The sequence below is a fragment of the Aeromonas sp. RU39B genome (assembly GCF_900156095.1).
Classification (GTDB): Bacteria; Pseudomonadota; Gammaproteobacteria; order Enterobacterales; family Aeromonadaceae; genus Aeromonas.
Genome location: NZ_FTMJ01000003.1, coordinates 1 through 56,759, shown reverse-complemented (window position 1 = coordinate 56,759; position 56,759 = coordinate 1). Strand labels below are relative to the sequence as shown.

The window sequence follows — 56,759 nt, the reverse complement described above, 5'->3', positions numbered from 1 at the left end:
CCCTGATTGGCATGGGGCTGCTTATCATGTTTCGCCACAAGTCGAGTCTGGGTGGCTTCAACATTCTGGCGCTCTTTATTCAGGACAAGTTTGGCATTCGCGCCGGCAAGCTGCAGATGGGGCTCGATTGCGCCATTGTGATTGCGTCGTTCTTCGTGGTGTCGATTTGGGTACTGCTGCTGTCGGTGGCGGCGGCCATCGTCTGTAATCTGGTGTTGACACTCAACCACAAGCCGGGCCGCTATCAGATAGCCTGATCGGCGTAAGCACCAAGGGGCCATTGCGGCCCCTTTGTTTTGATTCCTACCTTTCTGTTAGACCACCAGTGGTATGCCATCCGGGTCTTGTATCACCCGGGCCGGATAGCCATACAGCGCTTGCAACAAGGGTGCGGTTAGCACTTCTGTCGGCGAGCCATCAGCCATTAATCGGCCATTGGCCAGCATCAGCAGCCGGTCGGCATAGCGCGCCGCGAGATTAAGGTCATGCAGCACCACCAGTACTGTGGTGTTGCGTCTGGCCAGCGCACGGGCGATATCCAGCAGTTGATGCTGATATTTGAGATCGAGCGCGGCGGTGGGTTCATCGAGCAGTAACAGCCGTTCGATCGGCTCGCGGTCGGTCGGTTGCCACAGTTGCGCCAGCACCCGGGCAAACTGCACCCGTTGCCGCTCACCGCCGGATAAATCCGGGTAGAGGCGATGAGCCAGGTGCACTACTCCGGCATGCTTGAGGGCGGCGCGGACGATCCGGTCGCGCTCCTGATGTGGCTCGCTGTGGGGTAAGCGTCCAAGCGCCACCACCTCTTCACAGAGAAACGGGAAGCTTAAGGTGGAGCTTTGCGGCAACACGCCAAGCTGTCTTGCCAGTGCCTCTCCCTGCCAGCTAGCGCGGGGCGTGCCAAACAAGCTGATCTCGCCGTGGCAACTGACTTCACCGGTCAGGCATTTGAGCAGGGTGCTTTTACCCGCGCCGTTGGGGCCGAGCAGCGCCGTCACGGTGCCAGGCGCCAGGGTCAGATCAAGCCCATCAAGCAAGGTGCGCCCAGCACGCTCTAGCGTGAGTTGTCGGCAGGAAAGCGGTGACATGAATTACTCCAGCGCGCTGTGTCGATGGCGAATGAGTTGCCAGAGGAAGAAAGGAGCGCCGAGCAGGGCGGTGATGATGCCAACCGGTAACTCGGCCGGAGCGAGCACAATGCGCGCCAGCATGTCCGCAGCCAGCAGCAAGGTGGCACCGAGCAGCACCGAGAGCGGCAGCAGGCGATGGTGATTGGGGCCAGCGATGAGACGCACCAAATGCGGCACCACCAGACCGATAAAACCGATAAGACCGGCGGTAGAGACCGCCACCCCGACCCCTGCCGCGGTCAGCAAAATCAGGCGGCGTTTGAGCGGTTGCACGGCGATGCCGAGGTGGCGTGCCTCCGGCTCACCAAGCAGCAGGGCGTTCAGTGCGCCGGCATCGCGCATGAAAAAGATCAGCAAACCGAACAGTGCCGCTGCCGATAGCAGAATATCCCGCGGTTTACCGGCGGCGAGCGAGCCCATTTGCCACAAGCTAAGATCGCGCAGCATCTGGTCATCAGCCAGATAGGTCAATAACCCAATGGCGGCGCCAGAGAGTGCGGTGACGGCCACACCGGCAAGCAGCATGACGGTCACCGAGGTGCGTCCACCACGGGTGCCCAACAGATAGACCAGAGTGGTGGTGAGTGCTCCGCCCAAAAACGCGAACAGCGGCAGCAATCCGATACCAAGACGCTGTTGCCAGACCATGCTCAGCGGTGCCAGTAGCACAATCGCCAGTGCAGCCCCGAGCGCCGCGCCCCCCGAGACCCCGATAATGCCGGGGTCAGCCAGGGGATTGCGAAACAGTCCCTGCATCACGGCGCCGCACAGGCCAAGAATGGCTCCGACCGTGATGCAGAGCAGGGTGCGTGGCAACCGGATCTGCTGCACCACCAGTTGCAGGTGCGCCGGCAGAGGGGAGTCGGGCAGCAGCGCCCGCAGACTCTCGGCAAAGCCCAGGCCCAGTGGGCCGGTTGCCAGTGACAGCAGCGCCAACACCAGCAGCAGAGTGGCCATTGCTATCAGCAGGGAGTGAAGTGGCCAGCGCTGCAGGTGTGGTGACGTCATGCCAGTCTGTGTCATTTCAGGGCGTGGGCCAGCTGCAGGGCCTGCTTGAGAGTACCGAGTGACAGACCCCCTTGCAGGGTACGACCATCGATCACCTCAATGGCGCCTTGTTTGCCCGCCGGTGTTGCGGCAATGGCCGGGACATCGGCCAGCACGGCGGCCTTATCCTGATAGCGTTGCCACTCACGACCGCTGACCAGCACCAGATCCGGCTGCATCTGGATCAGCGCTTCTGCCGAGACCGGCTTGTAGCCCTTGAGTGCGGCGCCAGTGTTGATGCCGCCGAGCAGCGAGATAATGGCGCCAGCCGTGGTATCACCACCGCCAATGCTGAGCGGCTGTCCCTTGTGGATCAGCAAAAATGCGATCTTGCGCGGTGCATGCTGGCTTGCCAGTTGTTGCAGCTGTTGCTGCTCGCTGGCAATGTCTTTCTTGAGCGCCTCAGCCTTGGATTGTGCGCCCAATACCCCAGCCAGTAGATCAATGCGTTGCAGCAGGTTGTCGATGGTGGCGGCGGTGGGTAGCGTATCGACCTGCACACCCGCACGGCGCAGTTGATCCAGCGTGGCTGGTGGGCCCATCTCGTCGCTGCCGATGATCCGGGTCGGTGACAGGCTCAAAATACCCTCGGCGGCCAGGGTGCGCTGATACCCGACCTTGGCGCCGTTGAGCTGGGCGCTGCTGACATCACTGGCGACGATCTGTGACTCTGCGCCCAGTGCGACCAGCAATTCGCTGGTTCCCGGACCGATACTGACGATCCGTTCGGAAGCTGCAACTGGGTAGGAGAGCAGCAGGGCGGTGGCCAGTGAGGCCTGAACAAGGGCACGGCGTAGTGAGGTGGGTGACATCATAACGACTCCAGAGAGAGGAACGGATGGGGGCATGGAGCCCGCCCGGAATGGTGCTGAGAATATATGTAATGAGATTTGTTATCAATTGCATTTGCTGTTGTTGATCTCGTAAAGTAGCGTCACCAATACAACGACACACCATGGAGAAACCATGACCCTTGCACAGCAAGTCCAGTCATTACTGGACCAGGACCCAGGCGCCCATCCCGCCGCGATGGCGGCTCAGTTAGCCGTCACTGAATGGGAGGTGGTTCAACATCTTCCACCGGCCATGGTCAGCCTGCTTCCCGGCGAGCGCAGTGAATCCTTGCTGACCGACCTGGCTGACTGGGGCACGGTGACCACCATCGTTGAATCCTCGGGCTCTATCTTTGAAGTGAAGGCACCGTTTCCCAAGGGCAAAAATGCCCGTGGCTATTACAACCTGATGGGGCGTGATGGCGAGTTGCATGGCCACCTTAAGCTTGATGCGGTGAGCCATATCGCGCTGGTCAGCAAGCCGTTTATGGGGCAAGAGGGACACTCGTTCCAGTTTTACGATGCGGCCGGTCGCTGCGTATTCAAGGTCTATCTGGGACGGGATGAAAAACGCCAGCTGCTGCCCGAGCAGGTCAGCCGCTTCAAGGCATTGCGTGAGGAGGTGAGTGCATGAGTGAGCGTCAGGAGCGTCTGCAAGGGCGCCTGCAACCGGAGATCCGCGAGTTTCGCGATGCCTGCCGGACCCTGCAACTGGCGACCGTTGATGCCGACGGCCAGCCTAACGCCAGCTATGCCCCGTTCGTGCTGCTGGAAGATGGCTATTATGTGCTGATTTCGACCATTGCCCGCCATGCCCGTAACCTGTTGCAGGTGCCGCGTGTGTCACTGATGCTGATTGAAGATGAGAGCACCTCACGCGAGCTGTTTGCCCGCAAACGCCTCACCTTTGACGCCCGAGCCGACAAGGTTGAGCGTGACGATCCACGCTGGAGCAGCGCGGTTGCTGCACTCGAGGCGCGCTTTGGCGAGATCATCAAGGGGCTCTCCAACCTCAAGGATTTCCAGCTGTTTCGTCTGGCGCCCGAGCAGGGGCTGTTTGTCAAAGGCTTCGGTCAGGCATTCCGGGTCAGCAGTGATGAGCTGGTCGATGTGGTGCACTTGCAAGAGGGGCACAAGCGCATCGATACCGATCAGGAGATCGACACGCCGCATACGCCACTGCGCTAAGGTATTTCAGCAACAAAACGGGCAGCCATGGCTGCCCGTTTCTGTTTATGTATCAGCGCGTTATTCGACCCAGGCTGGCGAATTGGGGAAACGCTGACGATCTTGCGCGGTGGCGGTCTCATTGCACTCACCACGGATTTTCCACGGAGTGCGCGAGAGCATGATAAAGCCTTGCTGGCAGTAGTGCTTGTCGGCCAGCCAGCCTTGCACCTGCTCTTCGTCCAGCGAGGTATTGAGATCGACCCGACCAGCCTGACGGCGGGATGACGGTGCTCGGATGCCTGCGCTGGGCAGCTGATCCATGGCAAGGGCTTCAAACACGAAACGCTTGCTCCCTTCGTCAGTAATATGGGTCATAAAGCGTGGCGCCGGGCGGGACGACGGACCCGGCATGCTGCTGCAGGCACTGAGCAGCAGGGTGAGCATGACAACAACAATACGCAAGTAAGAGACTCCGTCAAAGCAGCTGTTCGGTGCTGCGCAGCGTAACATGTTTGCCAGCCGGCAGGATCAACCCTTCCCACATCCAGTGATGGTGCGCAATGATCTGCTCGGCATTCAGGTGCGGGCGATCTGCCGTGGTATGGGCATCGGTCACCGCCACCACATTAAAACCGAGTGCGGCGGCGCTGCGCAGTGTGGTGTCCACGCAAAAATCGGTGGCGCAGCCGCTAATCAGCAGCCGTTTGGGCGCGAGAATGCGTAACCGCGCCGCCAGATCGGTGCCCAGAAAGCCATCGCAGGCGCTTTTGCTAAGCTGACCATCCTCCTTGTGCACGTCCAGCGTCGGCAGCAAGGCCCAACCCGGCGTTCCTGGCTCCACCTCTTCCCCCGCCAATCCATCGTGCTGGATAAACAAAACATGCCCACCCGCTTTGCGCACCGATGCGGCCAGCCGGTTGATGTTATCCACCACTTGCGCATCCAGGTGTCTGGGCTGCTCGAACAAGCCTGCTTGCATATCGATGACCAGCAAAACATCGCTCATCTGTTGCCTCCATTCTGTGGTGTCAGCTGTGTGCTCTCAGGGGTATTCCATCGTGTTTGTCCGCCACAATCATGCCATGCCTAGATGACTCGCAGCACGGTTTTTCCAGTGTTTTATATTTTGATACCGAAGGGGGCGGTGACCTGCGGCAATCGGAGGCACTGATAGCAAGTGCTGGTTCTGATTCATTTTTTTAGACACGGGCCGCAGCGCCGACCACTGCCGGATTTGCCTGTGCAGTGATACAGATGTATCCAAAGTCGGCTATGATGGACATCCGATTGCCGCCCTGCCGAGGAACCATGCCTGCCTTTGCCTGGATGGCGCTGTTTTTCAGTGCCTTTTATTTTGTCTACGGTGCCTACCTGCCGTTTTGGTCACTCTGGTTGGAAGGGGTTGGCCTCACCCCGGATGTGATCGGATTGCTGCTAGGGGCGGGGATGGCCGTGCGCTTTGCCGGCAACTTGCTGGTGATGGGGCGTATCAAGGGGGCTGCGCATCTGTTGCCGGTGACCCGATTGCTCTGTGTGCTCAGCCTCATCTCCTTTATCGGTTTCTACCTCGGCCATGCCCCCTGGTGGCTGGTGGTGTTGACCCTGGTGACCAACTTTATCTATCCGACGCTGATGCCAATGGGCGATGCGTTGGCTACCCGCATGGTGTTACAGACCCATCTCGATTATGGCAAGGTGCGGCTGTTCGGCTCCTTTGCCTTTATCGTCGCGTCCACCCTGGTGGGCGGACTGGTGACCCGCTTTGGCAGTGACTGGATATTGCACACCATCCTGGCCGGTTTACTGTTGATGCTGCTGATTAGCTGGTTACCACTCAATCCGGCGCCGCGCGATGTGGCCGGAGAGCGGCCGCGCAGCGGCCTGATTGATACCTTCCGGCAGGGCGAAGTGCGCCGCTTTTTGCTGATTGCGGCCTCGCTGCAGGGGAGCCACGCCGCCTACTACGGTTTTAGTGCCATTCACTGGAAAGCTGCCGGTTACAGTGGGGCCACCATCGGTTATTTGTGGGCGCTCGGCGTGGTTGCTGAAATCTGCATGTTTGCCGCCGACCGGCGTTTTCTCTCGCGCTTCTCGGCTCGCGCTCTGTTCCTGGCCGGTGCCACGGGCTGTCTGCTGCGCTGGGGGTTGATGGGGGCCACAACCGAACTGATCTGGCTGGTGGTGGCGCAGTTACTGCATTCGGTCACGTTCTGCGTGAGCCATCTGGGCGCGATTCGTTTCATGACCCGTGAGTTACCACCGGAGCGCCAGATCCCCACTCAGGCGCTCTATTCGGCGCTCGGGCTCGGTATCACGGTGGCGGTCTTGATGGCGCTGTGCGGCCAGCTTTATGCACCGCTGCAAGGGGGCATCTTCTGGTTGATGATCCTAGTGGCGCTGCCGGCATTCTGGCTCAAGCCCAAGCCGGTGCGCCTCGCCACCTAGCGGTTTAACCCTACAGCAGGCTGAATTGACAGGGAGTCACTCATGCATCAGGGCGGATTGCTGATAACGGTAGCCTTGCTCTATCTGGCTGCGCTGTTTGGTATTGCTTATTTGGCCGACCTGCAGCGGCGCGCCCGGTTGTCGGGTCAGCCGCTCATCTACAGCCTGTCGCTGGCCGTTTACTGCACCTCCTGGACCTTCTACGGTACGGTGGGGCAGGCGAGTCAGGACCCCTGGTCGCCACTGCCCATCTATCTTGGCCCCATGCTGGTGTTTCTGTTTGGCTGGCGGGTGCTGGCACGCCTGATCCTGGTCTCCAAGCGCGAACACATCACCTCGATTGCCGACTTTATTGCGGCCCGTTATGGCAAGTCGCAGCAACTGGCGATGCTGGTGACGCTGGTGGCCATCATGGGGGTGCTGCCTTATCTGGTGCTGCAGCTTAAAGCCATTGTCACCGGGCTGGACCTGCTGACGGCGGGCCAACTGGTGGCCTATGGTAACGGTGGCCGCGGCGCGCTGGCGTTGGCGGTGGGCATGTTACTGGCGCTGTTTAGTATCCTGTTTGGTACCCGCCATCTGGATGCCACCGAGCACCACCGCGGCATGGTGGTGGCGGTGGCGCTGGAGTCGGTGGTCAAGCTGCTGGCGTTTTTCTGCGTCGGCGGCTTTGCCCTTTGGTTGCTGTTGACCACGCCGGGTGTTTGGCAAACCGACGCCAGCCAGCGTTTTGTTCAGGCGGCAACGCATATCTCGGCCGGGCAGGGGCTGGAGCTGGCCATCTACACCCTGCTCTCCATGTGCGCCATCATCTGCTTGCCACGCCAGTTTCACGTCACTGTGGTGGAAAACCATCAGGGGCAGGATCTGCACTGGGCGCGCTGGATCTTTCCCGCTTATCTGTTTCTGATGGGTATATTTATCTGGCCGCTTGCATTGGCCGGGCGACACTGGCTGGGGGACGGGGTGTCGCCAGACAGCTTTGTGATCAACCTGCCGCACACGCTCGGCTTTGATGCTATGGCGCTGCTCGCCTTTATGGGCGGCACCTCGGCGGCCGCCGGCATGGTGATTGTCTCGACGCTGGCCCTTTCCATCATGGTCAGCAACGATCTGGTGCTCCCCTTGCTGCTGCGCCGCTACTGGCAGCAGCGTCAGGATGAGCGGCTGGCCCGCCTGCTGCTGCGGGTGCGGCGCGCCACTATCGTACTGATTTTGCTGGCGGCCTGGGGGCTCTATCTGTGGATGGGAGAGCTCACCAGCTTATCGCGCATCGGCTATCTCTCGTTTGGCGCCGTCGCCCAGTTTGCCCCGGCACTATTGCTGGGTCTTTATTGGCGGCGCGGTAATCGCAAGGGGGTCTATCTCGGGTTAGTGCCGGGCCTGGTGCTTTGGCTCCTGACCTTACTGCATGAGAGCGGCATGCTGGCCGGCTCACCGCTGGCGGAGCTGATGAGTCCGCCGGATCTGCCAGTGCTGCGTGATATCGGCACCGCAACCTGGTGCCTGCTGCTCAGTCTTTTGCTCAATCTGGCTGGCTATGTGGCGGGGTCGCTGTTGACCAGTCCGGCGGTGAGCGAGCGGCTGCAGGCAGCCAACTTTGTCGGCAAACCGAGCCGTGATGCTTCGGCGCTTTATCAGGCGCGGGTGTCGGTCAAAGAGCTCGAAATGCTGGCCACCCGTTTTCTGGGGCCAAGCCGGGTCAAGCGCGCCTTTGGCCGCTTTGCCGCCGAGCGGGGCGGCACGCTGGCGCCCCATATGCAGGCTTCGCCTGAATTGATTGTGCACACCGAGCGGCTGCTGGCCGGCGTATTTGGCGCCTCGTCGGCACGGTTGGTGCTGGCCTCGGCCCTGCAAGGGCATCACATGCAGCTCGAAGAGATCGCCACCATCGTCGATGAGGCGTCGGACTTGCTGCGTTTTAACCGTGGCTTGCTGCAAGGGGCAATTGAGCATATCGGGCTGGGGATTTCGGTGGTTGATCGTGAGCTCAAGCTGGTGGCCTGGAATCGCCGTTACGTTGAGCTGTTTAACTATCCGTCCGGGTTGGTGCAGGTGGGGCGGCCGATTGAAGAGATTATCCGCTATAACGCCAGCCAGGGGCTCTGCGGCCCCGGTGAGATAGAGGCGCAGGTCAGCAAGCGGGTGGCTTACATGCAGCGCGGCAGTCGTCATGTGTCGGCCCGTGAGCGGCCCGATGGGCGGGTGATTGAGATGCAGGGCAACCCCATGCCGGGGGGCGGTTTTGTCATGACCTTCACCGACATCACGCCATTTCGCGAAGCAGAAAAGGTGCTGCGTGAAGCCAACGAACTGCTTGAGGCGCGGGTGGCCGAGCGCACCCGTGAGTTGTCGGCCCTTAACCAGCAGCTGCTGACCGTCAATCAGCAGGTGGAGCGCGCCAATCAATCCAAGAGCCGTTTTCTGGCGGCGGTCAGTCACGACCTGACCCAGCCGCTCAATGCGGCCAAGCTGTTTGCCTCGACGCTGCGTGAACAGTTGCCCGATGGCGAGCCGGCGCGGCTGGCCGAGCGTATCGATACCGCACTGGAAGCGGCCGAAGATCTGATTTCTGATCTGCTCGATATCTCGCGTCTGGAGGCGGGCAAATTCAAGGCGCGCATGGCAGATATGCCGCTTCGTGACGTGTTTGACACTCTGCAGGCCGAGTTCGGCGTGCTGGCCAAGGCCGGTGGTATGACGTTTCGGGTGGTGCCCACGCAGCTGTGGACGCACAGCGACGGCAAACTGCTGCGCCGGGTGCTGCAAAACTTCCTCACCAATGCCTTTCGCTACAACCCCGAGGGGCATGTGCTGCTGGGCTGCCGCCGGGTTGCAGGGCGTGTGCGCATCGAGGTGTGGGATAACGGCCCCGGCATCCCCCATGAGAAACAGTCGGAAATTTTTGAAGAGTTCCAGCGGCTGGATCACTCGCGCACGGCGCGTGAGCAGGGGCTAGGGTTGGGACTGGCAATTGCGCGCGGCATCTCCACCGTACTTGGTCACACCATCTCGATGCAGAGCTGGCCCGGACGCGGCTCGGTTTTCACGGTGACGCTGGGGCGCACGCAACCTTCGACCATCACAGCGGAGGCTTCGCAACCGCTCACGATACCGCCGGGCTCATTGAGTGGGCTGCCGGTGCTGTGCGTCGATAACGAGCCCGAGATCTTGCAGGCAATGTACTCCTTGTTGGAGCGCTGGGGCTGTGACGTGCGCTGCGTGGCCGATCTTGGCGGGGCGCTGGCCGTGGTGGAGGATGGCTTCGTGCCGCGTCTGGTGCTCTCTGACTACCATCTGGATGATGGTCGTACCGGCTTGCAGGTGCTCGAGCAAGTTCGTCACTACTACGGCGCAGAGATTGCCGGCATCGTGATCAGTGCCGATCGCAATGGCGAGCTACTGACCCGCATTCGTGAGTTGGGCTATGGCTACATCAGTAAACCGGTCAAGCCGCCCAAGCTGCGGGCGCTGATGACCAGCTTGCTGGATAGATAAGCCCCCTCATTGCGCTATAAACAAAAAGCGCGCCGAGGTGGCGCGCTTTGTGTTGCAGGGAGGTGGTCCGATTAACGGCCCAGCTTGCCCTTGAGCAGTGCAACGATCTCGTCGATGGCGACTTCCTGCTTCTCACCGGTGCGGCGGCACTTGTACTCCACCACGCCGTTGTCGAGGCCACGCTCACCAATCACGATGGCGTGCGGCACACCGATCAGCTCCATGTCGGCAAACATGACGCCCGGACGCTCTTTACGATCGTCAAACAGCACATCGACCTTGGCCGCCTTGAGTTCGCTGTAGAAACGTTCGGCCAGCTCCGCCACCCGCACCGACTTGTGCATGTTCATCGGGATCACGGCCACTTCGAACGGCGCAATGGCGTCCGGCCAAATGATGCCGTACTGGTCGTTGTTCTGCTCGATGGCAGCGGCGACCACACGGGTCACGCCGATACCGTAGCAACCCATCTCCATGATGACTGACTTGCCATCTTCGTTCAGCACGGTGGCCTTCATGGCTTCGGAGTACTTGGTGCCGAGCTGGAAGATGTGACCCACTTCGATACCGCGCTTGATCAGCAGTGTGCCGTTGCCGCACGGGCTCGGATCGCCTTCCACCACGTTGCGGATGTCGGCCACTTCATAGCCCTGTACGTCGCGATCCCAGTTGGTGCCGGTCAGGTGGAAGCCGGTCTCGTTGGCGCCGCAGACAAAATCTGCCAGATGGGCGGCGCTGCGATCGATAACGACCCGGCCCTGGAAGCCTACCGGACCGATGGAGCCAGCGTCACAACCGGCAGCGGCCTTGATCTGCTCGTCATTGGCGAAGGTCAGCGGCTTAGCGATGCCTGCTACCTTCTCGGCCTTGACGTCGTTGAGCTCGTGATCGCCGCGCAGAACCAGTGCCACTACCGGCTGCTGGCCTTGCTCGTTCTCTTCACCCAGCACCAGCAGAGTCTTGGCAACCTGGCTCGGGGCCACGTTCAGGAAGGCGCTCACCTCGTCGATGGTGTGCACGTTCGGGGTGGCTACCTTGGTCAGTGCAGCCGTGGCTTCCGGACGTTCGCCAACCGGCGCCAGCGCTTCGGCCATCTCGATGTTGGCGGCGTAATCAGAGCTATCAGAGAAGGCAATCAAGTCTTCACCGCTCTCGGCCAGCACCTGGAATTCGTGGGAGCCGGTACCACCGATGGAGCCGGTATCGGCCTGCACCGGACGGAAGTCCAGACCCATACGGCTGAAGGAGGCGCAATAGGCTGCGTGCATCTTCTCGTAGGTTTCGACCAGGCTCGGCTTGTCGATATGGAAGGAGTAAGCATCCTTCATCAGGAATTCACGACCACGCATGATGCCGAAACGGGGACGCACTTCGTCACGGAACTTGGTCTGGATTTGATAGAGGTTCAGCGGCAGTTGCTTGTAGCTGTTGACCTCGTAGCGAACCAGATGGGTGACCACCTCTTCGTGGGTCGGGCCCAGCACGAACGGACGGTTGTTGCGGTCAGCCAGACGGCACAGCTCGGGGCCGTATTGATCCCAGCGGCCGGACTCTTGCCACAGCTCGGCCGGTTGCACGACCGGCATGGAGATTTCGATGGCACCAGCGTTGTTCATCTCTTCACGGATGATGTTCTCAACCTTCTTCAGAACGCGCAGGCCGGTGGGTAGCCAGGTGTACATGCCAGAGGCGAGTTTACGGATCATGCCGGCACGCAGCATCAGCTGATGGCTGACGACTTCCGCGTCGGACGGGGTTTCCTTGAGAGTGGAAAGCAGATAGTTGCTGGTACGCATCGCTCGTGACCTTACAAAATAAGAGGTGGACTGTTGCCCGCGGTGAAAATCTAAGAGCGGAATATTAGCAGGGCCGCCGCCACGGCCCAAGGGATAAATGGCGCTCGTTCTGACGTGGTGCGCCACAGGCTGCGCATGCGAAGCGCAATGCTGGATACCTATCCAGTTATTCTTTATGCTATCGGCAGTTCAACGACGTTGAGGAAGTGGCAAGGTGATTGGTCGTCTGCGTGGCATCGTGATTGAAAAACAGCCCCCCGAGGTGCTGCTGGAAGTCGGTGGAGTGGGCTATGAGGTGCAGATGCCGATGAGCTGCTTCTATGATCTGCCGGAGCTTGGCAAAGAGGCGCTCATCTATACCCATTTCGTGGTGCGAGAAGATGCCCAGTTGCTCTATGGCTTTAATCACAAGCAAGAGCGCGCCCTGTTTCGCGAGCTGATCAAGGCCAACGGGGTGGGCCCCAAGCTGGCTCTGGCCATCCTTTCGGGCATGAGCGCCAGCCAGTTTGTGGTCTGCGTCGAGCGAGAAGATATCTCCACCCTGGTCAAGCTGCCGGGCGTGGGCAAGAAAACCGCCGAGCGACTGGTGGTTGAGCTGAAAGATCGTCTGGCCGGCTGGGTCAGCCATGATCTCTTCACGCCAGCGGCGGTCACGCTGCCCGTTGCCAGCAGTGCCTTGCTTGAGCCCGATGCCGAGCAGGAAGCGGCCAGTGCACTGATAGCACTCGGTTACAAGCCGGCGCAGGCGAGCCAGATTGTCGGCAAGGTGGCCAAAGAGGGGATGACGGTTGAGGCCATCATCCGCGAAGCCTTGCGCAGTCAGGTATAAGGAGCGGTGATGATTGAAGCGGATCGCCTGATCTCGGCAGCAGCAGCCGGTCGTGAAGATGAGCTGATTGACCGGGCCATTCGCCCGCGCTCCCTGGCCGATTACAAGGGCCAGGATCATGTGCGCGCACAGATGGAGATCTTTATCGAGGCGGCGCGCCAGCGTGGCGAGGCGCTCGACCATCTGCTGATCTTCGGGCCGCCCGGGCTTGGCAAGACCACGCTCGCCAACATCGTCGCCTGCGAGATGGGGGTGAGCATCAAGACTACGTCAGGTCCGGTGCTGGAAAAAGCCGGCGATCTGGCCGCCCTGCTGACCAACCTTGAACCCAACGACGTGCTGTTTATCGATGAGATCCATCGTTTGAGCCCGGTGGTGGAAGAGGTGCTCTATCCGGCGATGGAGGATTACCAGCTCGATATCATGATTGGGGAGGGGCCGGCGGCGCGCTCCATCAAGCTCGACTTGCCCCCCTTTACCCTGATTGGAGCCACCACCCGCGCCGGTTCACTCACCAGCCCACTGCGTGATCGCTTCGGTATTGTGCAGCGCCTCGAGTTCTATAGCGTGGCGGATCTGACTGACATCGTGGCGCGTAGTGCCCGCTGTCTTGGCCTGCAGATGTTGCCGGAAGGGGCGCTGGAGGTGGCGCGCCGCTCACGCGGGACGCCGCGTATCGCCAACCGGCTGCTGCGTCGGGTGCGCGATTTTGCCCAGGTGAAATCTGACGGCACCATTGATGCCGAAATTGCTGCGCGCGCCATGGATATGCTCGATGTGGACCATCAGGGCTTTGATTTTATGGACCGTAAACTGCTGCTGGCGGTGATCGACAAGTTCCTCGGTGGTCCGGTTGGGCTGGATAACCTGGCCGCGGCCATCGGTGAAGAGAAAGACACCATCGAAGATGTGCTGGAGCCCTACCTTATCCAGCAGGGGTTCTTGCAGCGCACACCGCGCGGTCGTATCGCCACTCCCCGAGCTTATCAGCACTTCGGTCTGGAGCGCCCCGAGTCATAACCGGCATCAGCTCGCTAATAACCGCCTTCGGGCGGTTTTTTGTAACAAAAAAAGCCCACCGCTAGCGGTGGGCAAGACAATTCAGGATGGATGTTCACAGACAGGACAGGAGACGACCTGCGCTGGGATGGCTGACGGAGTCGTCGCAGAGTCCTTAGAGTCGGTTCAGTTGATACATCTGAACAAAAGAAAGCTTGTAGTAACGAAGGGTGCGCTTAACAAACTTATTCATCTTGCAAAGTCCACATGTAAAAGTTGATGACACAAACCCAGTGCGGGTCAACGCTGCCAGCCAGGTCGGGCCTTGTCTGCGAGGCGCATTCTAGGTATCCGGATGGTGACCTACAAACTAGAAAAATTGCCAAGTGGCATAAGTTAAATTAATGCGAATGTCTAAGCTGAAAAACCACATCAAGATGCACAAACCAGAATAATTGCGTGTATCGGGGCGCGATTGTCCAACAGGGTATAAACAATAGAAAAGGTATGGATTTAGGTGGTCAGCAGGAAAGGATGTGACAAGCTTGCAAACAAATAAAAACGCTTTGATTACCGAAGGTTATCAGTATGTAGAAGTGTGATCACGTTCTCTTTTTCAGCATTAAACCCCTATCATTGATGCATCATTGATGAATGTTTTGTGACCAGGTGCACATTGATTTTGGTCAAATAAGGATGATATAAAATACGTGTATTTCTGCGCTGGATCAAAAGGCTAGTGATTATTTCTGGTATGTTAAACATTAGCTTTTTTTGTTCTTTTTGTTGTCATTGGGTTAACATGATGGCGCAATCCGGTTCTCTGCATTGTGATGTGAATGCAACCAACCAAAAAGTGCAGGAAGCCACGAGACATGGAAGCTTTTCCCCAACAACTAAATAGCCGTGCCAATAATCGGTGAGGAAACATCATGATTGCTGAGCATGTGGTTGACCTGTCGCGGATCCAGTTCGCAGCGACGGCACTCTATCACTTCTTGTTTGTCCCCCTGACGCTCGGGATGACCTTCATCCTGGCCATCATGGAATCTGTCTATGTAATGACCAACAATCCCATCTATCGGGATATGACCAAATTCTGGGGCAAGTTGTTTGCTATCAACTTCGTCCTGGGGGTCACCACCGGTCTGACCATGGAGTTCCAGTTCGGTACCAACTGGGCCTACTACTCCCACTACGTGGGTGACATCTTCGGTGCGCCGCTGGCGATCGAGGGTCTGATGGCCTTCTTCCTCGAATCCACCTTCGTCGGTATGTTCTTCTTTGGCTGGGATCGCCTGTCCAAAGTACAGCATCTGGCGGCCACCTGGCTGGTTGCTCTCGGCTCCAACCTGTCGGCGCTGTGGATCCTGGTAGCGAACGGCTGGATGCAAAATCCGGTTGGCTCCGAGTTCAACTTCGAGAGCATGCGGATGGAGATGGCAAGCTTCTCCGACCTGCTGTTCAACCCGGTTGCCCAGGTCAAGTTCGTGCACACTGTGTCGGCCGGTTACACCTGCGCGGCCATGTTTGTACTGGGGATCTCCTCTTACTACCTGCTCAAGAATCGTGATGTGGCGTTTGCCCGCCGTTCGTTTGCCATTGCTGCGGCCTTCGGTATGGCCTCGGTGCTGTCGGTTATCGTGTTGGGTGACGAATCCGGTTATGAGACCGGTGATGTTCAGCGCGTGAAGCTGGCGGCCATCGAAGGTGAGTGGAACACCGAGCCGGCTCCGGCTGCCTGGACCATCTTCGGTATCCCGAACCAGGAAGAGATGCGCACCGATTACGCCATCAAGGTTCCGTTTGCCCTTGGTATCATCGCAACCCGTTCGCTGGACGAGCAGGTGACCGGTATCAAGGATCTCAAGAGCGAGCACGAACTGCGCGTACGTAACGGTATGCAAGCCTATGATCTGCTGAACAAGTTGCAAGCCGGCGACAAGTCTGACGAGACCCGTGCCCGCTTCGACGAGGCCAAGAAGGATCTGGGTTATGGCCTGCTGCTCAAGCGTTATACCGACAAGGTGACTGACGCTACTGACGAGCAGATCAAGGCTGCGGTGGATGACTCCATCCCGCAAGTGGCTCCGCTGTTCTTCACCTTCCGTATCATGGTGGCCTGTGGCGTCCTGATGCTGGTGCTGATCGCCATCGCCTTCTATGACAGTGCCCGTCACCAGATTGGCAAGCGCAAGTGGCTGCTCAAGGCACTGCTGTGGGGTATCCCGTTGCCGTGGATTGCGATTGAGTGTGGCTGGTTTGTGGCTGAATACGGCCGTCAACCCTGGACCATCTCCGAGGTGCTGCCGACCTTTATGTCGACGTCCAACCTCTCTCCGGCTGATCTGTGGTTCTCGCTGGTAGGTATCTGCCTGTTCTATACCGTGCTGCTGATTATCGAGATGTACCTGATGTTCAAGTACGCCCGCCTCGGTCCGAGCAGTCTGCACACTGGCAAGTATCACTTTGAACTGGCCAAGGCATAAGGAGAGCCCCCATGTTTGATTACGAAGTATTGCGTGTCATCTGGTGGGTACTGGTCGGTGTCTTGCTGATCGGTTTCACCATCACTGACGGATTTGATATGGGCGTCGGTGCCTTGCTGCCCTTCCTGGGTAAAAAGGATGTTGAGCGTCGTGTGATGCTCAACACGGTAGGCCCGCACTGGGAAGGTAACCAGGTGTGGCTGATCACCGCCGGCGGCGCGATTTTTGCCGCTTGGCCGATGGTCTATGCTGCCGCCTTCTCGGGTTTCTATGTCGCGATGATCCTGACCCTGATGGCGTTGTTCTTCCGTCCGGTCGGTTTCAAATACCGCTCGATGCAGACCGATGCCAAGTGGCGCTCCTCTTGGGACTGGTGCCTGTTTATCGGTGGTGCCGTGCCTCCCATCGTGTTTGGTGTGGCGTTTGGTAACCTGTTCCAGGGTGTGCCGTACAGCTTCAACCAATACCTGATGGTGACCTACACCGGTAACTTCTTCGGTCTGCTCAACCCGCTGGGTCTGCTGGCCGGTCTGGTCAGTCTGTTCATGATCATGACCCAGGGTGCCACCTGGCTGATGATGAAGACCGAAGGCGAAGTGCTGGCGCGTTCGCGTAACGCGGCGGCGCTGACTTCCCTGCTGACCCTGGTGCTGTTTGCCATCGGCGGTTACTGGGTAAGCCACATCGACGGTTATGTTCTGGTCAGCTCTGCCGGCAACAATGCCGTGGCCAACCCGCTGAACAAGCAGGTGACCCTGGAAGCCGGTGCCTGGATGAAGAACTACAGCCTCTACCCGTGGATGATTGCGGCTCCGGTGCTCGGCCTGGCCATGAGCCTGCTGACTGCGCTGTTTGCCAAGCTGAACAAGGGCGCCGTGGCGTTCCTCTGCTCCTCGCTGGCGGTGGCCGGTATCATCCTGACTGCCGGGTTCTCGCTGTTCCCGTTTGTGATGCCGTCCAGCATCGAGCCGTCCCATAGCCTGACCATGTGGGATGCCACCTCGTCGTTCACCACCCTCAAGGTGATGACCGTTGTGGCCGCCATTTTTGTGCCGATTGTGCTGAGCTACACCATCTGGACTTACATCAAGATGTTTGGCCGTGTCAGCACCAAGCACGTTGAAGAGAACCAGCACTCACTGTACTGATAGGGAGAACAACACAATGTGGTATTTCACCTGGATTCTTGGTGTTCTGCTGGCCTGTGCTTTTGGCATCGTCAACGCACTGTGGCTTGAACACAGCGAAAACCTGGATCGCAAGATCGATGAGTAATGCCCAGCTGGCCCGGTGGTATGCGCCCTTGTGGCGTCAGCCGTGGCAAGGGGCGCTGTTGGTGGCCGCCATATTGTTGGCGGTCGCCATCCTGCAGGCCTCCCATCTGGTGGCGGCCAATACCAGTGAACTGGGTGTGTGGGTGGCGCCGGTGCTGATGTGGGGTGTCTGCTGTGGCTTTATCAACGGGCTCGGTTTTCATCCTCGCACACTGGTGGTGCGCCTGCTGCTCTGTCCCTGGCTGGCCTGGCCAGTCATCTTGTGGGGACTCTGGTTAACCCGCAGCTATTATTTCTCATAAAAACAGGGGGGAGCATGGCTCCCCCCTGCTTCTTTCCGCCCCGACCCTGCGTTATCATAGGCGCCCATCTTTTTTAATGATCGAATGGATCACAGATTTTTATGGCGGACCCTTTTGTGTTTCCGGTGCGTGTCTATTACGAAGACACCGATGCCGGCGGCATTGTCTACAACGCCAACTATCTCAAGTTCATGGAACGCGCGCGCACTGAGTTCTTGCGCGACCGTGGTATTGAGCAAGATGGCCTGTTGGCCGACGGCATCGCCTTTGTTGTGACCCGTACCGAGATCGATTTCCGGTCAGCTGCCCGTTTTAACGAGCAGCTGACAGTGACCACGCAAGTGGTCGAGCTCAAGCGCGCATCCATGCGCTTTGAGCAACGAATCTTTGCCCAAGACGGTCGACTGATCACCGATGCCCAGGTGCAGATTGCCTGTGTCACCGTCCCGCAAATGAAACCTGTCGCTATACCTGCTCAAGTTAAGGGAGTGCTGTAAGTGCACGCTGAAATCTCGTTTGTTGGCTTGTTCTGGCAAGCCAGTCTGTTGGTTAAGTTTGTCATGATGACCCTGATGGGGATGTCGATCCTCTCCTGGGCCCTGATCATCCAGCGCACCAAGGTTATCAAGGCTGCGCGTCTTGCCTCGGAGCAATTTGAAGACCGTTTCTGGTCTGGCATCGACTTGAACCGCCTCTATCAGGAGTCCTCTTCCCGTCGCGATGACATCGAAGGCATGGAAGATATCTTCTATTCCGGTTTCAAAGAGTATGCTCGTCTGCTCAAAGCGGGCGCCCGTGGTCAGGAAGCGGTAATGGACGGTACCTATCGTGCCATGCGTGTTTCTCTCTCGCGCGCGGTGGATGATCTTGAATCCAACCTGCCGGTGCTGGCCACCGTTGGCTCCATCAGCCCGTATATCGGTCTGTTCGGTACCGTATGGGGGATCATGAACGCCTTTATCGCACTGGGTCAGGTGCAACAGGCCACCCTGCAAATGGTCGCACCGGGTATCGCCGAAGCACTGATCGCCACGGCAATGGGTCTGTTTGCCGCGATTCCGGCGGTGGTTGCCTATAACCGTTTGTCCAGCAAGGTGGAAAAGCTGGAAAACGCCTATGCCAACTTCATGGACGAGTTCACCACCATTCTGAACCGCCAAATTGCACAGCAGGGTGATCTGTAATGCAAAGCTATCAGCGGATCCGGCGCAAGAAAGTCGCCGAGATCAACGTGGTTCCCTACATCGACGTCATGCTGGTGCTGCTGATCATCTTTATGGCGGTAACACCAGTCATTACGCAAGGGGTCAAGGTTGATCTGCCACAGGCTGAATCCGAGCAGTTGCCGGAAGATTCCAAGCCCCCCTTTATCGTCAGTGTGACCTCGGAAGGGGCATACACCATCAAGGCGGGCGAGGCCGACTCCGAGCCGGTTCCCGGTGGCGATAAGGGCGCCATGGAGCAGTACATTACCGAAAAAGCCATGGGCTATCTGGCGGTTAACCAGGGTGCTCCGGTGGTGGTAGCGGGCGATAAAGCCGTGCGCTATGAAGAGGTGATTTTGCTGATGGTGGCGCTGAAGAAGGCCGGTGTGCCCCAAGTGGGCCTGATGACCGAATCACCGAATTGATGGAGCGTGATGTGAAGCGAGGATTATCGAGTTACGTCATTGTTTCGCTTCTGCTGCACCTCATCATTGGCATCATCCTGCTGGTCGGGCTCGATTTCAGCAAGCCCAAACGTCCCGCCGCGTCGGGGCAGATTGTTCAGGCTGTGATGATGGATGAAAACTTCCTCAATCAGCAGGCTGATCAGATCCAGCAGAAACAGGCCAAGCAGCAGGCGGTCAAGAAAGAGAAAGAAGACGCCGAACGCACTCGCCGCGAGCGGATTGAGGAGCAGGAGCGCCTGCAGGCGGCTGAAGAGCAGCGCAAGAGTGCTGAAGAGGCAGTGCGCAAGGCCGAAGCCGACAAGCAGATGAAGATTGCCGAGCAAAAGCGTGCCGAGGAGAAAACCAAGGCCGCAGAAGAGGCGCGCAAGGTTGAAGAGCAAAAAGCCAAGGCCGCCGAAGAGGCTCGCAAGCTAGAGGAAACCAAGGCGCTGGCCCTCAAGAAGAAGAAAGAGGAAGAGCGCGAGAAGGCGGAGGCCGAGCAAAAGGCCAAGGCCGACGCAGAGAAGAAAGCCAAGGCAGACGCTGAGAAGAAGGCGAAGGCTGAGGCTGCCAAGAAGGCGCAGGAAGAGGCACAGAAGAAGGCTCAGGCCGAGGCAGACAAGAAAGCCAAAGCAGAGGCCGAGAAGAAGGCTAAGGCTGAGGCAGACAAGAAAGCTAAAGCGGAAGCTGACAAGAAGGCTAAGGCTGAGGCAGCCAAGCAAGCCAAGGAAGATGCCGAGCGCAAACGCAAGGCGGATGAAGAGGCCAAACTGCAACAGGAGCTTGAGGCGCAGATGCAGCAAGGTCTTGAAGCGGAAGCCAATGCTCGGGCTCAGGCGCGTTCAGGTCAGGCCGCTGGTGAGGTCGATAAGTATGGGGCGATGATCGTCGACACGATCCGACGCTACATGCTGACCGATCAGACCATGAAGGGGAAAACCTGTACTCTGAGACTGAAACTGGCCCCGGATGGTTTTATCATCTCTGCTGATACCGGCAGTGGTGATCCGGCGGTATGTCGGGCTGGTAAAGCGGCTGCCCTGAAGGCAGGCAAGGTACCGGTACCGAAAGATCCTGCTGCCTTCGCCCAGTTGCAGGATATCAATCTGCTCGTCGATCCGTTCGGCGGCTGATGACGCGGGGGCGTAAGCCCCCGTTTCTGAAACGGTAGTTTTTCTAACCTCCAAATGGAGTTGAACACGCAATGTTGAAACGGCTGATATTTATCTTCCTGAGTTTCACCCTGCTCGGTTCCCCTGCCTATGCGGCTCTGGATCTGGTGTTGACGGGTGGTATCGATAGTGCTCGTCCTGTGGCCGTTGCCCCCTTCAAGTGGACCGGGGGCGGTCAGTTGCCCCAGGACGTGGCGGATGTCATCTCTTCTGACCTGCTGCGTAGTGGCAAATTCAAGCCGCTGAGCCGTCAGGAGATGCCCCAGACTCCCTCCAATAGCGGCGAAATCAACTTCGGCCCCTGGGCTTCCCAAGGGGTAGAAGCGGTGGTGGTCGGCTCGATTGAACCGGCTGCCGGTGGTTATCAGATCCGCTTCGAGCTGGTTGACGTGCTCAAGGGCCAGGCGCTCAAGGCCATGGGCGGTGACGCCAGCGGGTATGTACTCGATAGCCGCACCGCTACTGTCCCGGCTGCCCAGCTGCGCCAGTTTGCTCACCGCATCTCTGACATCGTCTATGAGCGCCTGACCGGTGAGCGTGGTGCCTTCCTGACTCGTTTGGCCTATGTGGCCATTGAGCGTGGTACCCAGTATCCGTACCAGCTGCGTATCTCCGATTATGACGGCTACAACGAGAAGACCCTGCTGCGCTCCCGTGAGCCGCTGATGTCTCCCTCCTGGTCGCCGGATGGTAGCAAGCTGGCTTATGTGAGTTTCGAGAACCAGCACCCGGAAATCTATGTGCAGGATATCTACTCCCAATCCCGTAGCCTGCTGACCAGCTTCCGTGGTATCAACGGTGCTCCGCGTTGGTCGCCGGATGGTAGCCGTCTGGCTATCGTGCTCTCCAAAGATGGTCAACCTGACATCTATATTATCGATGCCGGCAGCAAGCAGCTGACCCGTGTGACAGACAACCGTTCCATCGATACCGAGCCGGCTTGGCTGGATGCTCAAACTTTGGTGTTCACCTCAGAACGTGGTGGCAAACCCCAGATTTATAGCGTAAATTTGGGGTCCGGAATGACCCGCCGAATGACTTGGGAAGGGACAGCTAACCAAGGTGCTTCCATCACTCCTGATGGCAAGTCCATGGTCGTGGTTACCCAGAATCAAGGGCAATACCGGATCGCTCGTCAGGATCTGGAAAGTGGCGGCATGATCGCTCTTTCCCAGAACGCGCTGGACGAATCGCCGAGCATCGCACCGAACGGCAGCATGATCATCTATACCACTGTCTATCAGGGTAAGAAGAGCCTGGCGCTGGTGTCGACCGATGGCCGCTTCCGTGCTGTGCTGCCGACCAGCACCGGTGAAGTCCGCTCGCCGGCATGGTCACCCTTTTTAAACTAATAATTCTATCCGGTTTGGATTTGTGACAAAGGTTTAAGGAATTAGCATGCAACTCAACAAACTGCTCAAGGGCTTGGCAATCGCTCTGCCGCTGTTCACTCTGGCGGCCTGTAGCTCCACCTCCGACTCTGACGCTTCTGGCGCAGAGAATGGCGCAGGCGCCAACGGTGGTGTAATGACTGGCTCTGCCGACGGCATGTTGTCCCCGGAAGAGCAGATGCGCCAGAAGTTTGAGGCCCTGCAACGCGATAACACCATCTACTTCGGCTACGACAGCAACGAAATCCAGGGCCAATACGCCGACCTGCTGGACACTCACTCCAGCTACCTGCGTGAAAACCCGTCAGTTAAAGTGCTGATCGAAGGTCACACCGACGAGCGCGGCACTCCTGAGTACAACATCGCCCTGGGCGAGCGTCGTGCCAAGGCTGTTGCCAAGTACATGCAGACTCTGGGTGTTCAGGCTGACCAACTCTCCATCGTTTCCTACGGTGAAGAGAAGCCGCAAGATCCGGGTCACAGCGAAGACGCCTTCGCCAAGAACCGCCGTGCGGTACTGGTTTACTAAGGTTAATTACGCATGAAGTGTGTGTATAAGACAGCGGCCATCACGGCCGCTCTTTTATTTCAGCTCCCGGTTCACGCCGAAGCCCCGGTTTCCGAACTGGGTGGTGGCGCAGTAACCCTGAGTGGAAACAATGGGGCGCTGGTTCCGTCCGGTTCGCTGGAAGATCGTGTTGCGCTGCTGGAGCGCACGCTTAACGCCCGGCTGCGGGTTCAAGCCGATCTGCAGCAGCAAGTTGACTCCTTGCAACAGGAAGTTGACGAGCTGCGTGGCCAGCTGGAGCAGCAGGGCTATCAGATGCAGCAATCCGAGGAGCGCCAGCGTCAGCTTTATCAGGAGCTCGACAAGGTGAACTCGCAAGCTGCAGCGGCACCGGCAGCTAATGCAGCGGCTGGCGCGGCACCTGCAGCGGCAGCGGCGCCTATCTCCAGTAACCAGGATGAGAACCAGGCCTATGATGCTGCGGTGAACCTGGTGCTCAAGGAGAAGAACTACGACAAGGCGATCCCTGCGTTCCAGAGCTTCGTCAAACAGTACCCGACGTCGAGCTACGCGCCCAATGCCCACTACTGGCTGGGGCAGCTGCTGTTCAACAAGGGGGACAAGGCGGGCGCCAAGGCGCAGTTCCAGACCCTGGTCAGCAAGTTCCCGAAATCACCCAAGCGCGCCGATGCCTTGTTGAAATTGGGGATGTTGTCGCAACTGGAAGGGAAAAAAGCCGAGGCAAAGGCCTTCTATGAGCAGGTTGTGAAGGGGTATCCCAACACTTCTCCTGCCCAGCTGGCCCAGCAGAGCCTCTCAAAGCTCTGATTTGTCGATTAAAACGGCAGCCGGCGTAGCGATCGTGTTAATTTTGCCCACGATTGTACGTAGCGTGAGCAAACGGAGATAAATCACGATTTTTCTGTTGCGCCGGAGATTTAAATCCGTAATATAAGCCGCCGTTGGCGCCGCTACTTGTAGCGCATGTCAGCGGTGGTTGCGGGTCGTTAGCTCAGTCGGTAGAGCAGTTGACTTTTAATCAATTGGTCGCAGGTTCGAATCCTGCACGACCCACCACTAATTCCCAGGTCGCTTAGCTCAGCTGGGAGAGCACCTCCCTTACAAGGAGGGGGTCACTGGTTCGATCCCAGTAGCGACCACCAAAATTTGGTCTGGTTGGCGCAAGTTAGTCAGACACCACGGTTTGCGTGGGTCGTTAGCTCAGTTGGTAGAGCAGTTGACTCTTAATCAATTGGTCGTAGGTTCGAGCCCTACACGACCCACCACTGTTGCCCAGGTCGCTTAGCTCAGCTGGGAGAGCACCTCCCTTACAAGGAGGGGGTCACTGGTTCGATCCCAGTAGCGACCACCAAAATTTGGTCTGGTTAGCGCAAAAGTTAGTCAGACACCACGGTTTGCGTGGGTCGTTAGCTCAGTTGGTAGAGCAGTTGACTCTTAATCAATTGGTCGTAGGTTCGAGCCCTACACGACCCACCACTATTGCCCAGGTCGCTTAGCTCAGCTGGGAGAGCACCTCCCTTACAAGGAGGGGGTCACTGGTTCGATCCCAGTAGCGACCACCAATTCATCCCTCCAGATGAAACTCCTGAATTCAGTGGGTCGTTAGCTCAGTCGGTAGAGCAGTTGACTTTTAATCAATTGGTCGCAGGTTCGAATCCTGCACGACCCACCACTAATTCCCAGGTCGCTTAGCTCAGCTGGGAGAGCACCTCCCTTACAAGGAGGGGGTCACTGGTTCGATCCCAGTAGCGACCACCATTTCCTGTCTGATGGTCTATCCTGATGACACACTCCGGTTTCGGGTCGTTAGCTCAGTCGGTAGAGCAGTTGACTTTTAATCAATTGGTCGCAGGTTCGAATCCTGCACGACCCACCATCTCGAAATAAAAGGCCTGCAGCGATGCAGGCCTTTGTGTTTTCTGCAAACTCGCTCAGGTCCGCAGTTTACCCAGCTCGGTGGCCAGCTTCTCCGCTCGTTCACCCAGCTGCCGGCTCTGCTGATCGCTTTGGCCTGCCTGCTCATCGAGTCGGGTTGCAGTTTGGCTGATGCGAGATAGATTGCTGCTCACGGTCTCACTGACTTGTAGCTGTGCCTCGGTCGCGTTGGCCACCTGATTGATGTGCTCATGAATGGTACCAATCTGGGCGACGATGGTGCTCATGGCCTGCACCGCCCGATCGGCTTCCTCTACCGTTCCTTGCGTCTTGGCGATACTGCCTGACATCAATACCTGGCTATTGCTGACTTCACTTTGCAGACTGCCAATTAGCTGGCCAATCTCGTCGGTAGAGCTACGGGTCTTGCTCGCCAGAGCGCGCACTTCGTCAGCGACCACGGCAAACCCACGGCCTTGCTCACCCGCTCGCGCTGCCTCAATCGCAGCATTGAGCGCCAGCAAATTGGTCTGCTCGGCAATGGCGCGGATCACGTCGAGGATCTTGCTGATATTGCCGCTGCGCTCTGCCACCATGCCAACCGCATCGTTCGCCTGATGCATGTTGGCTACCAGACTGGTGATCTCGCGCTGCGTCTGCTCCAGTGCCTGCTGGGAGTCGCCAATCTGCTGATTGGCATTGTCCGACTCGCGGGCTGCCTGCTCGGCGTAGCTGGCCACGTCTGCCGCACGTTGATTCATCTGCTCCATGGCATGGGCGACACTTTGCAACTCGTCGTGCTGGGTTTCCAGGCTCTGGCGCATGCCAGAGGCATTGCCCTGCATGGCATGGGACTGGCGAGAGACATCGGCGCCGATCTCCTTGCACTCCTGCACCATACTGCGCAGCTTGCCGAGGAACATATTGATATGGCGACCGAGCGTGATGAGCTCGGCGTGGGTATCGATAGCAAGATGCTGGGTCAAGTCTCCTTCACTACTGGCCAGATGCGCCACGTGGCGGCTGATCTTGTCGAGCGGGGCTGTGATCGAGGTCATAAACACCCACAAGATGCTGAGTGCCACCAAGGTGATGACGAGCGTACTGAGCAACTGGCTGCGCTGGGTCTGGGCCAGCAAGGTATCGAGCGACTGGCTGATGGCATTGACCTTGCCAAGTGCCAGCTCGCGTGGCACCGAAATCATCAGCCACCACTGGCTGCCGGCCTCGTCGATCGCAATGGGCAGCTCGAGTTGGAAGGTTTGCGGGTTATCCTGGTTCACGCCATCAGGCATTGTCAGTCCGGCCTCTTTGACCGGCCGGCCCAGCTTGTCGGCGTGATGGTTGTTACCGACGATCAGCCCGAGCTTACTCACGAGGGTGACATCGGCCTGATTGTCATAGAGCTGTTTGCCAAGCTCGTTGGCAAATTGCTGGAACATTGGCAGGTTCATATCACTGCCCACCACGCCGACCGGCTTACCATCACGCATAATCGGCGCCGTCAGGCTGGTCATCAGCATGACGTTGCCCGGGGTGATCTCAAATGCATAGGGCTCGGTGATGCAGGGGTGGGCTTGCTCGGTGGGACAGAGGTACCACTCACCATTACGTACACCGAACTCGTTCAGCGTCTTGTCATACTTGGCGTCACTGGCGGCGGCATCAATGCCAGGGCGCGCTACCTTGCCGGCGTCATCGCGGGTGAAATAAACTTCGAGCGTCCCCTTGCCCTTGACCGAGTGGCTGTCACCTTGTGGCCAGTCACTGTCTTTTGTGTCGTAACCGTTTGGCTCAAACTGCGCATAGAGCGAGTTGACCGCCACAGCCTGGGAGAGCCTGTCATGCAACATGTTTTCGACCTGAGCGCGGCTCAGGGCGGTTTGTTGATGCTGCATGCTTCCTTCCAGCACCGCTTTCATCCCGAGCGGCACCTGATAGGCATCATGCAGGCGGCTCTCTATCTGATAGACATAGCGCTCGGCCTGACCGCGCAGGCTGCTGAGGATCTCCTGCTGCAGTGCCTGACTGGTCTGACTCACCACCTCGCTGCGCGTCTGCTCGAGCGATGAGCGCAGTTGCAGGGTGATGGAGACCCCTGCCAGCAGAAACAGCGTGGTGGTCAGTGCTAGTAGCTTGAATTTCAAAGAGTAATGTTTCATTCAACCCTCCAGCCATCATGAATCTGGTCTCACTTGATTATAAGAGGCATAGCGGAAGGCGAGGATTTTGTCGGTAGGATTGTGGACGGTGGCAGGTATAATGCGCACAAAATGCCTGCATGATGGAACCAGAGCAATGAGTAACATCCCTCCGGCTGTGGAGATGGACTATCCGTTCCCGGCCAAGCCCTTGCCGTTAAGCGCCGCAGAGCGCGAGCAACTCACCCGTGATATCAAGGCGCTGTTGGCACAGCAGAATGCCGTGCTGATCGCCCACTACTATACCGACCCCGAAATTCAGGCGCTGGCCGAGGCAACCGGTGGTTTTGTCGGTGACTCCCTTGAGATGGCCCGGTTTGGCCGCGAGCATCCGGCGCAGACCGTTATCGTGGCCGGGGTGCGTTTTATGGGCGAGACCTCCAAGATCCTGAGCCCTGAGAAGCGCATCTTGATGCCGACGCTCGATGCTGAGTGCTCGCTCGATCTGGGCTGCCCGGTCGACACCTTTACCGAGTTCTGTGATGCCCACCCGGATCATGTGGTCGTGGTTTATGCCAATACCTCTGCGGCTGTTAAAGCGCGCGCCGACTGGGTGGTGACGTCGAGTATCGCGCTCGAGATTGTCGAGCATCTGGACAGTCAGGGTCACAAGATCATCTGGGCTCCAGATCGTCATCTGGGCGCCTATATCGAAAAGAAGACCGGGGCCGAGATGCTGCGTTGGCAGGGTCACTGCATCGTGCACGACGAGTTCAAATCCCGTGCCCTGCATGATCTCAAGCTGCGCTACCCTGATGCGGCCGTGCTGGTGCATCCCGAGTCACCGGCCTCGGTGATTGAGTTGGCCGACGCGGTGGGCTCGACCAGCCAGCTCATCAAGGCGGCTAAGGAGCTGCCGCAGCAACGCCTGATCGTGGCCACCGATCGCGGTATTTTCTACAAGATGCAGCAAGCGTGCCCGGACAAGGAGATGATCGAGGCGCCCACCGGTGGCGACGGGGCAACCTGCCGAAGCTGTGCTCACTGCCCCTGGATGGCGATGAATGGTCTGGTGGCCATCAAATCGGCGCTGACTGAAGGGGCCGAGCACCACGAAATTCATGTGGATGCGGCGCTGCGCGAAAAGGCGTTGATCCCGCTGAACCGAATGCTCGATTTCGCCGCCGAGTTGCGGCGCCGTCAGGGTTAAGCGATGCAATAACACAGGGCGCCAACGGCGCCCTGTGTTCATTTAAGGGATTGCGCGAGATCAGCGGATGACGGTCGTCAGGCTGTGCTCTTCATCCGGCGCGACCACCAGACCATCGGCCACGGTCACAGTGGACTCGACGCAGAGCATGGTCAGATAGCCATCGTCGCTCATGTCGACAATCTTGGCGCTGTTTTCAATCCACGGATTCCACACAACGGCGCTGTCGTGACCGCCGTTGATCACCTCAATCATCCGATCCCCGTCACGAACCTTGATGACAGCTTCCGGCGCTTGATAGATGCGATCCATGGCGCGATCGACGGCCAGCGGGCCGTGTTGGCTGGCCATGGCACCGCTGAGCTTGTCGAAGTAGGGCTCGCCTAGACCGGTTACAGTGACCTGCTCGGGAGCACCAATCTGCAGATAGGTGTGCAGCGCGCCGTTGTAGACCAGCTCTGTCGTGCCGGTGTTGCGGGTGGTCATCACCAAGGAGAGCTCTTTGCCCACCAGGATGTCCAGCTCCAGCTCGAACGCGTGATCCCACAGGGCACGGGTCTGCTCGCTGTCTTTCAGGGAGAGATGGATAAGGCTTCCATCCACATGGTCGGAGACGCCATCGAGCGTCCACGTGCAGATGCGGGCAAAACCGTGTGAGGGCTTACCAAGACCAACCCGGGCCGGGGAGGGACCAAACCAGGGCCAGCAGAGCGGGATGCCGCCACGGATGGGCTGCACACCGTCAAAGATGGCTTTGTCGCTCAACCACAGCAGCGGGGCTTCGCCGTGGCGCTGATAGCTCAGGACATGGGCCCCGAACAGGGTGATCTCGGCGCGGGCAAAAGCGTTGTCGACTTTCAGCAACGGCAAGCCACTGTCAGTCTGAGTCAGGGAAACGTGCTGGGTGAGGGATCGAACGGCAGACATGAACAACTCCTTGAATACGTGTCATCAAGACAAAACGTCGGAGAGACAATAAAAAAGGCGGCCTGTTGGCCGCCTCTTCACTCTGAACGCGTTACCGCTCCAATTACTTGGAGATGTGAGCGACCAGATCCAGAACCTTGCTGGAGTAACCCATTTCGTTGTCGTACCAAGACACAACCTTCACGAAGGTGTCGGTCAGCTGGATACCAGCCTTGGCATCGAACACGGAGGTGTTGCGCTCACCCAGGAAGTCAGTGGAAACCACTTCGTCTTCGGTGTAGCCCAGAACACCGGCCATGGCGCCAGTGGAAGCAGCCTTCATGGCAGCGCAGATTTCTGCGTAGGTAGCCGGCTTCTTCAGGTTAACGGTCAGGTCAACAACGGATACGTCCGGAGTCGGAACGCGGAAAGCCATACCAGTCAGCTTGCCCTTCAGTTCCGGGATAACCACGCCTACAGCCTTGGCTGCGCCAGTGGAGGACGGGATGATGTTTTGAGCGGCGCCGCGGCCACCACGCCAGTCCTTGGCGGACGGGCCGTCAACGGTCTTCTGGGTAGCAGTGGTAGCGTGAACGGTGGTCATCAGACCAGATTCGATGCCCCAAGTGTCGTTCAGAACCTTGGCGATCGGAGCCAGGCAGTTGGTGGTGCAAGAAGCGTTGGAAACGATGTCTTGACCTGCGTAAGTGGCGTGGTTAACACCCATTACGAACATCGGGGTAGCGTCCTTGGACGGGCCAGTCAGAACAACCTTCTTGGCGCCAGCAGCGATGTGCTTGCGAGCGGTTTCGTCGGTCAGGAACAGGCCAGTGGCTTCGGCAACTACGTCAACACCGATGGCATCCCACTTCAGGTTAGCCGGGTCACGCTCAGCGGTGACGCGAACGGTCTTGCCGTTAACGACCAGGTTGCCGTCCTTGACTTCAACGGTGCCCTTGAAGCGGCCGTGGGTAGAGTCGTACTTCAGCATGTACGCCATGTAGTCAACGTCGATCAGATCGTTGATACCAACCACTTCAATATCAGTGCGCTCGCAAGCAAGACGGAACACGAAACGACCGATACGGCCAAAACCGTTAATACCTACTTTGATAGTCATATTTGGTTACCCAACTTTTCAGTAGTCAAAGAAAAATCCGCTTGTAAATTTACTAGAACTCCCCGGGTAGTCAACCGGCAATAGAGGTGAAATTGCGCTAAGTCATGAAAGAGTCTGAAAGTTATTTTCTCAAATTGTAACTTAACCGTACATTATCCTTGACGCGGAACGGTGAGAGTGCTTGCCGGGTCACATAATCGAATCGGCAGTTCGGTACAATAGCCACCCGGTGGGTGTGCTAATTACACACTTGCTGAAATACATAACAAAACAAAAACAGTACATATCGAATCAGTAGAATCCACAGCGGGAATTCTCAAATATGTCCACCCTGATTGAAGAACTGGCGGCCGCTAAAGGCATTGCCAGTGATTATGTTGATGCCTGGGGGCACCCGGCTCTGGTCTCACCTGAGAGCAAGGCGGCCATGCTGCGTGCCATGGGCTATCACGTTGATGACGATGACGCCCTGCTCGAGCAGTTGCAGACCGAAGAGCGCCAGCATTGGTTGCGTCCGCTCGATCCGGTGCAGGTTGTGCGTGTCGGTGAGCCGCTTGTCATTGAAATCCGCCTTCCCATTGATTTTGTCAACGATGAGCTGGATTGGACCCTCCATCTGGAGGGGGGCAGTGTCAGCCGTGGTGTCATGACCCCAATCGATGGCGAATTGGTGGGAGTTGCCGAATTTCCCGATCTGGAATGTCAGGCTTATCGAGTGGCGTTTGCGCCCGTGACCGAGGCCGGTTATCACACCCTGAACATCGGTGAAGAGGGCTATGAGGAGCCGCTTGGTCAGATGCGCCTGATTGTGGTGCCGGCCAGCTGCTATAAGCAGCCCGCCATTGCCAACGGTCGCAAGGTGTGGGGGCCGAGTGTGCAGCTCTATTGCCTGCGCAGCCGCCGTAACTGGGGCATCGGGGATTTCAGCGATCTCGGCATGCTGGTTGAAAAGCTGGCTGACTGGGGCGCTCATTTTGTCGGTCTCAACCCGATCCACGCCCTCTATCCGGCTAACCCGGAGAGTGCCAGCCCCTACAGCCCTTCATCCCGTCGCTGGCTCAATGTGGTCTATATCGATGTGGAGGCGGTGCCCGAGTTTCAGGCTAATGCCGCCCTGAAAGCGGAAGTGGCCGGTGCCGATTTCCAGCGCCATCTGGCAACATTGCGTGCCAGTGATGACGTGGCTTACACCGCCGTAACCCAGACCAAGATGGCCATGCTGCGCAAGGTGTTCGACCAGGCTGCGCTCACAGCGGATCGTCAGGCTGCGCTGGATGCGTTTGTCGCCGAAGGTGGCGACAGTCTGCTGCAGCAGGCCACCTTTGATGCGATTCAAGCCTCGCTCTATGCCGAAGGGCAAAACGCCTGGGGCTGGCCGGCTTGGCCGCGCGAGTTGCAGGAGTATCACTTGCCTGCGGTCGCGGCCTGGGCTGACGCTCACGCGAACGATGTCGCGTTCTTCCTCTACCTGCAATTTGTGGCTGACGAGCAGTTGGCTGATGCCGACCGCCGCGCCCGCGTCGCCGGTATGGTGATGGGGATCTACCGCGATCTGGCTGTGGGTGTGTCGGAAGGCTCCACAGAAACCTGGGCCAACCGTGAGCTTTATTGCACCCAGGCTTCGGTGGGCGCGCCGCCCGATATCCTCGGCCCGCTTGGTCAAAACTGGGGCTTGCCGCCGATGAATCCGGGCAAGCTGTTTGAACTGGCCTATCAGCCGATGATTGATCTGCTGCGCGCCAACATGCGCTCGTGCGGCGCACTGCGCCTCGACCACGTGATGGCCTTGCTGCGTCTGTGGTGGGTTCCGCCCGCAGAGTCGGCGGCCAAGGGTGCCTACATCTATTATCCGGTGCACGATCTGCTGGGTATTCTGGCGCTTGAATCCCATCGTAATCAATGTCTTATCATCGGTGAAGATCTGGGCACCGTGCCGGAAGGCATCGACGTCACCCTCAAAGAGAGCGGGGTGCACTCCTACAAAGTGTTCTTCTTCGAACGCTCCAAACAAGATGGCGGCTATATCTCGCCCACCCACTATGCCGAGCAGGCCATGTCAGCGCTCACCACCCATGACATGCCGACCCTCAAGGGCTTCTGGCAGTGTGATGATCTGGCGCTAGGCCGTCAGCTGGGTCTCTATCCGGACGAAGAGGTACTGGCTCGCCTGTACGCCGATCGCCACGAGGCCAAGCAGCGGATCCTCGATAGCCTGCATGCGCACGGCGTTATCTCCGACAAAATTAGTCGCGATGTGAATTGGGTCGGAATGAGTACCGATCTTAACCATGGTATGCAGATCCACATGGCCCGTGGTCATTGCGCGCTGTTCAGTACCCAGCTTGAGGACTGGCTGGAGATGGACAAACCGGTCAATGTACCAGGAACCAGTACCGAATATCCCAATTGGCGCCGTAAACTGTCGCGGGATCTGGAAGATCTCTTCGCCGACAAGGCGCTGGCGGCTCTGGCATCACAGATGAGCCGCGCCCGTGACGAGGCTGGCCGTTGAGCGGCCTCGTCCTGACTGAAAAGCCGTATACCCCGTCCCGGTCTCTGCCGGGGCGGTGGTCAAGTCATGAAAGGAAATCTCAATGCTTGTTGAACGTCTGGCCAATGCCGCGTGTCCCCATCCCTTCTCTCAGCTAGGCCTGCATCCCAATCCGGACGGCGCCGGGCTGAAACTGACCCTCTGGTTGCCTGATGCCAGTGCGGTCAAGGTCAAGGATCTGACATCGGGTAAATGGGTTGCAACTCTCTCCCCTGCACTGCAACCAGGTCTTTTTGAAACTGTTTTCATCCGCCGCAAGAACCCCTTCCCCTATCTGCTTCAGCTCCAGTACGCTGACGGTTCAACGGTCGAACAACTCGACCCCTATCAGTTCCAGGCTGCCGCCTTTGACGGGTTGAGCGAGATGACTCAGCGGCCGGAAAACCTCTATGCCACGCTTGGGGCACAACTGCGCACGGTGAGCCACTTCGAGCGGTCAGTGGAAGGGGTTCGTTTCGCGGTCTATGCCCCGAGCGCCACCTCGGTCAGCCTGATTGGTGATTTCAACCTGTGGGACGGCCGCCGCCATCCGATGGAGCGCTCTCTGTGCGGTCACTGGGTGCTGTTTGTTCCGGGCCTCAAGGCCGGTGAGCGCTACAAGTTCGAGATCAAGGACCCGATGGGCAACCGTCTGCCGCACAAGAGCGATCCGGTCGGTTTCTACAGCGAGCAGTACCCCTCGTTTGCTTCCGTGGTGTATGACCACGAGCAGTACCAGTGGCAGGATGCCAGTTGGCAGCAAAGCCAGCGCAACGACAAACGCGAACAGCCGATGTCCATCTATGAGCTGCATGTGGGCTCCTGGCGCCGCCACGCCAACGGCGACAGCCTGAGCTGGCGCGAGCTAGCCACTGAACTGGTCGATTACGTGCGGGAGATGGGCTACACCCACATTGAACTGTTGCCGGTGTCCGAGCACCCGTTTAGCGGCTCCTGGGGCTATCAGCCGACCGGCATGTTTGCCCCAACCAGCCGTTACGGCAGTGCCGATGATTTCAAATATTTCGTGGATGCCTGCCACCAGGCGGGTATTGGCGTGATCCTCGACTGGGTGCCGGCGCACTTCCCGTCCGATGCCCATGGTCTGGCCCGCTTCGACGGCACACCGCTTTACGAATACGAAGATCCGCGCCGTGGCTGGCATCCGGATTGGAACTCCTACATCTATGATGTTGGCCGCGACACAGTGCGCCAGTTCCTGGTCGCCAGCGCACTTTACTGGCTCGACAAGTTCCACATCGATGGGCTGCGGGTCGATGCGGTGGCGTCCATGCTCTATCTCGACTACTCGCGCAATGTGGGTGAGTGGGTACCCAACGTCGATGGTGGCAACCACAACTATGAAGCCATCAGCCTGCTCAAGTGGTTCAACGAAGAGGTGTATGGCAAATATCCTCACGCCATGACCATCGCTGAAGAGTCGACCGCCTTCGCCGGGGTCTCCCGTCCGACCTTCCTGGGCGGTCTCGGGTTTGGCTTCAAGTGGAATATGGGCTGGATGCACGACACCCTGAGCTACATGCAAAAGGAGCCGGTGCATCGCCGTTATCACCACAACGAGATGACCTTCGCCATGGTTTATCACTATGACGAGAACTTCATCCTCTCCCTGTCCCACGATGAAGTGGTGCATGGCAAGCACTCCATGCTCTACAAAATGCCGGGTGATGAGTGGCAGCAGGCGGCCAACCTGCGCGCCTACATGGGCTACATGTATGGCCACCCCGGCAAGAAGCTCAACTTCATGGGAACTGAACTGGCGCAGGGCAACGAGTGGAATCATGATGCCCAGCTGGCCTGGCATCTGCTCGATTATCCCAAGCATCTGGGCCAGCAGCGCTTGATCCGCGACCTGAACCGGCTCTATCGTGAACATGCAGCTCTGTATCGTGCTGATTATGAACAGGGCGGCTTTCGCTGGCTCGATCACCAGAACGCGGCCGAGAGCATTCTGGCCATGCTGCGCAGCGATGTGCAAAGTGGTGATGAGGTGGTGGTGGTCTCAAGCTTTACCCCGGTGCCGCGCAGCCGTTATCGCCTCGGCGTACCGGCCGCAGGTCAGTGGCGCGTCGCGCTCAATACTGATAGCGAGTTCTACTGGGGCAGCAACTTCGACGTGGGAGGATTGAGTTTCATGGCTGAGCCAACGCCTTGGCAGGGTATGGACTACTCTATCGTGATTGATCTTCCCCCCTTGTCCACGTTGTTCATCACGCAGGAGAGCTGATGTTCAAAATGGAATGCGGGACGGGCTCCTGGTTAGGCGCCCGCCTTGATGCACAGGGATGCCATTTCGGTGTCTGGGCATCCGGTGCCAGCCGGGTGGAGCTCTGCCTGTTCGATAAGCAGGAGCAGGAGCTGATCCGCCTGGTGCTGCCACGAACCGTCGGCCAGCAACATTACGGTTATGTCCCCGGAGTCAAAGCCGGTCAGTATTACGGCTATCGAGTTCATGGCAAGGCCCAGCCGGGCTTGCTGCTCGATCCCGATAAACTGCTGATTGACCCTTACGCCCGTGCCCTCAGCCGTCCGCTGATCTGGCATGACGAGCTTTATGCCGGTGACAGCGCCGCCTTGATCCCTAAATCGGTGGTGGTCTCGGATGCCTTTGATTGGGAGGGCGTGAGCAAACCGGATCACGACGTCTCGCAACTGGTCATCTATGAAACCCATGTCAAAGGGATGACCATGCTGCATCCCGAGGTGCCTCAAGCGCTGCGCGGGACCTACCTTGGCATGTGCCATCCGGCGCTGATTCGCCACCTGAAAGAACTTGGCATAACGGCGGTTCAGCTGCTCCCAACGGCTGCCTTTATGTCCGAGATGCGCCTCGAAAAGCTGGGACTTACCAATTATTGGGGCTACAACCCGATCGCCTTTTTTGCTCCCGAGCCGCGCTATGCCTGGCGTGATGCCGTTACCGAGTTCAAGACCATGGTGCGTGAGCTGCACCGCGCCGGTCTTGAGGTGATTCTGGATGTGGTCTACAACCACACCGCCGAGAGTGGCTCGGATGGTCCGACGCTTTCGTTCAAAGGGTTTGATAACGCGGGTTATTACGACTTTGAACAAGGGGCGCAGGGGCCAGATTATCAACGCTATCTCAACGTGACCGGTTGTGGTAACAGCTTTAATCTCGATCATCCCAACGCGCTGCGGCTGGTGCTCGATGCCCTGCGCTATTGGGTGAGCGAGATGCAGATCGATGGCTTTCGCTTCGACTTGGCGGTCACTCTGGCGCGCGAGGCCAATGAATTTGAGCCCATGGGGGCCTTTTTCAAGGCGATCATGGCTGACCCGGTGCTCGCGGGTGCCCGTCTGATTGCCGAGCCGTGGGACGTGGGCCCCTTTGGTTATCGCCTTGGCCAGTTTCCCAGTCAGTGGAGCGAAATCAACGATCGTTACCGCGATACGGTGCGCGCCTTCTGGCGTGGGGATTCCGGACGGATGGGGGATTTTGCCACCCGACTGCTGGGCTCACGGGATATCTTTCCCAAGGGGTGGCGCTCGCCGCACACCAGCGTGAACTACCTCTGCTACCACGATGGCTTCACCCTCGATGATCTGGTCTCTTACAACCAGCGGCAAAATCAGGTGAACGGTGAGGAGAACCGCGATGGCAGCAGCAATAACCTCTCCTGTAACTACGGGGTCGAGGGGCCGACGCTGGATCCGCGCATCAGCAACCTGCGGCAGCAGCAAAAACGCAATCTCATTGCCACCTTGCTGCTCTCCCAGGGCATCCCCCATTTTCTCGGCGGCGATGAGATGGGGCGCAGCCAGCTTGGCAACAACAATGCCTACTGTCAAGACAACCGCATCAGCTGGGTCAACTGGCAGCACTCGCCGGATGATGAGCGATTGCTGCAGTTTACCCGTCAGATGATGCAGCTGCGGGCCGAGTCCCGGGTATTTAGTTCGCTGCAATTGGAGGGCGATACCTGGTATGGCGAGTGTGAGCCCCTGCATCAGGTGACCTGGTATCACCCGGATGGGCACATTCTCTCCGATCAAGATTGGAGCTCACCGATGGCGCAGGCGTTTGCGCTGGATATTGGTGTGACTGAGGGAGTGGGGGAGCGTTGGCTGGTGCTGTTCAATGCCAGTGACTATGACATCCAGTTCCGCTTACCGCTGCCTTGTGAAGGGCGCGAGTGGCTGCAGGTGATCGATACTGCGACCAGCGATGGTCTGGCGTTTCTGCCCGATGACATCAAGCGGCAGGTCGCCGTAGGCCGCGCTCATGCGCTCAAGTTGCTGGCATGCAAGGTGATCCAGCTCCCGTTGTCGCCATGAGATGACTCTAAACCTGCCATTCATCGGTAGTTAACAAGCATGATGGCAGGTTAGCATGATGTAAAAATCGATAAATAACGTTGAGCACCATGCACAAGAACGATCCCACCCAGTGGCGTGAGCGCCTCACTCCCGAACAATTTCACGTCTGCTGGGAAAAAGGCACTGAGCGCCCGTATACCGGCGCCCTCTTGCACAACCGCAAGCAGGGGCAATATCTCTGTGTCTGCTGCAAGAGCGTGCTGTTTGATGCGAGCGCCAAATTTGACTCAGGTTGCGGCTGGCCCTCGTTTGACCAAGCCATTGCCGGCACGGTTGATTACACCCGTGATACCAGCCATGGCATGGAGCGAGTCGAGATCACCTGCCACACCTGCGGCTCCCATCTTGGCCATGTGTTTCCAGATGGCCCGACCGAGACCGGGCAACGCTACTGCGTGAACAGCTTGAGCCTCGATTTTGCGAGCGAATCTGCCGGTGACGCTCAGGGCGAATAATGCCCGTCGTTGATAGCGTCCGCTATCTCTTGTGCCTTTGCTTCAATAGCGCTGCGCTCATCGGCAGTGATCGTGATGTAAAGGCTCATTCGCTGGGCGCTGACGTTTGGCCCGTCTGGTAATTTGGCGGCTACGACGGCCCACAGATAGGCCTCCCGATAGTGCTTAAGTCCCATATGCAGAGTGCTGAGGGCGGTGGCGATCCGCACCGGCAAGCGGTTGTCTTGGCGCGGCAGAGTAAGCGCATGCTCGAACAGTGCCATGGCGCGCTTGGGTTCATGCTTGGCCGTTTCGATAGCCAGCGCCTCCTGTAGCTCCCCTTGCTCCAGCGCAGGTGTGCCGGCCAGCGCCATAAAGCGTGCGCCAGCTGCATGGTCGGCGTGACGCTGCCAATGCCACATGGCGAGCCAGGGATTGCTGCTGTCGCGGGTCTGCTCGTCCAGTGTTTCTTGTTGTTGGCTGGCAGAGAGCATGTATTCGATGCGGCGGCTTTTCTTGTCTTTGAGCAGTCGGTATTCCAGCTTGCTAGCGTGATCCATGCACTTGAGATATCCATCGAGTGCCTCAAGCAGACGATAGTGCGGCTCTGCCGGTACCCCCTGAGCGGCATGGCGCGCCAGAATGACCTGACGGCGCTCGGCCCGGCACCAGCCATCATCCACCAGGTCGCGGCACAGGGCGGGTGAACGGCTGCAGATATCGGGCAGCGGGTCAGCCTCGCCACAACCGGTGAGGGGGAGTAACAGGGTTAACAGCAGCTGAAGTCGGTTTTGAGACATGATGCAAGGTATCGATGTGGTGGCCATGTTGGACGATGGTGGCTGGTTTGTTAAGGTAACCGGCACGGTGTCGTCGCCATGATGAGCGTACATCATTTTTGCGACACAAAACCGCTGAGGCGTTGGATAACCGAATAATCAGTGATGAAAAACAGTGAGCCAGCCCGGCCGCATCGGTCTGTAACAAGGAGAGAGGCATGTCATTTCAGCAGGTGATCGCCACCATGCCAGAAGAGGTGTACCAACGGCTGCGCACTGCCGTTGAGCTTGGTAAATGGCCCGATGGTAAGGCGCTGAGCGAGGAGCAAAAAGCCACATCGTTGCAGGCTGTGATGGCTTGGCAGGCGCTGCATCTGGATAACCCGGAGCACATGAATATCGGGGCCGACGGCAATATCGTGATGAAGAGTAAAACCGAGCTCAAGCGGCTGTTTCGTGAGGATGATGAAGAGATTGGCCGCTTCAACGATCTTTAACCTGGCCAAACGCAGGAAACAGAGAGGGGAGCCACGGCTCCCCTCTCTGTTTAATGGCTCGCGCGTCGCGCTATCAAGAGCAGGTCAGCTCGCCGCGCAGGGATTGCTGCATCAAGGTGCGGATCTCTTCGGCCGGCAGCCCAAGGCTAAGCAAAAAGTGCAGCTTGGTCAGCGCCGCCTCGGCGGTCATGTCAAACCCGGAGATGACACCGGCCCGGGAGAGGGCGTTACCGGTGGCGTAGCCACCCATATTAACCATGCCATGCAGGCATTGGCTTAAGTTGACGATGATGACGCCACGCGATGAGGCCTGTGAGAGCAGCGCCAGCATCTGCGGATTTTGCGGGGCGTTGCCCACACCAAACGAGAGCAGGATCAGCGCTTTGACCGGCTGCAGCAGAATGTTGGCGATCACCTCGGCCGAGATCCCCGGGTAGAGGGTGACCACGCCGATCGGTTGCGGGGTAATGTCGTGCAGTCGCATCGGCTTGCCACTGGCTTGGCCGAGCTCACCGGCTTCGAGCTGAATGTGGATTCCGGCGTTGAGCAGGGGCGGGTAGTTGGGCGAGTCAAAGGCGTGGAAGCCGTCGGCGTGCACCTTCTTGCTGCGATTACCGCGAAACAGCTGGTTGTTGAAAAACAGCGTGACTTCATGGATCGGGTAGTTGGCCGCAATATAGAGCGCATTGAGCAGGTTCTGCTGGCCGTCGGAGCGCAGCTCAGCCAGCGGGATCTGCGAGCCGGTGATGATGACCGGTTTGCCCAGATCCTCGAACATGAACGAGAGGGCCGACGCGGTGAACGACATGGTGTCGGTGCCGTGCAGGATCACGAAGCCATCATAGTCGTCATAGTGATCGCGAATATCTTCGGCGATCCGTTGCCAGTCGGCTGGCGTCATGTCGGAGGAGTCGATCAGCGGTGCATATTCATGGATATGGTAATCCGGCATCTCGGGGCGGTGGAATTCCGGCATCCGCGCCAGACAATCTTCCATGAATCCCGCGACCGGCACGTAGCCGTGGTCGGAGCGTTGCATACCGATGGTGCCGCCTGTGTAGGCGATATAGATGGACTTCTTCACAACCTCTCCTCGTCTGGGCTGGAACCGCAGGGATTATAGAGATTGCAGGAGCAAATGACAGGTCCAATCAATGGGGCTGTGAGGAAGATAACTTTTTGATAACCATTCGCCATTCGTGTGGATGTTTGGCGAAGTTACGAGCTAAAAAGTCAATAAAGTAGTCAGTATTGGCTTTTTGTGCTAAATTGCCGCCGACATTTTCAGTGAACCCTCTGCCATCATCCCTGCGGGATGATGCGCTTCCAGATATCCCCGCTGCGGGATTCGTCACTCGCTGGACAGCTCGGCCGACCCGTTCGGTCATTCATCCCGGCCAATCCTGAGCGCTTTTTTTAGTGCGAGCCAGGCCATTTGACATGGGAGACAAGATGATACAACTCGATGCTTACGCCACTCTGGTGGCCGCGACCCTGGTATTGCTGTTTGGACGCATGCTGGTGACTCGCATTGAATGGCTGCGCGCCTTTCATATCCCCAAGTCGGTGGCTGGTGGACTGGTTGTCGCCCTGTTGCTGTGGGGCGTGCGCCATACCACAGGTCTGTCGTTTCGCTTTGACAGCCAGCTGCAGACTGCACTGATGCTCGGCTTTTTTGCCTCTATTGGACTCTCGGCTGAGCTCTCCAGCCTGAAGCGTGGTGGTAAGGCCGTGGCGGTGTTTCTGCTGGTGGTGACCGGTTTGCTGGTGATGCAAAACACCCTGGGGGTTGGATTGGCCACCTTGCTCGGACTGGATCCGCATACCGGTTTGCTGGCGGGCTCCATCACGCTCTCTGGGGGGCATGGCACTGGTGCGGCCTGGGGCAGCATCTTTAGCACCAAATATGGTTTGCAATCTGCCTCGGAGCTGGCGATCGCCTGTGCCACCTTTGGTCTGGTGCTGGGTGGGCTGATTGGTGGGCCGGTCGCTCGTCATTTGATCAAAAAAGTGCAGGTGCCGGGGGAAGGGCACAATCTCGACACTGCCCCGCAGGGTTTTGAAATGCCTGATCTCGAGCGCCCCATCACCCCGTTCAGTCTGTTGGAAACCCTCGCCTTGATGGCGATCAGCCTCAAAGGGGGCGCTTTGCTGGCCGAAGGTCTGCAAGGCAGCTCGCTGGAGCTGCCGGCATTCGTCTGTGTGCTGTTTGTCGGGGTGCTGCTGCGCAACCTGTTGGCACTGTTTAACGGGCATGAAGTGAGCGATCGTGAAGTGTCGCTGCTGGGCAATGTCTGCCTGTCGCTGTTTTTGGCCATGGCACTGATGAGTCTGCGATTGTGGGATCTCACCGCTCTGGCACTGCCTCTGATGGCCCTGCTGGCGATGCAGACCCTCGCCATGGCGCTCTATGCCGTGTTTGTCACCTTCCCGGTGATGGGGCGGAACTACGATGCGGCAGTGTTGGCGGCCGGTCACTGCGGGTTCGGGCTCGGTGCCACTCCGACCGCGATAGCCAACATGCAGGCGGTGACCCAGCGCTTTGGCCCGTCCCATCTGGCGTTTCTGGTGGTTCCCATGGTGGGGGCGTTTTTTATCGATATCGTTAACGCCATGGTCATCAAGCTGTTTCTGGCGTTGCCGTTTATGTGACGGCGTAATGAACACCTACGTTGGCTCCTGCGGGAGCCTTTTTTATGTTCTCTGGGCAAAAAAATCCCCGCGTAAGCGGGGATGAACATCAGAGTGTACAGACCGGGCACCAGGCATAGGTGCCTTGCGGATCGTTAAAGCGGGTCAGCGGCTCGGCCGCTTTGTCCACTTTGCCTATCAGCGTCAGCACCGAGCTAGGCAGCAGACCGCGCACCAGCGGCGTCACGCTGCTTTGGGTGCTATCGAGCAGCTCGCGCAGGAACTTCTCCTTGGCCGACTCTTCCGGCTCAATCGGGCTCACCTGATAATCTTGCAGATTGGCCAGTTCGGCGGCGGCGCGGATGGCATCGTCCTGATTTCCAAACTCATCAACCAAGCCCAGCGTCTTGGCATCGGCACCGGTCCAGACCCGTCCTTCGGCGGCTTTTTCGGCCTCCTCGGCGCTCATGCCGCGGCCGTGAGCGACCAGATCGATAAAGCGCTGGTAAGTGCTCTGCACATTGAGCTGCATGATGTCAGCCATGTGGGCGGGCAGGGCGCGTGTCGGATCCATGCCGACAAACTCGGTGGTCCCGACGCCATCGCTCTTGATGCCAAACTGGGCCAGCGCCTTCTCGGCGGTAGCAAACATGCCAAATACGCCGATAGAGCCGGTCAGGGTGGTGGGGGAGGCGAAAATCTTGTCGGCGTCGGCCGAGATCCAGTAGCCGCCCGATGCGGCGTAGCTACCCATCGAGACCACCACCGGCTTGCCGGCTTCCTTCAGGGCCAGCAGTTCGGCGCGGATCTGTTCGGCAGCAAAGGCGCTGCCGCCCGGGCTGTCTACCCGCAGCACGACCGCTTTGATCTGATCGTCATGACGAGCATCGCTGAGCAGGGACGAGAGCGAATCACCGCCAATCGTGCCGGCGGGTTGCTTGCCATCCATGATGGCGCCGCTGGCGACAATCAGCCCCACGGCGGGTTTGCCTTGCTCGATATAGGGTGAACCTATGGTAGCCAGATACTCTTTGAGCCCGACCCCTTTCCAGCCGTGGTCATCAGTCTCGCCCACCTCTTTGATGATGGTTTGGGTCATCTCATCACGGGTGGCCAGCTCGTCAACCAATCCCTGCTCCTGGGCATAGAGCGCGGCATTGCCCTTGGCCTGTTGCAGGCGGGCAATCAGCTGCTCCTTGCTCGGCGAGATGATGTCCGGCGCCACCTTGCGCTGCTTGGCGACATCCTGCACGTAGCTGTCCCACATCTGGGTCAGCCAGCGCTGGTTGGCCTCACGGCTCTCGGGTGACATGTCATCGCGGGTATAAGGCTCGACAAACGACTTGTAGGTTCCGACCTTGAACACATGGGGTGTGATGTTGAACTTCTCGAGCGCCGACTTGAAGTAGAGCTGATAGACACCCAGCCCTTCGAGCAGCACGGCGCCGCTTTGGTTGAGCATCACATGATCGGCGTGAGCGGCCAGCAGGTATTGCCCCTGGGTATAGAAGTCGGCCAGTGCATAGACCGGTTTGCCACTCTTCTTGAAGTTGTCGATGGCGGCGGCCACCTCCTGCAGCTTGCTCAAATTGGCCTGCTGCAGATTTTGCGGCTTAAGCACCAGTGCCTTGATGCGCTTGTCATCCTTGGCGCTGTTGATTGCACGCAGCAGGTCGGAGAGTACGATTTCCGATGGCAACTCATCGTCGCTACCCAGCTGGCGCATCAGTTGGGCCGAGGCATCGGGCAGGCTCTTTTGCTCGACCAGTGCCCCGGAGAGCTCCAGTGTCAGGGCGCCTTCAATGGGCGGCTGGGGTTTTTCACGACTGCCGATGGCCACGACGACCAGCAGGATCAGAAGCAGGAACAGCAGATTGAGGAACAGGTGCCTGGTGAAGTTAAGCAGGCGCCAGACTCCGCGCAGCAACCAGCCCAGACCTTTGAGAATCGACATGCGGTTATCGCTCTGTAAATGAAGAGAGGGTAAGCGGGCATTATTGACCAGTGCGACGGCGCTCACAAGCCTGTGCATAGCGCACAGTTGTTCGCCTAAATTTTATCCAAACAATTGTTTGAAAAAGCAGTTTTGGTTATTTACTCTAGTTGCAACTCGATAACAAATTATTAACTGGAGGCCGCCGTGAGCCACTACCCTGCACTCTTGGCACCGCTCGAACTGGGATTTACTCAGCTGCGTAACCGGGTCCTGATGGGCTCCATGCACACCGGGCTGGAGGAGGAGAAGGGCGGCTTTGACAAGCTGGCCGCTTTTTACGCCGAGCGTGCCCGGGGTGGCGTGGGGCTGATTGTCACTGGCGGCATCGCCCCCAATCTGCGCGGTCGGCTGATCCCGCATGGGGCGCAGTTAAGTTTCCCCTGGCAGGTGGGGCGCCATCGTAAGGTCACCGATGCGGTGCATGCCGAAGGGGGCAAGATTGCCCTGCAGATTCTGCATGCCGGTCGTTATGCCTTTCACCCTTTCAGCCTGGCGCCATCGGCCATCAAGGCACCGATCTCACCGTTCAAGCCGCGCGCTATGAGTGATCGTCAGGTGCGTGCCACCATTCGCGACTTTGCCGCCACGGCTGAACTGGCTCGCCGCGCCGGGTATGATGGCGTGGAGGTGATGGGCTCTGAAGGCTATCTCATCAACCAGTTTATCTGCGAGCGTACCAATCAGCGCCGCGATCAGTGGGGCGGCTCGCTTGAAAATCGTCTGCGCTTCCCGGTTGAGATAGTGCGCGCTATTCGAGAGCGGGTGGGGAGCGATTTCATCATTATCTTTCGCCTCTCCATGCTCGATCTGGTGGAGCAGGGATCCTCGCTAAGTGAAGTGATTGAGCTTGGCAAGGCGCTGGAGCAGGCCGGCGTCACCTTGATCAACACTGGTATTGGCTGGCATGAGGCGCGGATCCCGACCATCGCCACCAGCGTGCCACGTGCCGCGTTCACCTGGGTCACCGCCGAGCTGAAAAAGCATCTGTCCGTGCCGCTAATCACCACCAACCGTATCAATACCCCCGAGGTGGCCGAGGAGATTTTAAGTAAAGGCGAGGCGGACATGGTCTCGATGGCGCGCCCTCTGCTGGCTGATCCTGAATTTGTGCGAAAAGCGGCGGATGGTCGCAGCTCGCTCATCAACACCTGCATCGCCTGCAATCAGGCCTGTCTTGATCATATCTTCCAGCAAAAACGGGCCTCCTGTCTGGTCAACCCACGTGCCTGTCATGAAACCGAGCTGAATTTTGCCCGGGTGCCGCAGCCCAAGAAACTGGCGGTGGTGGGGGCCGGGCCGGCAGGGCTCGCGTTTGCCTGCTACGCCGCCGAGCGTGGCCACCGCGTCAGCCTGTTTGATCAAGCGGGCGAGATTGGCGGTCAGTTCAACTTTGCCAAGCGGATCCCGGGGAAAGAGGAGTTTCGCGAAACCCTGCGTTACTTTGCCAATCGGCTCGATGCGTGCGGTGTTGAGCTCTATCTTGGTCAGCGCCAGAGCGCCGAGAGTCTGCTTGGTGGTGGATTTGACGAGATAGTGCTGGCTACCGGCATTCGTCCGCGAACGCCCGATATTCCCGGTATCGATCACCCGAAAGTGCTCAGTTATCTCGAGGTGCTGCGTGATCACAAGGCGGTCGGAGCCAAGGTGGCGGTGATGGGCGCCGGCGGAATTGGTTTTGACGTGGCCGAATATCTGGTGGAGTCGCACGATGGACATAGCCGCGAGCAGTGGCTCAAAGAGTGGGGCATTGATGCCACACTCGGTCAGCGCGGTGGCTTGACCCAGCCGCAGGTGGCTGCGCCCGAGCGCCAGGTTTGGCTGCTGCAGCGCAAAAAGAGCAAGGTGGGCGATGGCTTGGGTAAGACCACCGGCTGGATCCACCGTACGGTATTGAAAAACCGTCAGGTCGAGATGCTCTCAGGCGTCAACTATCAGCGTATTGATGACGAGGGACTGCATATCGAGGTGGACGGTCAAATGCAGTGTCTGCCGGTTGATAATGTGATCATCTGCGCCGGGCAGGAGCCGCTGCGTGAGCTCGAAGCCGGCCTGCAAGCTGCAGGCAAACCAGTGCATATCATAGGTGGCGCCGATGTGGCCTCAGAGCTTGATGCCAAGCGCGCCATCCGGCAGGGAGCAGAGCTCGCCGCCGTGATCTGAATAGGAAAACCCTGCATCTGCAGGGTTTTCTTCATCTATGCCTGTGCTAAGGTGAAATCTCTGACCCGTTGTTTGCAAAGGTGTTTTGATGGATGCACTCGAACTACTGCTCAACCGTCACTCAGCTCCTCGATTGACCGAGCCTGCTCCGAGCGGAAGTGTCCTCGACAATATTATCAAGGCGGGGCTGCGTGCTCCCGACCATGGCACGTTGACGCCCTGGCAGTTCATTCTGATTGAAGGCAAGGGGCGCGAGCGTTTTGGTGAGTTGCTGGCGGCGGCGGCTGCCGAGCGTGGCGAGCCGGAAGAGGCGATTGAACGCTGTCTGGATGCGCCGCTGCGGGCACCGCTGATTATCGCAGTGGCAACCCGTTATCATGATCACCCCAAGGTGCCGCGCCTGGAGCAGGAGCTGTCAGCCGGCTGCGCCGTGATGGCGATGCAGATGGCAGCCCAGGCGCAGGGCTTTAACGGTATCTGGCGCTCTGGCTGGTTTATGTTCGATGAGATCGTCAGCAAAGGATTGGGGCTGGCCGAAGATGATCAGCTGGTGGGTTTTCTCTATCTGGGAACGCCGGTCAGCGAAGTGCGCAAGATCCGTGAGCTTGATCCGGCGGCATTTGTGCGTTCATTTTGATTGTGCGAGTGAGTTGAGAGGGGAGGCATTGGCCTCCCTTTTCTATTTGCAGGCTATTCGAGGTGGTTGAGCGGCAGCGCGGTTTTGTGCTTGATGCGGCGCAATACAAAGCTCGAGCGCACACCGGTCACACCCGGAATGTGGGTCAGCTTGTCGAGCAGGAAGTGCTGGTAGTGCTCCATGTCTTGCACCACCACCTTGAGCTGATAGTCGGCATCGTTACCGGTAATGAGATCGCATTCGAGCACTTCGGGCAAGGCACTGACCGCTTCATCGAAATGGGTGAAGCGCTCCGGGGTGTGGCGATCCATCGAGATATGGATATAGGCGGTGAGGGTTAATCCCAGCGCCTTGGCGTTTAGCAAGGTGACGTGGGTGTCGATGAGCCCGGCGTCTTCCAGCGCCTTGACCCGGCGCGAGCAGGGGGAGGGGGAGAGGCCCACCATGTCGGCCAGCTCCAGGTTGCTGATACGGCCATGCTCCTGCATCAGTTCAAGGATATGCCGGTCTATCCGATCCAGTTTCAGCATCCCATTCTCCCGCTTGGCAATGATTGCTCAATATTTTCCATATTAAGAGTCAATTATTGCTAAAACAAGGCTTTTGTATTTCATCTTTGCAACCACTCTCCCCGCGCTTGGCGGTAAGCTGTATTCAACATCTGGTGGTCAAGAGGCGCACTCATCCAGGCGCTCTTGCAAAGAGACTTACCGGTCTTGGCGCACCACAGCGGCTTGACAACCCAACCGGGTAGCAGGTGGCTGGTGAGGGAGAACCATCTCGCAGAGTAGTAGCAAGGCAGACATCCCGGCGTCTGCCTTGTTGCTTTTCGGCGATCGCGTTTTTGAAGCTGGGTCACAGTGATAGCCATTTGGCAATCTACTTGTGCAACTTTTTTTTGTTAAGATGAGGCATTCCCGAATGGAGAACCCCATGCCTTCATCACTAACTGAACTGCTGGCAGCGCCGTTGCCGGAGTTGGCTACCCAGTGGAGCCAACGTCTGCAGCGCCATTTACCTTGGCCATGCCACGGTGAACAGAGCCTGTTTATCGGTGAGCCGCTGTTGGCGGTAGTTTCGTTCTCCTGTAACGGTGTCGAAGTCAGTCAGCCCTATGTGGAGTGGGCATCACCCACCACCCCTATGCTGCGCATGCAGCCAGCTGGACAGCTGCCGCTGGAAGAGGCGCACTATGATGAGTTGCTACGTTTGGTGGAGTGGACCATACAGCAGCGCCTGCGTGCCTTTCGCGAGTGTGGTCGCTGTGGTCGGCGCATGGCGCCGGAAATGCTCGCGTCACTACAAGGTCAACCGGTCTGCCGCCACTGCCTGACGGGTCGTCGCATCCTGTTTTAAGCCCCGCCTGATTGGCTCGCTCACTGGGCTGTTCTGTTCCGTTGATTCTCCTCCAGACCCGATCATCGCCTGCTTCGGCCCTTGTTGGACGCAGGAACGCCACTATTGTGTTTGTTATTTGTTAAAAGCGGTTGAGGTCATCTGAACCTCTGATTAATCTATGCCGACTTTTATTCATCAAGCCCGCCGTCAAGAGCAGGCCGACAGACAACACGATCCACACTGGAGTTTTTTTAATGACAGCAAGCACACCCATGGTGATCACCTTTCTGGTGTATATCCTCGGCATGGTGCTGATAGGCTTTGTCGCCTATCGGGCCACGCGTAATTTCGATGACTATATTCTTGGCGGCCGGCGCATGGGCAGCTGGGTGACCGCCCTCTCTGCCGGGGCCTCTGACATGAGCGGCTGGCTGCTGATGGGGCTGCCGGGAGCGGTATTCCTAAGCGGTGTGTCCGAAAGCTGGATTGCCATCGGTCTGGTTATTGGTGCCTATTTCAACTGGCGCTGGGTGGCGGGTCGCCTGCGGGTGCACACCGAGATTAACCGCAATGCCCTGACTCTGCCGGATTATTTCTCCTACCGCTTTGAGGACAAGAGCCGGGTGCTGCGCATTCTCTCGGCACTGGTGATCTTGCTGTTCTTCACCATTTATTGTGCCTCCGGTATCGTTGCCGGCGCCCGTCTGTTTGAAAGCACCTTTGGCCTCGATTACAGCACCGCCCTGTGGGTGGGCGCAGCGGCGACCATTGCTTACACCTTCTTTGGCGGTTTCCTGGCCGTCAGCTGGACCGACACCATTCAGGCTAGCCTGATGCTGTTTGCCCTGATCCTGACGCCGGTCTGTGTGGTGATTTACTCGGGCGGTATGGAGAGTGCTTTGACGGTGGTCGAGGCCAAGGGGCCCGGCTATCTCGACATGTTCAAAAACCTCGACCTGATTGCGATCATTTCGCTGATGGCCTGGGGGCTCGGTTACTTTGGTCAGCCGCATATTCTCGCGCGTTTTATGGCAGCCGATTCCCATCGCTCGATGACCAATGCCCGCCGCATCAGTATGACCTGGATGATCCTGTGCCTCGGCGGCGCCATTGCCATTGGCTTCTTTGGTCTCTCCTATTTCTCCAGCTTCCCGGAGCAGGCCGGCAACGTGACAGCCAATCCGGAGCGGGTGTTTATCGAACTGGCCAAGTTGCTGTTTAACCCCTGGGTTGCCGGTGTGCTGCTCTCGGCCATTCTGGCGGCAGTCATGAGTACCCTGAGCTGCCAGCTGCTGGTCTGCTCTAGCGCCATTACCGAAGATCTCTACAAGCCGTTCCTGCGCCCGAATGCCTCGCAGACTGAGTTGGTGTGGGTGGGCCGTCTGATGGTGCTGCTTATCTCCCTGATTGCCATCGCCGTGGCGATGAATCCGCAAAACCGGGTGCTGGGGCTGGTGAGCTACGCCTGGGCCGGTTTTGGTGCCGCGTTTGGTCCGGTGGTACTGCTCTCGGTGCTGTGGCCGCGCATGACCCGCAACGGCGCACTGGCCGGCATGCTGGTCGGCGCGCTGACGGTGATCATCTGGAAGCAGTTTGGCTGGCTGGGTCTGTATGAAATCATCCCGGGCTTCCTGCTCGGTGGTGCGGCGATTGTGGTGGTGAGCCTGCTGGGTCAGGCGCCATCAACCGCGGTGCTGGAGCGCTTTGCCCGCGCCGAGCGCCAATTGAGCAGCCAGGAAGACGATGACGGCAGTGGTGAGCCGGTGGTCGTTAACTGACGCAAATTCGTCTAAAGAGCCCCGCTTCGGCGGGGCTCAGTTTTTGCAGGGCTGGACGCATGGCGTCCAATTGGTCACTATCGCACAGATGATTTTGCCCGAGGTGGGCACCTGTTTTGGAGCGTTGAATGAGCAAGGTACTCAGGGATCTGCTGGATTTGCTGGCACTCGAGAAGATTGAGGAAGGGCTGTTTCGTGGTCAGAGCCAGGATCTGGGATTGCGTGCCGTGTTTGGCGGTCAGGTGATGGGCCAGGCGCTGTCGGCAGCCAAGCAGACCGTGCCAGAGGGGCGCAAGGTGCACAGCTTTCACTCCTATTTCCTGCGCGCCGGTGATGCCAACTACCCGATTGTCTATGACGTCGAAAATATTCGCGATGGCCAGACAGTCTCGACTCGTCGGGTCAAAGCCATCCAGTTTGGCAAGCCGATCTTCTACCTGAATGCTTCGTTTCAAATTGAAGCGGAAGGCTTTGAGCACCAGAGCGCGATGCCGGTGGTGACCGCGCCGGACGATCTGCAAAGTGAGCTGGAGTTGGTGCGCCCTTATGAAAAGCTGATCCCGCCGACGCTGCGTGACAAGATCCTGTGCGACAAGCCGCTGGAGATCCGCCCCGTTACGCTGGTAGACCCGATCCGCCCGAGTGTCAGCGAGCCGGTGCGCCACGCCTGGTTTCGTGCCAATGGCCAGATGCCTGATGATGTGCGTGTGCACAAATACCTGCTGGCTTATGCATCGGACTTCCATTTCCTGCTGACCGCCTTGCAGCCACACGGCGTCTCGTATTGGGAGCCGGGTATGCAGGTGGCCACCATCGATCACTCCATGTGGTTCCACCGTGATTTTCGTCTCGACGACTGGCTGCTTTATGTGGTGGATAGCCCCAGTGCCTCCAATGGTCGGGCGCTGGTACGCGGCCAGTTCTATACCCGTGACGGGGTGCTGGTCGCCAGCACCATGCAGGAGGGGGTGATCCGCCGTCGTCCGGCTTAACGCTTGTACATTTGGTTACAGATGGTCACCAAAGGCGCACTGAAGGGGCGAGCACTCGCCCCTACTATGACATTCAAGGACGCGGCACCAAGCCCATCCCCTTGTCGAACTCTTCTGGAGAATTGTCATGAAAAAGATGCTTCCTTTGATTGTTGCCGGTCTGTTTGGTCTCTCTTCTGCCGTTGCCATGGCTGATACCACCACTGCCGCTTCCACCACCGACACCACCGCTGCCACCCAACAAGTTGCCAAGGCTCCGGTTGCCAAGCACAAGATTGTGCACAAGAAGAAGGCTAAGAAAGCGGTAGCCCAGAAGACTCAAGCTACCAAGAAAGTACACAAGAAGAAGGTGACCAAGGCTGCTGCCGCCACCTCTGCAACCACCACCAAGGCTGCCAGCCAACCGGTTGAGCAAAAGACTCAAGCCGTGAAGAAGGTTGTTAAGCACAAGAAGGTTGCCAAGAAGGTCGCTGCCAAGCCGGCTGCTGCGACTCAGGCTGCTGATACCCAAGAATAAGTTTGTTGCCACGCTGGTGCGTGTCGATGTAAAGCAAGGGGCTACGGCCCCTTTTTTCGTATCTGGAGTAATGGGATGAAGATGACCGCATGGGCTGTTTTGGCCGGATTATTGATGTGTCAGCCGCTGTGGGCCGATGAGCAGAGCCAGCTTCTGTTTGGTCATGATGATCGGCAGGCCGTCTCGGTCACTCGTACTCCCTGGCAGGCAATTGCCCAGATTGAAACCGCCGGCGAAAACCTCTGTAGTGGTGTGCTGATTGCCCCGCAGTGGGTTCTCAGTGCCGGACACTGCTTTGTCGATGCCCATCACGGTCAGGATCCGGCCATCAATGTGCAATTTGCCGGTGCGCGCAGCCAGTTCTATCGCCCCGATCATCTCTATTTTCCCCGTGAATTGATTAACGGTCTCAAGGGGGATGGCGATGGGTTTGTCATCAGCGCCGAGGCCAGTCCCCACGATGTGGCGCTGATCCATCTGACCAAGCCGGTAGCTCATATTGCACCGTTGCCGCTGTGGCGCGGCAGCAGTGAACAGCTGGCGGCCTTACTCAAACAGGATAAGGTCTCCCAGGCTGGTTATCCGGCGGATCATCTCGATACCTTGCTGGCGCATCAAGGGTGTCAGGTGGATAAGGTCAATGCGGACGGTACGCTTGCGCACCGCTGCGATACCCTGCCGGGTGACAGTGGTTCACCGCTACTGCTCGAAGAGGGCGGTGTCTGGTGGGTGGTTGGCGTGCAAAGCTCGGCCCCCGATGCCAGCGAGCGGCAAGAGGCCGATAATCTGGCCGTTGCGGTGCCGTCGGTGGCGCGCCAGTTGCAGCGTTGGATGGGCGGTTAACCGGTGGCTGGCCCACGCTCATTCGATGGACCAGCCAACCGGCTGTTGATGATTCAGCTGCCTGCGGCGCGGGTGCCTTGAACCCGACTTTCACTCTGGTTTTGTGGTAGCCGCCGCAGCGAGGGGCGCTGACTGGCACTGACCAGCAGCGCTTCTGCCCGAGCGCCGAGAAAGACGTAGAGCCCTAGCGCCAGCAGCAGTCCCACCGCGCAGCCCATGACACCCACCGCCGGCCACAACAATTCGCTTTGGCCAAGCGACCCTTTGAACAGCAGAAGCAGCCCCTCTATCGAGACCGCAATCAGAATGGCGGCGATAAAACGGGTGATGGTGCGGCGGATGGTGCTGTGGCGGAATATATCTTTATGCAGCAGCACCTCCTCTTCCAGAATGGTTTTACCGAGATCGAATACGGCCAGCGCCAAGGTGAGGAACACGATGGCACTGAACGCGCCAAGGCGATTTTGCTCTTCTCCTTGCAAGAGCAGCAGCAATTCGCGCAGGCCATGCCACACCAAACTGCCGACAATCAACATCAGGGCGGCGCTGAGCAGGACATAGACCAGCTTGAACCACGGAATGGCGAGACGGCGGTGGCGATCGCCCATCAGCCAGGCAATCAGCTGATGCAGGCTCAGTTCAAGGCACTTGCCATCCCCTTCCACCAATAAATACAAACGCCCTTGTGGCCCGGGCATGGGGCCACGAACCCGTTGCGGCAGGGCGCCGTCGCGCTGCGCCAGAACAAACGGATAGCGCGCCAGCTCGGCCGGTGACTGCGCGAGCAACCCCAGCAGCAGCGGGCGCAGCTCCTGGCTGTGCTCTTCATAGCGGCGCAGCAGATCGATGGGGCTCATGTCAGCCATGTATTTCTCCTTGGGTCTGTTGCAACAGCTTGCCGGAGAAAGATTGCAATTAGTGGGCCGAAGAAAAGAGGGGGATTGGGTGCAGATCTGCTGTAAACAGGGGCATGACGGTCAGGCCATGCCCCACAATGGTGAGAAACGTCTTGTTAGCCAACCAGCTTGGCAAAGCTGCGTTCGGCGGCTGCCAGCGTGTGTTCAATCTCCTTGTCACCGTGCGCCAGCGACAGGAAGCCCGCTTCATAGGCGCTCGGGGCCAGATAGACACCTTCTTCCAGCATCAGATGGTAGAAGCGCTTGAACTTATCCATATCGCAGCGGGTTACCTGTTCATAGCGGGTGATGGTCGGCTCATCGGTAAAGAAGAAGCCGAACATACCGCCCACCTGATTGGTGGCCAGCGCAATGCCGTGCTTGGCGGCGGCGGCCTTGAGACCGTCAGCAATGCGCGCGGTTTTGCGATCCAGTTCGTCATACAGACCCGGCTGCTCCAACAGATCCAGCATGGCAAGGCCAGCGGCCATGGCAATCGGGTTACCAGAGAGGGTGCCCGCCTGATACACAGGGCCGGTCGGCGCGATGTGTCGCATGATCTCGCGCTTGCCACCAAAGGCGCCCACCGGCATGCCGGCACCGATGATTTTGCCAAGGGTGGTCAGATCCGGCGTGATGCCGTAATGCCCTTGGGCACCTTGCTTGGAGACGCGAAAACCAGTCATTACTTCGTCGAGGATCAGTACTGCGCCATGCTGATCGCACAGGGCGCGCAGTCCTTCCAGAAAACCCGCAATGGGTGGGATGCAGTTCATGTTGCCCGCAACCGGCTCAACGATAATGCAGGCGATCTCCTGGCCATACTGTGCAAAGGCTGCTTCGACCGAGGCCAGATCGTTGTAGGTACAGGTGAGGGTATGCTTGGCAAAATCTGCCGGCACGCCCGGGCTGTTGGGTTGGCCCAGAGTCAGGGCGCCAGAGCCGGCTTTGACCAGCAGTGAATCGGCGTGGCCGTGGTAGCAACCTTCAAATTTGAGGATCTTGTCGCGTCCGGTATAGCCACGGGCCAGACGAATGGCGCTCATGGTCGCTTCGGTTCCGGAGTTAACCATCCGTACCATCTCCATAGTGGGGAGAATGGCGCGCACTTTTTCGGCCATGCGTACTTCGATTTCGGTGGGGGCGCCGTAGCTCAGGCCTTTTTCGACAGCTTGGATCACCGCGTGTTTGATAGCGGGATGATTGTGACCGAGCAACATGGGGCCCCAGGATCCGATGTAATCCACGTAGGCTTTACCATCCACATCATAGAGGTAGGCGCCATCGGCCCGCTCGATAAACACCGGAGTACCGCCGACGCCATTAAAGGCACGAACCGGCGAATTGACGCCACCAGGAATGCTCTGTCTGGCTTGTTCAAACAGCAGATCTGACTTTGACATGGATCATCCTTAACTGGGAATGTGACAAGCAATGGCCGATGGGTGGCCGAGCGGGGGTCGGCAGGCAATCAAGGAGGGGTGTATGATTTCGCCCTCTTGTAACCACTGCAAACAGTGGTCCGACTATACCAGAAAGCCGGTTGCTTGGCAGTTGGCACCGGTTTGATGAAGGGGTTATTGATGAGCGAGCATGTGGGCGCAACGTCTCACCAACGCGGGTTTCGCCGTATTTTGCAGCAGAAGTTGCCACTCTGGGTATTGCTGCTGTCTGCGCTAGCTGGGGGGCTGGCTGGCACGATCTGTGCTCTATTCGAAATGGCGGTCAGCCACCTTGGCGAGTGGCGCCTTGACTGGTTAGCATCCTTGCCGTGGGAACTGCGTTGGTTGGCGGCGCTGGCGTTCAGCGCACTGCTTGGCCTGATTGGCTACAGCCTGACACACACGTTTGCGCCGGAGGCAGGCGGCTCGGGGATCCCCGAGATTGAAGGCGCCATGGAAGATCTGCGCCCGGTACGCTGGTGGCGGGTGTTGCCGGTTAAGTTCTTTGGCGGGATCTGTACCTTGGGCTCTGGCATGGTGCTGGGGCGTGAGGGGCCGTCGGTACAGATAGGTGGTAACGTGGGCCAGATGGTGGCTGACCTGTTTCGACTGCCCAAAGAGCACCGCCATGCGTTGCTCGCCGCAGGCGCTGCCGGTGGTCTGGCTGCTGCCTTTAATGCGCCACTTGCCGGCATCCTGTTTGTGATGGAAGAGATGCGCCCGCAATTTCGCTACTCCTTTATCGCCATCCGGGCGGTCGGTATCTCGGCCATTTGCGCCACCTTGATGCTGCAAGTGCTGCGCGGCCAGCATCCGGCCATTACGCTGCCGCACTTCGCCGCGCCCATGCTCGGCTCGCTCTGGTTGTTCCTGCTGATGGGGTTGACCTTTGGTGTGCTCGGCTTTGTCTTTAACAAGCTGGTATTGGCAGGCCTCGACGGTTATCTGGCGATTCACAAAAATCGCCGCTTGCCATTTGTGGTGACCGGAATGACGGTTGCCGGCGTATTTGGCCTTCTTTCACTGCTAACTCCTCCCATTACCGGGGGCGGCATTGAGCTGATTCCACAGCTTATTGGCGGGCAGTTTGCGCTGGCGCCACTGTTTCTGATTTTTGCCGCCAGGCTACTCACCACCATTATCTGTTTCTGCTCCGGTGCGCCCGGCGGGATTTTTGCGCCGACTCTGGCCCTCGGGACACTGTTTGGCCTCGTGATTGGTCAGCTGTTTGGCGTGGCATTTCCCAATCTTGGAATTGAACCCGGTGCCTTCGCCATTGCCGGCATGGGCGCCCTGTTTGCGGCAACCGTGCGTGCGCCCATTACCGGGATCGTGCTGGTTACCGAGATGACCGACAACTATCAGCTTATTTTACCCATGATGATCACCACGGTCGGCGCAACCTTGATGGCGCAGTGGTTGGGGGGGCGCCCCATCTATTCCCAGATTCTGGAACGTACCTTGCGTTTGGCCCGCCTGCGGGAAACGGCAAAAACTGGTTAAAAGCCGGTGTGGGTGGCAGACTTGAACCATGAGCTGAACATGCGAGTGAGGATCCATGCTGACCCTGAACCGCAAGGCATGCTGGTTACTAGGATTGCTGCCGGGGTTGCTCGTCGGGTATGTCATTGGGCATCGCGAAGAGCTGGCTAACAGCAGTATTGTGGATGTGCAGGAACGAACCCTGCGTTTGCAATCGGAAGGGCTGACCAAACTCAAGCAAGAGCTTGAGGTCAAAAATACCCAGCTGACCACTCAGAAAATTGCGTTCGAGCAACTGCAACAGATGCTCAAAACACAAGAGAGCCAGTTGCAGGAGCAAAAACGTCAGCTGGCGTTTTTCGAGCGGATCATGCGCCCGGACGGCGAGCAGAGCGGCGTTGTCGTCGATAATCTGGTGCTGGAAACCACCAGTATTCCCGAGCGTATCCACTACCGGATCGCCCTGACACAACCTTCCCGCCAGCGCGAACTGCTGCGCGGCCAGGTTGATATTCGAGTTGAGGGGAGCAAAGAGGGTAAGCCGCTTACTTTAAGTCCGCGCTCTTTGGGCATGAAAGAGGGGGAAGTGCGCTATGCCTTGCGCTATTTTCAGATGCTTGAGGGGGTATGGACCCTGCCTACTGGGTTTACACCGGACAAGGTGATGGTACGTATCGCTAAAGGAGCGACGCAGCCAGAGCAAGAGCTTAGCGTCAACTGGAGTGAGGCGCTGCGTCCGCTGCCGGTTGTCGCAAGCAGTGCCGATAGTGGTGGGGCGAACCGGTGAATACTTGAACCCATTGGTCGGGTATTGGATAATCCCGCCGTTGCCATGGTTAAGAGGTTGGAAATGAGCGCAGAATTGGAAACTCCGTTGCCCCTTCAGATGTCTGATGCGGCAGCCAACAAAGTGAAGAGTCTGATCACCGAAGAAGAGAACCCCGAGCTCAAGCTGCGGGTCTACATTACTGGCGGTGGTTGCTCCGGTTTCCAGTACGGCTTTACCTTCGATGAGAAGATCAATGAAGGCGATACCGTGGTGGAGAAAAATGGTGTCGTGATGGTGGTCGATCCGATGAGCCTGCAATATCTGGTGGGCGGCAGTGTTGACTACTCGGAAGGACTGGAAGGTTCGCGCTTCGTGGTGACTAACCCCAACGCCACCACCACCTGTGGGTGCGGCTCCAGCTTTTCTATCTGATGTCATGAAGGCCCGAAAGGGCCTTTTCTTTTATTCCCTTCTTTTTTTCCCTTTCTTGCTGGCATTTCTGACAGGCTGAACCACACTTGAAGCCCGCTCTTTGCAGTGCGGTAGTGCGAAATATCAGCAATCTGCTGGTTGTTTGTGCGGTTGAATGCCTTTTCGTATGAAATTGGTTTTTTGTGCTTGCCAATGTGATCGCGATCTCTATAATCGCCCCTCACCAGCACGGCGGATGACGCCGGATGGTCACGGGAAGACGACAGTCGCTGTCACTTTCCGGGGAAAGAAAAGCCGCTACGGCACTTGACTTTCCAAACGAGGAGCGTAAGATGCGCAGCCTCAGCCGACAAGGCAACGTTCTTTAACAAATTGAATCAAGCAATCTGTGTGGGCACTCGCAGGATTGAAGCATCAAAAACAATTTTTGATTTTCAATG

General features: G+C 58.3%; 51 protein-coding genes and 9 tRNA genes (1 of these 60 running past the window's edge). 44 read left to right on the top strand and 16 right to left on the bottom strand.

Annotation, left to right across the window (positions count from 1 at the left end):
- Nucleotides 1-257: the end of a YitT family protein gene (locus tag BW958_RS05460; protein WP_076574732.1), read on the top strand. The gene continues 343 nt to the left of window position 1, outside the view; only the last 257 of its 600 coding nucleotides appear in the window; its start codon lies beyond the left edge, outside the window; the stop codon is at nt 255-257.
- Between the two features lie 57 nt (nt 258-314).
- On the opposite strand, the gene BW958_RS05455 is transcribed toward BW958_RS05460, so the two are convergent.
- From BW958_RS05455 to BW958_RS05445, 3 genes are read right to left on the bottom strand one after another with little or no spacing between them, the layout of a single operon-like run.
- Complete coding sequence (locus BW958_RS05455; protein ID WP_076574731.1) at nt 315-1,088, bottom strand: heme ABC transporter ATP-binding protein; 774 nt, start codon at nt 1,086-1,088, stop codon at nt 315-317.
- A 3-nt stretch (nt 1,089-1,091) separates the two neighbouring features.
- Entirely contained in the window at nt 1,092-2,123 is a 1,032-nt protein-coding gene (locus tag BW958_RS05450; protein ID WP_372629245.1) for a FecCD family ABC transporter permease, read from the bottom strand.
- 26 nt (nt 2,124-2,149) lie between these two features.
- Entirely contained in the window at nt 2,150-2,992 is an 843-nt protein-coding gene (locus tag BW958_RS05445) for a heme/hemin ABC transporter substrate-binding protein (RefSeq protein ID WP_372629093.1), read from the bottom strand.
- A gap of 151 nt (nt 2,993-3,143) precedes the next feature.
- On the opposite strand from BW958_RS05445, the gene hutX reads away from it, so the two are divergent.
- Complete coding sequence (gene hutX / locus BW958_RS05440) at nt 3,144-3,644, top strand: heme utilization cystosolic carrier protein HutX (RefSeq protein WP_076574729.1); 501 nt, start codon at nt 3,144-3,146, stop codon at nt 3,642-3,644.
- A complete protein-coding gene (gene hutZ / locus BW958_RS05435) occupies nt 3,641-4,198 on the top strand; it encodes a heme utilization protein HutZ (protein ID WP_076574728.1) in 558 nt (185 codons plus the stop codon). Before hutX ends, hutZ begins: the two co-directional genes overlap by 4 nt.
- A 60-nt stretch (nt 4,199-4,258) precedes the next feature.
- Here hutZ and BW958_RS05430 read toward each other — a convergent pair whose 3' ends face one another.
- Nucleotides 4,259-4,642 (bottom strand): hypothetical protein, encoded by a 384-nt coding sequence (locus BW958_RS05430; protein WP_256701852.1) that lies wholly within the window; start codon nt 4,640-4,642, stop codon nt 4,259-4,261.
- 13 nt (nt 4,643-4,655) lie between these two features.
- Entirely contained in the window at nt 4,656-5,186 is a 531-nt protein-coding gene (locus BW958_RS05425) for an isochorismatase family protein (protein ID WP_076574726.1), read from the bottom strand.
- Nucleotides 5,187-5,488: 302 nt separating this feature from the next.
- Between BW958_RS05425 and BW958_RS05420 the strand changes: the two genes are divergently transcribed.
- Nucleotides 5,489-6,625, top strand: coding sequence for a 3-phenylpropionate MFS transporter (locus BW958_RS05420; protein WP_076574725.1), 1,137 nt, complete (start codon nt 5,489-5,491; stop codon nt 6,623-6,625).
- Between the two features lie 42 nt (nt 6,626-6,667).
- Entirely contained in the window at nt 6,668-10,123 is a 3,456-nt protein-coding gene (locus BW958_RS05415) for a hybrid sensor histidine kinase/response regulator (RefSeq protein ID WP_076574724.1), read from the top strand.
- A 71-nt stretch (nt 10,124-10,194) separates the two neighbouring features.
- Here the strand turns inward: BW958_RS05415 and BW958_RS05410 are convergent, their stop codons facing one another.
- Nucleotides 10,195-11,919 (bottom strand): proline--tRNA ligase, encoded by a 1,725-nt coding sequence (locus tag BW958_RS05410; protein ID WP_076574723.1) that lies wholly within the window; start codon nt 11,917-11,919, stop codon nt 10,195-10,197.
- Nucleotides 11,920-12,133: 214 nt separating this feature from the next.
- Here BW958_RS05410 and ruvA point away from each other — a divergent pair, with 214 nt between their 5' ends.
- From ruvA to BW958_RS05300, 22 genes are all read left to right on the top strand, one after another.
- A complete protein-coding gene (gene ruvA / locus BW958_RS05405) occupies nt 12,134-12,748 on the top strand; it encodes a Holliday junction branch migration protein RuvA (protein ID WP_076574722.1) in 615 nt (204 codons plus the stop codon).
- Between the two features lie 9 nt (nt 12,749-12,757).
- The gene (ruvB, locus tag BW958_RS05400) at nt 12,758-13,768 is read left to right on the top strand and encodes a Holliday junction branch migration DNA helicase RuvB (protein WP_076574721.1); all 1,011 of its coding nucleotides are present in this window, start codon (nt 12,758-12,760) and stop codon (nt 13,766-13,768) included.
- A gap of 911 nt (nt 13,769-14,679) precedes the next feature.
- The gene (locus tag BW958_RS05395) at nt 14,680-16,236 is read left to right on the top strand and encodes a cytochrome ubiquinol oxidase subunit I (protein WP_076574720.1); all 1,557 of its coding nucleotides are present in this window, start codon (nt 14,680-14,682) and stop codon (nt 16,234-16,236) included.
- Between the two features lie 11 nt (nt 16,237-16,247).
- On the top strand, nt 16,248-17,384 hold the full coding sequence (gene cydB, locus BW958_RS05390; protein WP_076574719.1) for a cytochrome d ubiquinol oxidase subunit II: 1,137 nt from the start codon (nt 16,248-16,250) through the stop codon (nt 17,382-17,384).
- Nucleotides 17,385-17,400: 16 nt separating this feature from the next.
- Nucleotides 17,401-17,511, top strand: coding sequence for a cytochrome bd-I oxidase subunit CydX (cydX, locus tag BW958_RS05385; protein WP_076574718.1), 111 nt, complete (start codon nt 17,401-17,403; stop codon nt 17,509-17,511).
- Complete coding sequence (locus tag BW958_RS05380) at nt 17,504-17,812, top strand: cyd operon YbgE family protein (protein ID WP_083687244.1); 309 nt, start codon at nt 17,504-17,506, stop codon at nt 17,810-17,812. Before cydX ends, BW958_RS05380 begins: the two co-directional genes overlap by 8 nt.
- Before the next feature lie 101 nt (nt 17,813-17,913).
- Complete coding sequence (ybgC, locus tag BW958_RS05375) at nt 17,914-18,309, top strand: tol-pal system-associated acyl-CoA thioesterase (protein ID WP_076574717.1); 396 nt, start codon at nt 17,914-17,916, stop codon at nt 18,307-18,309.
- 12 nt (nt 18,310-18,321) lie between these two features.
- Nucleotides 18,322-18,996 (top strand): protein TolQ, encoded by a 675-nt coding sequence (tolQ, locus tag BW958_RS05370; protein ID WP_218641743.1) that lies wholly within the window; start codon nt 18,322-18,324, stop codon nt 18,994-18,996.
- Nucleotides 18,996-19,442, top strand: coding sequence for a protein TolR (gene tolR / locus BW958_RS05365; protein WP_076574715.1), 447 nt, complete (start codon nt 18,996-18,998; stop codon nt 19,440-19,442). The genes tolQ and tolR overlap by 1 nt, the downstream gene beginning before the upstream one ends.
- Nucleotides 19,442-20,596 carry a cell envelope integrity protein TolA gene (gene tolA / locus BW958_RS05360; protein WP_076574714.1) on the top strand — a complete coding sequence of 385 codons (1,155 nt, stop codon included), beginning with the start codon at nt 19,442-19,444 and terminating at the stop codon, nt 20,594-20,596. The genes tolR and tolA overlap by 1 nt, the downstream gene beginning before the upstream one ends.
- Before the next feature lie 71 nt (nt 20,597-20,667).
- Complete coding sequence (gene tolB / locus BW958_RS05355; RefSeq protein WP_076574713.1) at nt 20,668-21,987, top strand: Tol-Pal system beta propeller repeat protein TolB; 1,320 nt, start codon at nt 20,668-20,670, stop codon at nt 21,985-21,987.
- A 46-nt stretch (nt 21,988-22,033) separates the two neighbouring features.
- Complete coding sequence (gene pal / locus BW958_RS05350) at nt 22,034-22,555, top strand: peptidoglycan-associated lipoprotein Pal (protein WP_076574712.1); 522 nt, start codon at nt 22,034-22,036, stop codon at nt 22,553-22,555.
- Between the two features lie 12 nt (nt 22,556-22,567).
- Nucleotides 22,568-23,362 carry a tol-pal system protein YbgF gene (ybgF, locus tag BW958_RS05345; protein WP_076574711.1) on the top strand — a complete coding sequence of 265 codons (795 nt, stop codon included), beginning with the start codon at nt 22,568-22,570 and terminating at the stop codon, nt 23,360-23,362.
- Between the two features lie 173 nt (nt 23,363-23,535).
- Nucleotides 23,536-23,611 (top strand) — tRNA-Lys (locus BW958_RS05340).
- A gap of 10 nt (nt 23,612-23,621) precedes the next feature.
- Nucleotides 23,622-23,697: transfer RNA gene (locus tag BW958_RS05335), tRNA-Val, on the top strand.
- 47 nt (nt 23,698-23,744) lie between these two features.
- Nucleotides 23,745-23,820: transfer RNA gene (locus tag BW958_RS05330), tRNA-Lys, on the top strand.
- A 10-nt stretch (nt 23,821-23,830) separates the two neighbouring features.
- Nucleotides 23,831-23,906: transfer RNA gene (locus BW958_RS05325), tRNA-Val, on the top strand.
- 49 nt (nt 23,907-23,955) lie between these two features.
- Nucleotides 23,956-24,031, top strand: a tRNA-Lys gene (locus BW958_RS05320).
- Between the two features lie 10 nt (nt 24,032-24,041).
- A tRNA-Val gene (locus BW958_RS05315) sits at nt 24,042-24,117 on the top strand.
- A 34-nt stretch (nt 24,118-24,151) separates the two neighbouring features.
- Nucleotides 24,152-24,227: transfer RNA gene (locus tag BW958_RS05310), tRNA-Lys, on the top strand.
- Nucleotides 24,228-24,237: 10 nt separating this feature from the next.
- Nucleotides 24,238-24,313 (top strand) — tRNA-Val (locus tag BW958_RS05305).
- 42 nt (nt 24,314-24,355) lie between these two features.
- A tRNA-Lys gene (locus BW958_RS05300) sits at nt 24,356-24,431 on the top strand.
- Between the two features lie 55 nt (nt 24,432-24,486).
- Here BW958_RS05300 and BW958_RS05295 read toward each other — a convergent pair.
- Nucleotides 24,487-26,592, bottom strand: a complete 2,106-nt coding sequence (locus BW958_RS05295; RefSeq protein WP_076574710.1) for a methyl-accepting chemotaxis protein — start codon at nt 26,590-26,592, stop codon at nt 24,487-24,489.
- A gap of 136 nt (nt 26,593-26,728) precedes the next feature.
- Here BW958_RS05295 and nadA point away from each other — a divergent pair, with 136 nt between their 5' ends.
- Nucleotides 26,729-27,781, top strand: coding sequence for a quinolinate synthase NadA (nadA, locus tag BW958_RS05290; protein WP_076574709.1), 1,053 nt, complete (start codon nt 26,729-26,731; stop codon nt 27,779-27,781).
- A 60-nt stretch (nt 27,782-27,841) separates the two neighbouring features.
- Here nadA and BW958_RS05285 read toward each other — a convergent pair whose 3' ends face one another.
- Together BW958_RS05285 and gap are read right to left on the bottom strand one after the other, a co-directional pair.
- Nucleotides 27,842-28,708: a D-hexose-6-phosphate mutarotase gene (locus BW958_RS05285; RefSeq protein ID WP_076574708.1), complete on the bottom strand. Its 867-nt coding sequence runs from the start codon at nt 28,706-28,708 to the stop codon at nt 27,842-27,844.
- A 103-nt stretch (nt 28,709-28,811) separates the two neighbouring features.
- The gene (gene gap / locus BW958_RS05280; protein WP_076574707.1) at nt 28,812-29,807 is read right to left on the bottom strand and encodes a type I glyceraldehyde-3-phosphate dehydrogenase; all 996 of its coding nucleotides are present in this window, start codon (nt 29,805-29,807) and stop codon (nt 28,812-28,814) included.
- A 322-nt stretch (nt 29,808-30,129) separates the two neighbouring features.
- Between gap and malQ the strand changes: the two genes are divergently transcribed.
- The 4 genes from malQ (at nt 30,130) to msrB (ending at nt 37,151) form a co-directional block, all read left to right on the top strand.
- Entirely contained in the window at nt 30,130-32,319 is a 2,190-nt protein-coding gene (gene malQ, locus BW958_RS05275) for a 4-alpha-glucanotransferase (RefSeq protein ID WP_076574706.1), read from the top strand.
- A gap of 82 nt (nt 32,320-32,401) precedes the next feature.
- Nucleotides 32,402-34,585: a 1,4-alpha-glucan branching protein GlgB gene (gene glgB, locus BW958_RS05270; RefSeq protein ID WP_076574705.1), complete on the top strand. Its 2,184-nt coding sequence runs from the start codon at nt 32,402-32,404 to the stop codon at nt 34,583-34,585.
- The gene (glgX, locus tag BW958_RS05265) at nt 34,585-36,654 is read left to right on the top strand and encodes a glycogen debranching protein GlgX (RefSeq protein WP_076574704.1); all 2,070 of its coding nucleotides are present in this window, start codon (nt 34,585-34,587) and stop codon (nt 36,652-36,654) included. Before glgB ends, glgX begins: the two co-directional genes overlap by 1 nt.
- Nucleotides 36,655-36,743: 89 nt before the next feature.
- A complete protein-coding gene (gene msrB / locus BW958_RS05260) occupies nt 36,744-37,151 on the top strand; it encodes a peptide-methionine (R)-S-oxide reductase MsrB (RefSeq protein ID WP_076574703.1) in 408 nt (135 codons plus the stop codon).
- On the opposite strand, the gene BW958_RS05255 is transcribed toward msrB, so the two are convergent.
- Entirely contained in the window at nt 37,139-37,930 is a 792-nt protein-coding gene (locus BW958_RS05255; protein ID WP_076574702.1) for a DUF2989 domain-containing protein, read from the bottom strand. The genes msrB and BW958_RS05255 overlap by 13 nt on opposite strands.
- A 197-nt stretch (nt 37,931-38,127) precedes the next feature.
- Between BW958_RS05255 and BW958_RS05250 the strand changes: the two genes are divergently transcribed.
- Nucleotides 38,128-38,406, top strand: coding sequence for a YeaC family protein (locus BW958_RS05250; RefSeq protein WP_076574701.1), 279 nt, complete (start codon nt 38,128-38,130; stop codon nt 38,404-38,406).
- Nucleotides 38,407-38,479: 73 nt separating this feature from the next.
- On the opposite strand, the gene ansA is transcribed toward BW958_RS05250, so the two are convergent.
- Both ansA and BW958_RS20275 read right to left on the bottom strand, forming a co-directional pair.
- Nucleotides 38,480-39,490 carry an asparaginase gene (gene ansA, locus BW958_RS05245; protein WP_076574700.1) on the bottom strand — a complete coding sequence of 337 codons (1,011 nt, stop codon included), beginning with the start codon at nt 39,488-39,490 and terminating at the stop codon, nt 38,480-38,482.
- Between the two features lie 67 nt (nt 39,491-39,557).
- Nucleotides 39,558-39,794 carry a hypothetical protein gene (locus tag BW958_RS20275; protein ID WP_143233025.1) on the bottom strand — a complete coding sequence of 79 codons (237 nt, stop codon included), beginning with the start codon at nt 39,792-39,794 and terminating at the stop codon, nt 39,558-39,560.
- A 64-nt stretch (nt 39,795-39,858) separates the two neighbouring features.
- Between BW958_RS20275 and gltS the strand changes: the two genes are divergently transcribed.
- Nucleotides 39,859-41,058 (top strand): sodium/glutamate symporter, encoded by a 1,200-nt coding sequence (gene gltS, locus BW958_RS05240; protein WP_076574699.1) that lies wholly within the window; start codon nt 39,859-39,861, stop codon nt 41,056-41,058.
- A gap of 88 nt (nt 41,059-41,146) precedes the next feature.
- Here gltS and sppA read toward each other — a convergent pair whose 3' ends face one another.
- On the bottom strand, nt 41,147-42,991 hold the full coding sequence (gene sppA / locus BW958_RS05235; RefSeq protein ID WP_076574698.1) for a signal peptide peptidase SppA: 1,845 nt from the start codon (nt 42,989-42,991) through the stop codon (nt 41,147-41,149).
- 186 nt (nt 42,992-43,177) lie between these two features.
- Here sppA and BW958_RS05230 point away from each other — a divergent pair, with 186 nt between their 5' ends.
- Nucleotides 43,178-45,193: an oxidoreductase gene (locus BW958_RS05230; RefSeq protein ID WP_076574697.1), complete on the top strand. Its 2,016-nt coding sequence runs from the start codon at nt 43,178-43,180 to the stop codon at nt 45,191-45,193.
- Nucleotides 45,194-45,281: 88 nt separating this feature from the next.
- A complete protein-coding gene (locus BW958_RS05225) occupies nt 45,282-45,830 on the top strand; it encodes an NAD(P)H nitroreductase (protein ID WP_076574696.1) in 549 nt (182 codons plus the stop codon).
- Nucleotides 45,831-45,883: 53 nt separating this feature from the next.
- Here BW958_RS05225 and BW958_RS05220 read toward each other — a convergent pair whose 3' ends face one another.
- Nucleotides 45,884-46,360: an Lrp/AsnC family transcriptional regulator gene (locus BW958_RS05220; protein WP_076574695.1), complete on the bottom strand. Its 477-nt coding sequence runs from the start codon at nt 46,358-46,360 to the stop codon at nt 45,884-45,886.
- Nucleotides 46,361-46,763: 403 nt separating this feature from the next.
- Here BW958_RS05220 and BW958_RS05215 point away from each other — a divergent pair, with 403 nt between their 5' ends.
- The 5 genes from BW958_RS05215 (at nt 46,764) to BW958_RS05195 (ending at nt 51,298) form a co-directional block, all read left to right on the top strand.
- A complete protein-coding gene (locus tag BW958_RS05215) occupies nt 46,764-47,186 on the top strand; it encodes a hypothetical protein (RefSeq protein ID WP_076574694.1) in 423 nt (140 codons plus the stop codon).
- A gap of 236 nt (nt 47,187-47,422) precedes the next feature.
- Nucleotides 47,423-48,946 carry a sodium/proline symporter PutP gene (putP, locus tag BW958_RS05210; protein ID WP_076574693.1) on the top strand — a complete coding sequence of 508 codons (1,524 nt, stop codon included), beginning with the start codon at nt 47,423-47,425 and terminating at the stop codon, nt 48,944-48,946.
- A 128-nt stretch (nt 48,947-49,074) separates the two neighbouring features.
- A complete protein-coding gene (gene tesB, locus BW958_RS05205; RefSeq protein WP_076574692.1) occupies nt 49,075-49,938 on the top strand; it encodes an acyl-CoA thioesterase II in 864 nt (287 codons plus the stop codon).
- A gap of 127 nt (nt 49,939-50,065) precedes the next feature.
- Nucleotides 50,066-50,455, top strand: coding sequence for an acid resistance repetitive basic protein Asr (asr, locus tag BW958_RS05200; protein ID WP_076574691.1), 390 nt, complete (start codon nt 50,066-50,068; stop codon nt 50,453-50,455).
- 75 nt (nt 50,456-50,530) lie between these two features.
- On the top strand, nt 50,531-51,298 hold the full coding sequence (locus BW958_RS05195; RefSeq protein ID WP_076574690.1) for a trypsin-like serine peptidase: 768 nt from the start codon (nt 50,531-50,533) through the stop codon (nt 51,296-51,298).
- Between the two features lie 53 nt (nt 51,299-51,351).
- Here the strand turns inward: BW958_RS05195 and BW958_RS05190 are convergent, their stop codons facing one another.
- Together BW958_RS05190 and hemL are read right to left on the bottom strand one after the other, a co-directional pair.
- Complete coding sequence (locus tag BW958_RS05190; protein WP_256701849.1) at nt 51,352-52,164, bottom strand: hypothetical protein; 813 nt, start codon at nt 52,162-52,164, stop codon at nt 51,352-51,354.
- Nucleotides 52,165-52,310: 146 nt separating this feature from the next.
- A complete protein-coding gene (hemL, locus tag BW958_RS05185) occupies nt 52,311-53,597 on the bottom strand; it encodes a glutamate-1-semialdehyde 2,1-aminomutase (RefSeq protein WP_076574689.1) in 1,287 nt (428 codons plus the stop codon).
- 180 nt (nt 53,598-53,777) lie between these two features.
- Between hemL and clcA the strand changes: the two genes are divergently transcribed.
- From clcA to erpA, 3 genes are all read left to right on the top strand, one after another.
- Nucleotides 53,778-55,139, top strand: a complete 1,362-nt coding sequence (clcA, locus tag BW958_RS05180) for a H(+)/Cl(-) exchange transporter ClcA (protein WP_076574688.1) — start codon at nt 53,778-53,780, stop codon at nt 55,137-55,139.
- Between the two features lie 55 nt (nt 55,140-55,194).
- The gene (locus BW958_RS05175) at nt 55,195-55,905 is read left to right on the top strand and encodes a DUF6776 family protein (protein ID WP_372629070.1); all 711 of its coding nucleotides are present in this window, start codon (nt 55,195-55,197) and stop codon (nt 55,903-55,905) included.
- Between the two features lie 63 nt (nt 55,906-55,968).
- Nucleotides 55,969-56,319 carry an iron-sulfur cluster insertion protein ErpA gene (erpA, locus tag BW958_RS05170; RefSeq protein ID WP_076574687.1) on the top strand — a complete coding sequence of 117 codons (351 nt, stop codon included), beginning with the start codon at nt 55,969-55,971 and terminating at the stop codon, nt 56,317-56,319.
- Nucleotides 56,320-56,759 lie beyond the last annotated feature (440 nt).

What these genes read in the sequence shown, in the direction of transcription:
- glgX (WP_076574704.1), top strand. Translation starts at nt 34,585, where the DNA reads ATGTTCAAAATGGAATGCGGGACGGGCTCCTGGTTAGGCGCCCGCCTT.
- BW958_RS05250 (WP_076574701.1), top strand. Translation starts at nt 38,128, where the DNA reads ATGTCATTTCAGCAGGTGATCGCCACCATGCCAGAAGAGGTGTACCAA.
- BW958_RS05415 (WP_076574724.1), top strand. Translation starts at nt 6,668, where the DNA reads ATGCATCAGGGCGGATTGCTGATAACGGTAGCCTTGCTCTATCTGGCT.
- asr (WP_076574691.1), top strand. Translation starts at nt 50,066, where the DNA reads ATGAAAAAGATGCTTCCTTTGATTGTTGCCGGTCTGTTTGGTCTCTCT.
- BW958_RS05380 (WP_083687244.1), top strand. Translation starts at nt 17,504, where the DNA reads ATGAGTAATGCCCAGCTGGCCCGGTGGTATGCGCCCTTGTGGCGTCAG.
- BW958_RS05220 (WP_076574695.1), bottom strand. Translation starts at nt 46,360, where the DNA reads ATGCTGAAACTGGATCGGATAGACCGGCATATCCTTGAACTGATGCAG.
- erpA (WP_076574687.1), top strand. Translation starts at nt 55,969, where the DNA reads ATGAGCGCAGAATTGGAAACTCCGTTGCCCCTTCAGATGTCTGATGCG.
- tolB (WP_076574713.1), top strand. Translation starts at nt 20,668, where the DNA reads ATGTTGAAACGGCTGATATTTATCTTCCTGAGTTTCACCCTGCTCGGT.
- tolA (WP_076574714.1), top strand. Translation starts at nt 19,442, where the DNA reads ATGGAGCGTGATGTGAAGCGAGGATTATCGAGTTACGTCATTGTTTCG.
- BW958_RS05195 (WP_076574690.1), top strand. Translation starts at nt 50,531, where the DNA reads ATGAAGATGACCGCATGGGCTGTTTTGGCCGGATTATTGATGTGTCAG.
- BW958_RS05175 (WP_372629070.1), top strand. Translation starts at nt 55,195, where the DNA reads ATGCTGACCCTGAACCGCAAGGCATGCTGGTTACTAGGATTGCTGCCG.
- BW958_RS05285 (WP_076574708.1), bottom strand. Translation starts at nt 28,708, where the DNA reads ATGTCTGCCGTTCGATCCCTCACCCAGCACGTTTCCCTGACTCAGACT.
- clcA (WP_076574688.1), top strand. Translation starts at nt 53,778, where the DNA reads ATGAGCGAGCATGTGGGCGCAACGTCTCACCAACGCGGGTTTCGCCGT.
- BW958_RS05190 (WP_256701849.1), bottom strand. Translation starts at nt 52,164, where the DNA reads ATGGCTGACATGAGCCCCATCGATCTGCTGCGCCGCTATGAAGAGCAC.
- nadA (WP_076574709.1), top strand. Translation starts at nt 26,729, where the DNA reads ATGAGTAACATCCCTCCGGCTGTGGAGATGGACTATCCGTTCCCGGCC.
- gap (WP_076574707.1), bottom strand. Translation starts at nt 29,807, where the DNA reads ATGACTATCAAAGTAGGTATTAACGGTTTTGGCCGTATCGGTCGTTTC.
- BW958_RS05445 (WP_372629093.1), bottom strand. Translation starts at nt 2,992, where the DNA reads ATGATGTCACCCACCTCACTACGCCGTGCCCTTGTTCAGGCCTCACTG.
- BW958_RS05215 (WP_076574694.1), top strand. Translation starts at nt 46,764, where the DNA reads ATGCCTTCATCACTAACTGAACTGCTGGCAGCGCCGTTGCCGGAGTTG.
- tolR (WP_076574715.1), top strand. Translation starts at nt 18,996, where the DNA reads ATGCAAAGCTATCAGCGGATCCGGCGCAAGAAAGTCGCCGAGATCAAC.
- ybgF (WP_076574711.1), top strand. Translation starts at nt 22,568, where the DNA reads ATGAAGTGTGTGTATAAGACAGCGGCCATCACGGCCGCTCTTTTATTT.
- BW958_RS05395 (WP_076574720.1), top strand. Translation starts at nt 14,680, where the DNA reads ATGATTGCTGAGCATGTGGTTGACCTGTCGCGGATCCAGTTCGCAGCG.
- gltS (WP_076574699.1), top strand. Translation starts at nt 39,859, where the DNA reads ATGATACAACTCGATGCTTACGCCACTCTGGTGGCCGCGACCCTGGTA.
- BW958_RS05425 (WP_076574726.1), bottom strand. Translation starts at nt 5,186, where the DNA reads ATGAGCGATGTTTTGCTGGTCATCGATATGCAAGCAGGCTTGTTCGAG.
- cydB (WP_076574719.1), top strand. Translation starts at nt 16,248, where the DNA reads ATGTTTGATTACGAAGTATTGCGTGTCATCTGGTGGGTACTGGTCGGT.
- ruvB (WP_076574721.1), top strand. Translation starts at nt 12,758, where the DNA reads ATGATTGAAGCGGATCGCCTGATCTCGGCAGCAGCAGCCGGTCGTGAA.
- malQ (WP_076574706.1), top strand. Translation starts at nt 30,130, where the DNA reads ATGTCCACCCTGATTGAAGAACTGGCGGCCGCTAAAGGCATTGCCAGT.
- BW958_RS05455 (WP_076574731.1), bottom strand. Translation starts at nt 1,088, where the DNA reads ATGTCACCGCTTTCCTGCCGACAACTCACGCTAGAGCGTGCTGGGCGC.
- hemL (WP_076574689.1), bottom strand. Translation starts at nt 53,597, where the DNA reads ATGTCAAAGTCAGATCTGCTGTTTGAACAAGCCAGACAGAGCATTCCT.
- BW958_RS20275 (WP_143233025.1), bottom strand. Translation starts at nt 39,794, where the DNA reads ATGACCGAACGGGTCGGCCGAGCTGTCCAGCGAGTGACGAATCCCGCA.
- pal (WP_076574712.1), top strand. Translation starts at nt 22,034, where the DNA reads ATGCAACTCAACAAACTGCTCAAGGGCTTGGCAATCGCTCTGCCGCTG.
- hutX (WP_076574729.1), top strand. Translation starts at nt 3,144, where the DNA reads ATGACCCTTGCACAGCAAGTCCAGTCATTACTGGACCAGGACCCAGGC.
- cydX (WP_076574718.1), top strand. Translation starts at nt 17,401, where the DNA reads ATGTGGTATTTCACCTGGATTCTTGGTGTTCTGCTGGCCTGTGCTTTT.
- BW958_RS05255 (WP_076574702.1), bottom strand. Translation starts at nt 37,930, where the DNA reads ATGTCTCAAAACCGACTTCAGCTGCTGTTAACCCTGTTACTCCCCCTC.
- BW958_RS05420 (WP_076574725.1), top strand. Translation starts at nt 5,489, where the DNA reads ATGCCTGCCTTTGCCTGGATGGCGCTGTTTTTCAGTGCCTTTTATTTT.
- sppA (WP_076574698.1), bottom strand. Translation starts at nt 42,991, where the DNA reads ATGTCGATTCTCAAAGGTCTGGGCTGGTTGCTGCGCGGAGTCTGGCGC.
- hutZ (WP_076574728.1), top strand. Translation starts at nt 3,641, where the DNA reads ATGAGTGAGCGTCAGGAGCGTCTGCAAGGGCGCCTGCAACCGGAGATC.
- putP (WP_076574693.1), top strand. Translation starts at nt 47,423, where the DNA reads ATGACAGCAAGCACACCCATGGTGATCACCTTTCTGGTGTATATCCTC.
- ybgC (WP_076574717.1), top strand. Translation starts at nt 17,914, where the DNA reads ATGGCGGACCCTTTTGTGTTTCCGGTGCGTGTCTATTACGAAGACACC.
- msrB (WP_076574703.1), top strand. Translation starts at nt 36,744, where the DNA reads ATGCACAAGAACGATCCCACCCAGTGGCGTGAGCGCCTCACTCCCGAA.
- BW958_RS05295 (WP_076574710.1), bottom strand. Translation starts at nt 26,592, where the DNA reads ATGAAACATTACTCTTTGAAATTCAAGCTACTAGCACTGACCACCACG.
- BW958_RS05410 (WP_076574723.1), bottom strand. Translation starts at nt 11,919, where the DNA reads ATGCGTACCAGCAACTATCTGCTTTCCACTCTCAAGGAAACCCCGTCC.
- glgB (WP_076574705.1), top strand. Translation starts at nt 32,402, where the DNA reads ATGCTTGTTGAACGTCTGGCCAATGCCGCGTGTCCCCATCCCTTCTCT.
- tesB (WP_076574692.1), top strand. Translation starts at nt 49,075, where the DNA reads ATGAGCAAGGTACTCAGGGATCTGCTGGATTTGCTGGCACTCGAGAAG.
- BW958_RS05225 (WP_076574696.1), top strand. Translation starts at nt 45,282, where the DNA reads ATGGATGCACTCGAACTACTGCTCAACCGTCACTCAGCTCCTCGATTG.